This is a genomic window from Micropruina sp. (genome assembly GCF_047606665.1).
In the GTDB taxonomy this organism is placed as follows: domain Bacteria; phylum Actinomycetota; class Actinomycetes; order Propionibacteriales; family Propionibacteriaceae; genus Micropruina.
This window is the reverse complement of record NZ_JASGEF010000059.1, coordinates 1-41,602: the sequence shown is the minus strand read 5'-3', so window position 1 is coordinate 41,602 and position 41,602 is coordinate 1. Positions and strand designations below refer to the sequence as shown.

General features: G+C 69.1%; 37 protein-coding genes and 1 pseudogene. 24 read left to right on the top strand and 14 right to left on the bottom strand.

Translation table 11 applies throughout. The features are described from left to right. The first annotated feature begins 298 nt into the window (after positions 1–298). Genes QM619_RS14070 through QM619_RS14060 form a run of 3 tightly spaced genes read left to right on the top strand, consistent with a single transcriptional unit; the run spans position 299 to position 4,878 of the window. Positions 299–2,758: a M4 family metallopeptidase gene (locus QM619_RS14070; RefSeq protein WP_415109906.1), complete on the top strand. Its 2,460-nt coding sequence runs from the start codon at positions 299–301 to the stop codon at positions 2,756–2,758. Continuing rightward, on the top strand, positions 2,755–3,144 hold the full coding sequence (locus tag QM619_RS14065; RefSeq protein WP_415109903.1) for a hypothetical protein: 390 nt from the start codon (positions 2,755–2,757) through the stop codon (positions 3,142–3,144). The genes QM619_RS14070 and QM619_RS14065 overlap by 4 nt, the downstream gene beginning before the upstream one ends. 15 nt (positions 3,145–3,159) lie before the next feature. After that, positions 3,160–4,878: a hypothetical protein gene (locus QM619_RS14060; RefSeq protein ID WP_415109900.1), complete on the top strand. Its 1,719-nt coding sequence runs from the start codon at positions 3,160–3,162 to the stop codon at positions 4,876–4,878. A gap of 18 nt (positions 4,879–4,896) precedes the next feature. Here QM619_RS14060 and QM619_RS14055 read toward each other — a convergent pair whose 3' ends face one another. From QM619_RS14055 to QM619_RS14030, 6 genes are all read right to left on the bottom strand, one after another. Further along, positions 4,897–5,751, bottom strand: a complete 855-nt coding sequence (locus QM619_RS14055; RefSeq protein WP_415109897.1) for an amino acid ABC transporter permease — start codon at positions 5,749–5,751, stop codon at positions 4,897–4,899. After that, complete coding sequence (locus QM619_RS14050; protein WP_415109894.1) at positions 5,748–6,395, bottom strand: amino acid ABC transporter permease; 648 nt, start codon at positions 6,393–6,395, stop codon at positions 5,748–5,750. Before QM619_RS14050 ends, QM619_RS14055 begins: the two co-directional genes overlap by 4 nt. 57 nt (positions 6,396–6,452) lie before the next feature. Then, positions 6,453–7,400: a glutamate ABC transporter substrate-binding protein gene (locus QM619_RS14045; protein ID WP_415109891.1), complete on the bottom strand. Its 948-nt coding sequence runs from the start codon at positions 7,398–7,400 to the stop codon at positions 6,453–6,455. A gap of 238 nt (positions 7,401–7,638) precedes the next feature. Further along, complete coding sequence (locus tag QM619_RS14040) at positions 7,639–9,249, bottom strand: AtzH-like domain-containing protein (protein WP_415109888.1); 1,611 nt, start codon at positions 9,247–9,249, stop codon at positions 7,639–7,641. Then, the gene (locus tag QM619_RS14035) at positions 9,242–10,345 is read right to left on the bottom strand and encodes an acetamidase/formamidase family protein (RefSeq protein ID WP_415109885.1); all 1,104 of its coding nucleotides are present in this window, start codon (positions 10,343–10,345) and stop codon (positions 9,242–9,244) included. Before QM619_RS14035 ends, QM619_RS14040 begins: the two co-directional genes overlap by 8 nt. Continuing rightward, entirely contained in the window at positions 10,342–11,055 is a 714-nt protein-coding gene (locus tag QM619_RS14030) for a FadR/GntR family transcriptional regulator (protein ID WP_415109882.1), read from the bottom strand. Before QM619_RS14030 ends, QM619_RS14035 begins: the two co-directional genes overlap by 4 nt. A 195-nt stretch (positions 11,056–11,250) precedes the next feature. Here QM619_RS14030 and QM619_RS14025 point away from each other — a divergent pair, with 195 nt between their 5' ends. From QM619_RS14025 to allB, 4 genes are read left to right on the top strand one after another with little or no spacing between them, the layout of a single operon-like run. Next, on the top strand, positions 11,251–11,946 hold the full coding sequence (locus QM619_RS14025) for a DUF1275 family protein (RefSeq protein ID WP_415109879.1): 696 nt from the start codon (positions 11,251–11,253) through the stop codon (positions 11,944–11,946). Continuing rightward, positions 11,943–13,160, top strand: a complete 1,218-nt coding sequence (locus tag QM619_RS14020) for a pyridoxal-phosphate-dependent aminotransferase family protein (RefSeq protein ID WP_415109876.1) — start codon at positions 11,943–11,945, stop codon at positions 13,158–13,160. Before QM619_RS14025 ends, QM619_RS14020 begins: the two co-directional genes overlap by 4 nt. After that, on the top strand, positions 13,157–14,452 hold the full coding sequence (locus QM619_RS14015; protein WP_415109873.1) for an allantoate amidohydrolase: 1,296 nt from the start codon (positions 13,157–13,159) through the stop codon (positions 14,450–14,452). The genes QM619_RS14020 and QM619_RS14015 overlap by 4 nt, the downstream gene beginning before the upstream one ends. Continuing rightward, positions 14,445–15,833 carry an allantoinase AllB gene (allB, locus tag QM619_RS14010; RefSeq protein WP_415109870.1) on the top strand — a complete coding sequence of 463 codons (1,389 nt, stop codon included), beginning with the start codon at positions 14,445–14,447 and terminating at the stop codon, positions 15,831–15,833. The genes QM619_RS14015 and allB overlap by 8 nt, the downstream gene beginning before the upstream one ends. A 77-nt stretch (positions 15,834–15,910) precedes the next feature. On the opposite strand, the gene QM619_RS14005 is transcribed toward allB, so the two are convergent. After that, positions 15,911–17,164, bottom strand: coding sequence for a S1C family serine protease (locus QM619_RS14005; protein WP_415109867.1), 1,254 nt, complete (start codon positions 17,162–17,164; stop codon positions 15,911–15,913). Positions 17,165–17,363: 199 nt separating this feature from the next. Here QM619_RS14005 and QM619_RS14000 point away from each other — a divergent pair, with 199 nt between their 5' ends. Next, a complete protein-coding gene (locus QM619_RS14000; RefSeq protein WP_415109864.1) occupies positions 17,364–18,896 on the top strand; it encodes an FUSC family protein in 1,533 nt (510 codons plus the stop codon). A gap of 95 nt (positions 18,897–18,991) precedes the next feature. On the opposite strand, the gene QM619_RS13995 is transcribed toward QM619_RS14000, so the two are convergent. Next, positions 18,992–20,179, bottom strand: coding sequence for a winged helix DNA-binding domain-containing protein (locus tag QM619_RS13995; protein WP_415109861.1), 1,188 nt, complete (start codon positions 20,177–20,179; stop codon positions 18,992–18,994). A 319-nt stretch (positions 20,180–20,498) separates the two neighbouring features. Between QM619_RS13995 and leuA the strand changes: the two genes are divergently transcribed. The 6 genes from leuA (at position 20,499) to QM619_RS13965 (ending at position 26,266) form a co-directional block, all read left to right on the top strand. Continuing rightward, positions 20,499–22,262, top strand: coding sequence for a 2-isopropylmalate synthase (gene leuA, locus QM619_RS13990; RefSeq protein WP_415109858.1), 1,764 nt, complete (start codon positions 20,499–20,501; stop codon positions 22,260–22,262). A gap of 495 nt (positions 22,263–22,757) precedes the next feature. Continuing rightward, positions 22,758–23,369 (top strand): TetR/AcrR family transcriptional regulator, encoded by a 612-nt coding sequence (locus tag QM619_RS13985; protein ID WP_415109855.1) that lies wholly within the window; start codon positions 22,758–22,760, stop codon positions 23,367–23,369. 170 nt (positions 23,370–23,539) lie between these two features. Then, entirely contained in the window at positions 23,540–24,964 is a 1,425-nt protein-coding gene (gene argG / locus QM619_RS13980; protein ID WP_415109852.1) for an argininosuccinate synthase, read from the top strand. Between the two features lie 129 nt (positions 24,965–25,093). Next, complete coding sequence (locus tag QM619_RS13975; protein WP_415109849.1) at positions 25,094–25,531, top strand: Hsp20/alpha crystallin family protein; 438 nt, start codon at positions 25,094–25,096, stop codon at positions 25,529–25,531. Between the two features lie 86 nt (positions 25,532–25,617). Then, positions 25,618–25,860, top strand: a complete 243-nt coding sequence (locus QM619_RS13970; RefSeq protein ID WP_415109846.1) for an AbrB/MazE/SpoVT family DNA-binding domain-containing protein — start codon at positions 25,618–25,620, stop codon at positions 25,858–25,860. After that, positions 25,844–26,266 carry a PIN domain-containing protein gene (locus QM619_RS13965; protein WP_415109843.1) on the top strand — a complete coding sequence of 141 codons (423 nt, stop codon included), beginning with the start codon at positions 25,844–25,846 and terminating at the stop codon, positions 26,264–26,266. The genes QM619_RS13970 and QM619_RS13965 overlap by 17 nt, the downstream gene beginning before the upstream one ends. A gap of 139 nt (positions 26,267–26,405) precedes the next feature. On the opposite strand, the gene QM619_RS13960 is transcribed toward QM619_RS13965, so the two are convergent. Beyond that, complete coding sequence (locus tag QM619_RS13960; RefSeq protein ID WP_415109840.1) at positions 26,406–27,188, bottom strand: isoprenyl transferase; 783 nt, start codon at positions 27,186–27,188, stop codon at positions 26,406–26,408. Between the two features lie 82 nt (positions 27,189–27,270). Between QM619_RS13960 and larC the strand changes: the two genes are divergently transcribed. Together larC and QM619_RS13950 are read left to right on the top strand one after the other, a co-directional pair. Continuing rightward, positions 27,271–28,125 (top strand): nickel insertion protein, encoded by an 855-nt coding sequence (gene larC / locus QM619_RS13955; protein WP_415109837.1) that lies wholly within the window; start codon positions 27,271–27,273, stop codon positions 28,123–28,125. 61 nt (positions 28,126–28,186) lie between these two features. Then, on the top strand, positions 28,187–28,333 hold the full coding sequence (locus tag QM619_RS13950) for a type II toxin-antitoxin system YoeB family toxin (protein ID WP_415109834.1): 147 nt from the start codon (positions 28,187–28,189) through the stop codon (positions 28,331–28,333). A gap of 25 nt (positions 28,334–28,358) precedes the next feature. Here QM619_RS13950 and QM619_RS13945 read toward each other — a convergent pair whose 3' ends face one another. Beyond that, a complete protein-coding gene (locus QM619_RS13945; protein ID WP_415109831.1) occupies positions 28,359–28,745 on the bottom strand; it encodes a hypothetical protein in 387 nt (128 codons plus the stop codon). 577 nt (positions 28,746–29,322) lie between these two features. Here QM619_RS13945 and QM619_RS13940 point away from each other — a divergent pair. The 6 genes from QM619_RS13940 (at position 29,323) to QM619_RS13915 (ending at position 36,125) form a co-directional block, all read left to right on the top strand. Next, positions 29,323–31,194 (top strand): hypothetical protein, encoded by a 1,872-nt coding sequence (locus QM619_RS13940; protein WP_415109829.1) that lies wholly within the window; start codon positions 29,323–29,325, stop codon positions 31,192–31,194. Then, positions 31,188–32,531 carry a hypothetical protein gene (locus tag QM619_RS13935; RefSeq protein WP_415109826.1) on the top strand — a complete coding sequence of 448 codons (1,344 nt, stop codon included), beginning with the start codon at positions 31,188–31,190 and terminating at the stop codon, positions 32,529–32,531. The genes QM619_RS13940 and QM619_RS13935 overlap by 7 nt, the downstream gene beginning before the upstream one ends. A 94-nt stretch (positions 32,532–32,625) precedes the next feature. Next, a complete protein-coding gene (recO, locus tag QM619_RS13930) occupies positions 32,626–33,366 on the top strand; it encodes a DNA repair protein RecO (protein ID WP_415109823.1) in 741 nt (246 codons plus the stop codon). 33 nt (positions 33,367–33,399) lie between these two features. Then, entirely contained in the window at positions 33,400–33,708 is a 309-nt protein-coding gene (locus QM619_RS13925; protein WP_415109820.1) for an antibiotic biosynthesis monooxygenase family protein, read from the top strand. Positions 33,709–33,813: 105 nt separating this feature from the next. Continuing rightward, positions 33,814–35,193 carry a glycine--tRNA ligase gene (locus QM619_RS13920; protein ID WP_415109817.1) on the top strand — a complete coding sequence of 460 codons (1,380 nt, stop codon included), beginning with the start codon at positions 33,814–33,816 and terminating at the stop codon, positions 35,191–35,193. A 578-nt stretch (positions 35,194–35,771) separates the two neighbouring features. Next, positions 35,772–36,125, top strand: a complete 354-nt coding sequence (locus QM619_RS13915; RefSeq protein ID WP_415109814.1) for a hypothetical protein — start codon at positions 35,772–35,774, stop codon at positions 36,123–36,125. A gap of 36 nt (positions 36,126–36,161) precedes the next feature. On the opposite strand, the gene QM619_RS13910 is transcribed toward QM619_RS13915, so the two are convergent. Next, positions 36,162–36,737, bottom strand: a complete 576-nt coding sequence (locus QM619_RS13910) for a protein-L-isoaspartate O-methyltransferase family protein (protein WP_415109812.1) — start codon at positions 36,735–36,737, stop codon at positions 36,162–36,164. Positions 36,738–36,942: 205 nt separating this feature from the next. Here QM619_RS13910 and QM619_RS13905 point away from each other — a divergent pair, with 205 nt between their 5' ends. Beyond that, complete coding sequence (locus QM619_RS13905) at positions 36,943–38,229, top strand: MFS transporter (RefSeq protein WP_415109809.1); 1,287 nt, start codon at positions 36,943–36,945, stop codon at positions 38,227–38,229. Positions 38,230–38,444: 215 nt separating this feature from the next. Here QM619_RS13905 and QM619_RS13900 read toward each other — a convergent pair whose 3' ends face one another. Further along, positions 38,445–38,822 carry a hypothetical protein gene (locus tag QM619_RS13900; RefSeq protein WP_415109806.1) on the bottom strand — a complete coding sequence of 126 codons (378 nt, stop codon included), beginning with the start codon at positions 38,820–38,822 and terminating at the stop codon, positions 38,445–38,447. Between the two features lie 318 nt (positions 38,823–39,140). Between QM619_RS13900 and dusB the strand changes: the two genes are divergently transcribed. Continuing rightward, positions 39,141–40,283 (top strand): tRNA dihydrouridine synthase DusB, encoded by a 1,143-nt coding sequence (dusB, locus tag QM619_RS13895; protein WP_415109804.1) that lies wholly within the window; start codon positions 39,141–39,143, stop codon positions 40,281–40,283. A gap of 79 nt (positions 40,284–40,362) precedes the next feature. On the opposite strand, the gene QM619_RS13890 is transcribed toward dusB, so the two are convergent. After that, the gene (locus QM619_RS13890) at positions 40,363–41,028 is read right to left on the bottom strand and encodes a hypothetical protein (RefSeq protein ID WP_415109801.1); all 666 of its coding nucleotides are present in this window, start codon (positions 41,026–41,028) and stop codon (positions 40,363–40,365) included. A gap of 106 nt (positions 41,029–41,134) precedes the next feature. Beyond that, positions 41,135–41,602 (bottom strand): annotated as a pseudogene (locus tag QM619_RS13885) (hypothetical protein); the annotation flags it as partial.

The window sequence follows — 41,602 nt, the reverse complement described above, 5'->3', positions numbered from 1 at the left end:
GCCTCGACCCCATCCTCACCCTCCGAGCACTCACCCGCTCCCACCGCGACCACACCATCTGGGGAAGCGGCACAACCCCGACAGCCCCCACACGGGCAGCCTGAACCACAAACCTGACTCACACCCCTTGTAGGCCGCGATGACGCATTTTGTGGGCGCCACCCGCTACTGTGAGCCGCATTGCACCCACGCCATGGGGAGAGGGAACACAATGGCCATCACGCAGCGCTTTGCGACGCCGTCCACCTGGGTTGATCGTGTATGTGGTTCTCGCGGACGTCGGGCCGTTGGCGACGCCTTGCTTGCTGGACTGGCGGGGGCGGCCGTCCTGCTGGCGTCCGCGGTGCTCGCCGGCCAGTTGTTCCCTGAACTGGGCTGGCGTTTGACCCTGGCGTGGTCGATGGGTATTCCGATCGAGGTCGGCGACGGGGTCGTCCATCCGTTTTCGGTTGGCTACTCCTTCGCGGCGGGACTGCTGCCTCTGTTGAGCGGATTCGTTGTCGGTGGAATGGTCGCCGTGCGAGTCCGCGGTGTCTCCAGGTCGAGCCGGGTGGCTCGTGTGCTTGCCGCCGGCGGCGTCGCCGGAGCCCTTCTCACGGTGGCGATGTATGGGGGCGTCGCAACCCTCGGAGGAATTGTCGAGGCGCGCCCGGTGCAACCCTGGGCGGCGATCGTTCCCGCGCTGTGGATAGTGCTTGCGGGTTTGGTCGGGCTCGTCGCAGTCCGCCGCCTTCGTCCCACAACGCCCCCCAATCGCAGATCGGCTCGCCGGCTGAGTGCGATCGGCGTCCTGGTCTCACTCATTCTGGGGTTCGCAGTCATCCCGATCGGCGGTGGTGCTCCGGAGGCGGTCGCGGAGCCCGTGGGGACGACGACGGTATCGCCGACCCCCAAGCTGGCGCGCGAGCTGAGTCGCTACCGCGCCACCGGCGAACTCGCCGAAGCGGTTGTGTCCGACGATGGCCGTAAGGCGTCGTTCCTGGTCGTCGGTTCGACCAAGGCCGAGAGTGCGAAGAACTGGCTGCGCACGCACGCCCGGCTGCTGCAGCCGCTGGCTCGCTCGGTGACGACGGTGGCCGGGAAGGCCGTGACGCTCAAGGCGGACGGCGTGGTCCGGTCGAAGGGCACCGTGCACCGTACCTATGTCCAGCACGTTGGGAAGGTCCCGGTCTACCGATCTCGGGTGACCGTCCACCACAACGATGCCGGTCGGGTCGTCGCGGTCACCAACGGCTTGGCGACGACGCTGACCGTCGACTCTCTGAAAGCACGGGTCAGCCGGAAGGCCGCGGTCAACGAGGCCGGGAAAGCCGCACCGTCCGGTAGCCGCCTGACGAATCGTCCCTGGCTGGCGATCAAGAACGGGAGCCTGGTCTGGGTGGTCGACCGCAGTGGTCATGCGTTCGCCAATCGGTACTTCGTGTCCGCCGCCCAGCGTGCTTCGGTGCTGGCTGTCGAAGAGCGGCTTCGTGAGGGACTGGACCGACTGGTGTACGACGCCAAGCACACCCGCGATCTGCCGGGCACGGTGGTCATCCGCGAGGGCGGCACGTACTCGGCGTCCAGTGACAGCGGCAAGGCGTATGTGACGGCCGGTCAGACCTGGTCGTACTATCACGATGTCTTCGGCCGGGACAGCTTCGACGACGCGGGCGCCCGCCTGGTGTCGACCGTCTTCTATGACAAGGACTACCAGAACGCCTATTGGGATGGCTCCCAGATGGTGTTCGGGGACAACATGGTCACCCTGGACATCATGGCTCACGAACTCACCCATGCGGTGACCGAGTGGACGGCCGACCTGGAGTATCTCGACCAGTCCGGGGCACTCAACGAGAGCTTCTCGGATGTCTTCGGTGTGATGGCGCGCTATCACGCGACCGGCAATCTGAGCTGGACGATCGGTGGCGGCTCGGCCCTGGGCGTGATCCGGGACATGTCCAATCCTGCTGCCTACGGCCAACCCGCACACCTCGACGATTACGACGCTACGTGCGACGACCACGGTGGTGTGCACACGAACAGCGGAATCCCGAACAAGGCCTTCTACAATGCGGTCCAGAAGGTGGGCGCCGATAAGGCCCAGCGGATCTTCTACCTTGCCCTCACCGCGTTCCTGTTGAGCGATTCGGACTTCAACGATGCCCGTGCCGCGACGATCCAGGCCGCCCGCCAGTTGTATGCGGGAAATTCGGCTACCGCAGATGGCATCGCCGCGGCGTGGAACGACGTGGGCGTCGACGGAAGCTCCGAACCGCCGGTCGCCGAATGCGGCTGCTCGGTGAATGCCGCGCTGCAGGATTCGACGGTGGGACGCGACGCGCTCAGCCCTGCGGCCGAGGCCCGGATCAGGTCGACGCTGTACAAATTCCGGGACGGGCTGCTCGGAGTGAGCGGCGGCGGGTTGGCAGCGGCTCTTCAGGCATACCGCGAGAACACCGGCGAGTTGTCCGACCTGCTGCGGGCGGAGCCGGCGCTGCGCCGCCAGGCACGGCAGGCGTTGGTCCAGCTCAGCCCGGCTATCGCGGCGCTGGCTGAAGGCCGCGGCGACGCCGGTACGGTGACCGACGACATGGTGACCGTGGTCGATCGACTTCGTGCCGCGGTTGTGGCGAAGGCAACGGCTCGTGGCATGACCTCCTTGGCGGCTACCGCCGATGCGGCTCTGCCACGCGACCTGAGCAACCTGTCCGGCAAGACCTTCAACGTCGCTCTCGATCAGGTGTCGGACTACTGGAACACCGAGCTGCACCGATGAGACGCCTCGCCCTTGTTCTGGTCTCTGCGTTCATGCTGAGCCTTGCGCTGTGCGGGTGCGGCAACACCGGCAACTGGGTCGTGTTCGTCAAGTCGGGGGGACTCGCCAACGCCAAGTCGACGGTCGTCGTCAGCCATGACGGCGTGGTGACCGTGACCAAGCCCGACGGATCGAGTTCCTTCCAACTGTCGAGCGACCAGCACACGAGGCTTGAGTCGGCGCTCGCGTCGGCGAAGTCCGTCCAGAGCGTCCCCAGCAGCAGCGCACGCGATTCCTACCACTACGAACTGACCGTTGACGGCGTCGCCCGCAGCTGGGACGACAGCGTCGAGCCTGGACAGCTCACCGCCGTCCGTGAGTTCTTCGAGACAGAAACCGGCATCTAGCCGAAGGAAGTGACAATGAGTCGAACCGGGGTCGTGCGATGGGCAGCGATCGGCCTGGCAATTGTGGTCGCGGCAAGCGTGCTGGTGCCGGCTTCGGCCGGCGTGGCGCGGGCGGCCGGCGTATCTGGTCGTGTGGTGGCCTGGGGCAGCAACAGGTATAAGGAGTCCGCCGTCCCCGCCGGTGCCGCCGGGGCTGTTCAGGTGGCTGCCGGCGATCGGCACAGCCTGGCACTTCTGGCGGACGGCAGCGTGATTGCCTGGGGCGACGACCAGGCGAATCAGAGCAGCGTGCCGAGTGCCGCTCGAGGTGCGGTGTCGATTGCCGCCGGAGCGCTGCACTCATTGGCGCTGATGCCCAACGGGACAGTGCAGGCATGGGGCTACAACGCCGACGGCCAGACCGATGTCCCCTCAGGGCTCACGAATGTGATCCAGGTGGCGGCGGGCGGTGTGCACAGCCTGGCACTCACTGCGTCCGGTCAGGTTCGGGCCTGGGGAAACGATCGAAAGGGCCAGACCGATGTGCCGTCGGGACTGTCGAACGTCGTGCAGATCGCGGCGGGCCGGTACCACAGCCTCGCGCTCCGAGCCGATGGCACGGTGGTGGTGTGGGGGGCGAACGGCGACGGGCAGGCGTCCCCACCGTCGGGGCTCACCAATGTGGTGAAGGTGGTTGGAGGCGTCGACCACAGCCTGGCTCTGAAGAGCGACGGCACCGTGGTCGGCTGGGGGAGCGACCTGGTCGGTCAGTCCGCCCCGCCGTCCGCTGCCACGAATGTTGTCGACATCGCCGCCGGCAACCGCTTCAGCGTCGCAGTCACTCGGTCGGGCACGGTCCTCGGCTGGGGTTACAACAGCTTCGGCCAGGTGCGGCCGATCCCAGCGGAGGCCGCCGGCGCGACTGGGCTTTCCGCGGCGGGTGGGCATGTGTTGGCACTGACGAAGGTGGCTGTCGTGCCGTCGCCACCGACGTCCAATGACCGCTGCGGCCGGGCCTCCGACGAGTACTACGTCCCCAGCGTCACCGGTGTGGTCTACCAAATCGATGGAAAGCAGGTGAGTGCCGGCTGGCATTCGACCACGGCGTCCGTGATTTCGATCAGCGCGATCCCGGCAGCGGGCTACACGCTGACCGGCACCACCTCATGGACACTCCGATTCACCGAGGACGCCGGATGCCTCTCGCTGACGGCGCCGACGCCCAAGATCTCGGGCAAGGCGAAGGCAGGAAAGACGCTGAAGCTGTCCACCGGGAAGTGGAAGCCAGCACCCGTCCAGCTGACGACGCAGTGGTATCGGGTGACCGGTTCGGTGCGGACCGCCATCACAGGTGCAACCGGCTCTCGATACACCGTGAAGCCAAGCGACGGAGGATCGAAGATCCTCGCCGTGGTCACCGGCAGCCGGAGCGGCTACACGACGGTGAGCAAGACGTCCAAGCAGACGAAGACGGTGCCGTTGTCGCGAATCACGACGAGACGCCCCACGATCTCGGGCAAGGCTGTCGTCGGATCGACACTCGTGGCGCAGCCGGGCTCATGGCGTCCGACAGGGCTGACCTTCAGCTACCAGTGGTACCGGAACAGCACGGCGATCGCCGGCGCACGCGGCGCGTCCTACCTGGTGAGCAGTGTGGACAGCGGCGCCCGGCTCAAAGTGGAGGTCACCGCCAGCGCGCCGGGCTATCGCACGGCGAAGCACACCTCGAAACAGACCGCGAAGGTCAAGGCCTGACACCCCTGGCGGAATCTCTTACTGGATCGGGCCGCGTCCGGTGGTGAGCGAGACGAACTTCGTCTTGCCGGCACGACGGGTGGCGAGCTTGCGGTCCATCCAGACCGCGACCCGCGAGATCAGCAGGTTGATCACGATGTAGATCACCGTGACCACGAGGTAGGTCTGCACCAGGTTCCGGGTATTGGCGACCAGCACCCGTGCGCTCTGCTGCAGTTCGGGGTAAGAGACCACGTAGCCGAATGCGGTGTCCTTGACCACGATCACCGCCTGCGCCACCAGCGCGGGGATGACCACCCGCAATGCCTGCGGAAAGACCACCAGCCGGAAGGTCTGACCGGGCGTCAACCCGACCGAGAGGCCGGCCTCGGTCTGTCCGCGAGGAAGGGCCAGCACACCGGCGCGGAACACCTCGGCGATCACCGCGGCCGTGCACAATCCGACCGGAATGACCAGCTTCCAATACTCACTGGGATTGATGCCGTAACTGGGCAGGGCGAACATGAACGCGTAGATCACCAGCAGCACCGGAATGGCGCGGAAGAACTCGATGAAGGCGGTGGCCGGCCAGCGGAACAGCGCGACCGGCGACAGGCGTCCGAGTGCCAGCACCAGCCCTAGTGGGACGGCGATGACCGCCGCGCCGAGCGCCGCGAGCGCCGTCCGGCCCAAGGCTCCGGCGAAATAGGACTGGATCGCCGGCTGGGTGAACGGAAGCCATTTGGAGGGCGCCAATGCGCCGCTCAGGTAAAGCTGCCAATAGGCCAGGCCGATGATAGCCAGCAGTATCAGCACCGAGATCACGGTGAAGATCCGGACCCGTGCTCGTGCCTTCGGGCCGGCGGTATCGAATAGCGCGTGTTGCATGCTCATCGCAACACCCGGACTCTACGTTCCAGCCAGGCGCCCACTCCGCCGGCACCGAGTGCGATGGTGGCGTACATGCAGGCCGCGACCACGAAGGTGAGCAGGCCGAGAGCTTCGGAGTTGTTGATCTCGGACGCCACCGCGGTCAGTTCGGACATGCCGACCACCCCGGCCAATGCCGAGGAGAGCAGAATGCCGATGAACAGCGTCACCAGCGGGCCGATCACCGTCCGGACGGCTTGCGGCAATACCACCTGGGTGATCACGCCGCCGAACGAGAGCCCGATCGACCGGCCGGCCTCGACTTGGCCGACGCCGACCGCGTTCACGCCAGTGCGAATGGTCTCGGCGGCGAATGCCGAGCCGACGAAGACGATGCAGATGATCACGCTGCCGACCCGTCCGGGATTCACCCCGGCCTGCGGCAGCCCGTACACCACGAGAATCAGCAGGCTGAACAGCGGCACATTGCGGAATATCTCGACGAATGTCGCGGACGCCCAGCGCAACGGCGCGATCGGGCTGATCCGGCAGGTCGCCAGCACCGCGCCGAGCATGAGTGCACCGGTGAATCCGACGGCGGTCAGCCAGACGGTGAGCCAGAGTCCATCGAGCAACTCACCGCCGTGTTTGGAGAGCAGCGTGTCCATGGTCGTCACCTGTCCGGGACGCCGGAACCGGGGCCGGATCCGGCGTCCGGGTCGATGTCAGGACTCGATCGTGCCGGGGGTCGGCGCCGCGGGCGGCGTGGACAGGTTGGTCCGATCGCCGATGGTCAGCTGCCAGGCCTTGGCCCAGGTGCCGTCCGCGATGATCTTGGTCAGGAATTCGTTGACGAACGCCTTGCCGTCGCTGCCCTTCGGCACGCCGATGCCGTAACTGTCCTTCGGGCCGAACGGCTCGCCGGCGATCTTCACCTTGTCGTTCGAAACGACCTGGTTCAGCAGCAGCGCCTGGTCGATCACGTAGGCGTCCGCGTCGCCCTGCTCGACGCTCGCCACGCATTGGGCGTTGTCGGGCAGCGGTTGCAGGGTGGCCTCGGGGGCGTACTTCTGGACGGTGGCGACGCCGGTCGAGTTCGCCTGGGTGACCACGGTCTTGCCCGCGAGGTCAGCGACCCCGTTGATCGTGGTGTTGTCGGCCTTCACCAGAATGCCGGCCTGTGAGACGTAGTACGGCCCTGCGAAATCGACCGACTTCTCCCGCGCCGGGGTGATCGAATAGGTGGCGATCACGGTATCGACATTGCCATTCTGCAACAGCGACTCGCGGGTGTCGACGGTGACCTGCTTCACACTGGTCTTCACCTCGCCCAGGATGTAGCGGCTCAGCATCTGGCCGATCGCGGCGTCGAAGCCCTTCACCTGGCCGCTGACCGGATCGAGCAGCGAGAACAGCTCGGACGTCTCGGTGCCGCCTATGCGCAGCACGCCGGCCTGCTTGACGGCGCTGGCCCACTTATTGCCCTGGACGGCGGCCGCGTCGGCGACCGGTCCGGAGACGATCAGCGCCTGGTAGGCGTCCGAGTTGCTGCTGCCGGACGGGGCCGGTGAGCCGCTGCTGGCGGGCTCCGGAGAACAGGCGGCGACCGTTCCGGCGAACAGCGCGGTCGCGGCGGTCAGAATCAATGCGCGGATTGCTCGACCTGGCTTCATCGTTCCTCAACTCCCATCGGGTCGGTAGGTGATTCGTCATACTAATCACATCGCACGGGCTGCGCCCAAGGTACCGCGCACGCGGCGTCCGGCCTCGACCCGAAAGGGTGGTGCCTCCGAACTGGGGCCACGGTTGCGCGGGATGCCGGTCCCGGACGCGATCAGCACCGATGACCTGCGGGGTCGGGTGGCGGAGCGGCCGGAGACGTCAGCTCAGGCAAGGGTCGGAGACGTCCGTTCAGGCCAGGGAGGCGGCGAGGGCGATCAGCGCCTCATCGCTGCCGCGGGGACCGACCAGGCACACTCCGAGCGGACCACCGGGTGTCATCAGCAACGGGGCGCTGACGGCGGGGCGTCCGGTGATCCCGGCGATGCAGGTGAGCCGGAAAGTGGCCTGGCGATGGGCGTCCACCTGGGCAGCGGACGCCCACACCCGCGGTGCCGGGCCGGCCGCCGACGGCACTACCAGGACGCCGTCGCCGAGTGCGGCGTCCAGATCGGCCCGGAGTTCGGCGAGGGTGGCGCGGGCGTCCTCGTCCTGACTCGGGGTGATCGCGGACGCCGCGACGAACCGCTCGCCGGCCGCACCTCGCAGCGCACCGGGATGGGCCTCGACCCAGGCTCCGTGCCGCTGCCAGGCCTGAAACGCCTGATGGACGCGGAACGCCTCGGCCGCGACCGCCAGGTCGGGCAGTTGGATGCCGGACGCCGCGTCCGCGAAGCGCGGATCGACGAAGGCCTCGAACGCGTCGGCGACGCCGGCCTCCAAGGTGGGCAGCGACTCGGCCAGGTGGAACGCGGGGACGGTTCCTTCGGTCCACCGGTCATCCGAAGTGACCAAGGGAACCGTCCCGTTGGTTCGATCGGCGGAGTCCAGCAGCACCGCCGCGGCGCGCCCCAACAGTCCGGGATCGCGGGTCAGCAGCCCGACGGTGTCGAAGTCTGCGGCGAGCGGAAGCAACCCCTCACTGCACACCGAACCATGCGTGGAACGCCATCCCCACAAGCCCTGATAGCTGGCGGGGACGCGGACCGAGCCGCCGGTGTCGGTGGCCAGCCCGATGGACGCCGCGCCGAGCGTCACCGCGACCGCGCTGCCGCTGGACGAGCCACCCGGCAGCCCGCCGGGCACCACCGGGTTCACCGGCGTGCCGTAGTGCGGGTTGTCCCCGGCCAGGCTGTAGGCGAACTGGTCGGTCCGGGTGATCCCGGCCACCGCGGCCCCGGCCGCCCGCAGCCGCGCCACCGCGGCGCTGTCGGCCGGTTCTGCTACTGCTTCGGTCAGATAGGCCGGGACGCCGGCGCCGATCGGGTGCCCGGCGAGCGCGAACAGGTCCTTCACCGCGACCGTCTCGCCGTCTAGGACGCCGCTGCCGGTGGGCCCGGCCAGCGGGTCGCCGACCACGCGCCACACCGAACGGTCGAAGGTGGGCGGAGGAGGGGCGACATGCGCGACCCGGACCCGCCAGGCGCCGTCGGCGCCCCTGCGCCAGACCTGGGTCTGCAGCCCTCGGCCGCCTCGCCTGGGCGCGGTGACGGCGACGATGCAGGCGGCGTCCGGAGCCATCGGCAGCACCCGGACCTCGGTCAGCTCACGGGCCGGCGCGCCACCGCGGACCGCCCGGAAATCGTGGATCGCCGCATGCCCGATGAGCAGTCCGCCGGGGTCGCCGCGCAGGGTGTCGGGGGAGTCGTCGAAGAGTTCGTCCATGGCGGCTAGGTCGTCGCTGCCGAGGGCGAACTCGTAGCCGGCGAACGCCTCGAGCAGGCCCGCGGGTGCGTCGGGGGCCATCCCGCGGAGGGTTTCGACAAGCTCGACCAGCGCAGGCTCGATCAGCGGATCAGCCACCGAAATCCGCCTTCCTGATCTTCGCGTGCACGCCTTTGACCAGATCGACCACCTGGGAGATGTCGAAATCGGTGGCGGCGCTCAGGTACGCGTAGGCGAGGTGTCGATCCATGCCGTAGCGAGCCTGCAGCAACCCCAATGCCGCCCGTACACAGTTGGCGGTGGCGATGTCGAGGTCGGCGTTCAACCCGGTCGGAATCAGGTAATCGCGGGTCTCGCCGAGCGGACCGGCCAGCTCACCGAATCGCTCCACGGCCTCGGACGCCGGCACCACGTCGAACCGGACGGTCGCTCGCAGGGACGCCTCCAGTGCGGTCAGGCACACCTCGCCGTTGCCCTGCGCGAAGTGCGGATCGCCCAGGTAGGCGAGGGCGTTCGGAACCTGCACCGGCAGGTACAGCGTGGATCCCTCGACCAGCAGATTGATGTCGATGTTGCCGCCGTGCGGTCCGGGCGGCACCGAATGCGGCCGGACGCCGCCGGCCACCGCGACGCCCATCACCCCGAGGAACGGCCGCAGCGGAAAACGCACCACACCGGCTCCGCCCTCGGTCAGCGGCAGTTCGCCACAGGCGCCCTGGTCAGTCTCCAGCACCGGTGTGAACACGCTCACATTCGCCGGGCCGGCGGGCAGCTCGCCGGGCAACGCGCCGCGTCCGTGGCGGTTCGAGATCACCCCGTAGGGCACCCGGCGGTCCAGCCGGAGCACGGTGATCGCCAGCAGGTCGCCGACCTGGGCGCCGCGCACCGCGATCGGACCGGTGACCAGATGCGGGCCGTCCACCGCCGGGTCGTGCGGACGCCCCGACCGCGCCAACTCGATCGCCTCGGTCAGCACCTGGTCGGGCCGGACGTCGTGGGCGCCGAAGAAGCGGATCGGATCGCGGCCCTGATCTTCCAGGACGCCCTCATGGGACAGCGTATCGACGGTGACGGTCTCGCCGGAGGCGACGCTCAGCACCGCGGCGTCCTCGGCGCAGGGCAGCCGTCCCCAGTGCAGATGGTCCAGATCGGCGCTCAGATAGTGGTCGCCGGGGATCTCGCCGACACCTCGCTGCAGCACCGCGCCGCGCAGACCCACCGTGCCGGCCGTCATCGCAACTCCGGTTCAGAGCGCAGCAGGTCGTCCAGGCCCGCGATCAGGACGCCGACCCCGGCCAGGTGCGCGTCCATCGCGGCCCGTGCCGCCGCCGGATCGTGTGCTGCCAGCGCCGCGTACAGCCGCTGGTGTCCCTCGATCGAGTTGCGCCGTCCCTCGCGCGCCAGATGCGAGCGCAACCGGACGTCGTGCACCAGCCCGTTCATCGCCTCGCAGACCCCGACCAGCAGTGGATTCCCAGTGGCCACGGCCAGCCGGCGGTGGAACTCGACGTCGAGCCGCAGCGATTCCTCTGCGGTCAGCCCGGCGTGGCTCTCGCGCAGGATGTCGTCGAGCTGTGCCAGGTCGAGATCGGTGGCGCGCAGCGCGGCCAGTTCGGCCACGTGCGGCTCTACCAGGCGCCGCAGTTCCGCGACCTGGGCGAACTCGTCCGGACCGTCGGCGAACGGCGCGAAGGTGAGTGCCAGCTGAGGTTCGGGGGGACGCCGGACCAGGGTGCCGCGGCCAGGTCGCCGTTCGATCAGCCGCCGGTCTTCCAAGGCACGCAAGGCCTCGCGCAACGTGGTTCGGGAGACCTGCAGGGTGGCGCACAACTCACGCTCGGGGGGCAGTTTGTCGCCGGGGGAGAGGTCGTCGGCGATATGCCTTTCGAGCCGTGCGGCGACCTCTCCGCTGATGGCGCGGGGCCGCGGAACGGTGAGGTTCATTGCTGTCCTTGCTTGTCGATCACGGTTTCTGCCGCCGGCTGGAACGGTTTGGCGCCGCCCGACCAGCCTTGGTATGTTGGTCTGACCAAGTTCCTCGACTCTAGCGCACCGGGCCGAAATCCGGCGCATGGCTCGAGGACAAGCCCACAGGTCGCAATGGCGCCACCGCCCGATGCCGGACGCTAGGAGGTCGTCGTGCCCGTGACCCGCTCAGCGGAGCGTGCGGCGTCCGCGACGGCCCTGATGCTGGCACTGACCTTCTCCACCGGCGTGGTGGACGCCGTCGGCTACCTGGGCCTCGACCGCGTCTTCACCGGCAATATGACCGGCAATGTGGTGATCCTGGCGATGGCGCTGACCGGTGCCGACGGCCTGCCGGTGCTGGGCCCGGTGCTCGCTCTGCTCGGTTTCGCGGCAGGCGCCGCCGTCGGCGGCCGGGTGCTGCGCGGCGCCGGTGCCGGCTGGTCTGCGGCCACCACCCAGATCTTGATCGGTGTCGGAATCTGCCTGGCCGCGGTGACGGTGGCGTTGGGCCTGCCCGGCCTGGACGAGCCGCGCCGGCTGGTGGTCACCACCCTGCTCGGCGCCGCGATGGGTGCCCAGGCAGCCGCAGCCCGTCACCTCGGCGTCAAGGACGTCACCACCGTGGTGGTCACCTCGACGATCACCGCGCTCGCCGCCGATTCGGTGTTCGGCAGCGGCACCGGCTCGCACTGGCGCCGCCGCGGCACCGCGGTCGCGCTGATCATGCTCGGCGCGCTGGCCGGCGCGCTGCTGTTGCGGCTGCATCTCGCGGCCGGCCCGGCGCTGGCCGCGCTGGTCACCTTCGTCGTCACCTGGTCGGGTCACCGCGGCCGGGTCCGTCCACCCGAACCAGTGAGGACCGCATGAGCGTCAATCCCGTCGACCCGCCCCACCGGCTGCTGATGGGGCCCGGCCCGATCAACGCCGACCCGCGCGTGCTGCGCGCGATGGCGTCCGGTCTGGTCGGCCAGTACGACCCGGTGATGACCGGCTACATGGCCGAGACGCAGGAGCTGTACCGGCAGGTGTTCCGCACCCGCAACGACGCCACCCTGCTGGTCGACGGCACCTCGCGGGCGGGCATTGAGGCGATCCTGGTGTCGCTGCTCGAACCGGGCGACCGCGTCCTGATGCCGGTCGCGGGCCGGTTCGGCCAACTGCTGGCCGAGATCGGCGAACGCTGCGGCGCCGAGGTGCACACCGTCGAGCGGAAGTGGGGCACCGTCTTCACCGCGGACGAGATCGAGGAGGCGCTCGACCGCGTCCATCCGAAGGTGCTCGCCATCGTCCAGGGAGACACCTCCACGACCATGTGCCAACCGCTGGCCGAGCTGGGTCGGCTGTGCCACGAGCGCGGCGTCCTGTTCTACTCCGACATCACCGCCTCGCTCGGCGGCAACCAGTTCGAGATGGACGCCTGGGGCCTGGACGCCGCGTCCGCCGGCCTGCAGAAATGCCTGGCCGGGCCGTCCGGAAGCTCGCCGATCAGCCTCTCGGACGCCGCCGTGGAGGTGATCCGGGGACGCCGGCACATCGAGGCCGGCATTCGCGAAGCCGACGACGAGGCGCTCGGCATGCGGATCGCGTCCAACTACTTCGACCTGGGGATGATCCTCGACTACTGGGGTCCGCGCCGGCTGAACCACCACACCGAGGCCACCTCGATGCTCTATGGCGCGCGGGAATGCGCCAGGCTGCTGGTCGAGGAGGGCATGGACGCCGCGGTCGACCGGCATGCCTTGCACGGTCGCGCGATGACCGCGGGCCTGGTCGCGCTCGGCCTGCGGCTGTTCGGCGATCAGCGCTACCGGATGAACAACGTGGTCGCGGTGTACATCCCGGACGGGGTGAACGGCGACGCCGTCCGGGCCGGGCTGCTGGCCGACTTCGCGATCGAGATCGGCACCTCGTTCGGCCCGCTGCACGGCCTGGTCTGGCGGGTCGGGACGATGGGTTACAACGCCCGCACCGACACCGTGCTGACCACCCTCGCGGCGTTGGAGCAGGTGCTCCGGGCCGCGGGCACCAACCCGACCCCCGGAGCCGGGGTGGCCGCCGCCAAGGAGGTGTACGCCCGATGAGGGCCGAGGCCCCGAGCACTCCACCCGTCACCAGCGCGGCGATGCTGGCGGCCGGCCGGCGCGCCTACGACCGCTGTGATGAGCTGGCGGCCCTGACCGCGGTGAAGGGCAGCATCCACCGCTTCCACCTCACCTCGCAGCATGCCTGGGCGAATGCCCTGGTCGGACGCTGGATGACCGCCGCCGGGCTGCGTACCCGGATCGACGCGGCCGGCAACCTGGTCGGCCGGATGGAGGGTCGTGAGCCGGGCCTGCCGGCGGTGATGCTCGGTTCGCACATCGACACGGTGCCGGACGCCGGACGCTACGACGGCCCGCTGGGCGTGGTGATCGCCATCGAGGTGGCCGAGCTGCTGCGCGAGGCGATGCCGTCCATGCCCTGCGCCCTGGAGGTGGTGGCGTTCAGCGACGAAGAGGGCACCCGCTTCCCGCAGACCATGCTGGGCAGCAAGCCGGTCGCCGGTGACTGGCAGGACGCCTGGCTCGACCAGGTCGACGAGACCGGCACCACCCTGCGGCAGGCGTTCAAGGACTTCGGGCTCGACCCGGCCAAGGCGCGCACCGCCGCCCGGCGTCCCGACGAGCTGGTCGCCTACCTGGAGGCGCACATCGAGCAGGGACCGCTGCTGGAGGCGCAGGCGCGTCCGTTGGGCGTGGTCACCTCGATCGCCGGCGCCCGCCGGTTCTCGCTCACCGTCACCGGCGAGGCGCGACATGCCGGCGGCACCCCCTATGACCGTCGCCGGGACGCCCTGGTCGGGGCGAGCTTCGCGGTGCTGGCCATCGAGTCGATCGCCCGCCGGCGCGACATCATCGGCACCGTCGGAGAGATCCACGCCTACCCGGGCGCGGTCAACGTCGTCCCCGGCCGGGTCGAGTTCAGCCTCGATCTGCGGGCCGAGACCGACGCTGCCCGCGACGCCGGCTGGGACGAGATCCGCGACACGATCAGCCGGGTCTGCGCCGAACGCACCCTCAACTTCCACTGGGTCGAAGAGCACCGGGCCCGTGCCGTGGTCTGCGCCGACTGGCTGATGGCGGCCATCGCGGACGCCGTCGCCGCGGCCGAATCGAGCACCGAACCGGTGCCGCAGCTGTACAGCAAGGCCGGGCACGACGCGATGGTGATGGCCGGGGTCACCGACGTCGGCATGCTCTTCATCCGCTGCGAGGACGGCATCTCGCACGCGCCCGCCGAGGCGGTGACGGTCTGGGACGTCGCCCTAGCCGTCGAGGCGTTCGCCACCGCCACCCGCACCGTCCTGACGTCGGATCGGAGTCACCATGCGTAAGATCTTCCGCTCTCGGCAGACCCTGATCGGGTCCGCCCTGATCCCCGCCGATGTCGAGGTGGACACCGAGTCCGGCCTGATCACGGCCGTCCGCACCGGTGCGGAGTTGCGGGCCGCGCTGGCCCTGGACGCCGCCTGCGACGCCGGCCATTCGGCGTCCGGCACGCTGGTGATCAACGTGCCGGACGAGGTGATCCAACTCCCGGCCAACGTGGACTGCCACGTGCACGTCAACGAGCCCGGCCGGACCGAATGGGAGGGCTTCGCCAGCGCTACCGAGGCGGCGGCCTACGGCGGCATCGGCACCATCGTCGACATGCCGCTGAACTCGATCCCGCCGACCGTGGACAGCGACGCGCTGGCGGTGAAGCGGGCGGTGGCGTCCGGCCAGACCTTCGTCGACGTGGGCCTGTGGGGCGGTGCGGTGCCCGGCAACCTGGGCCACCTGGAGGAGCTGTGGGAGCAGGGGGTCTACGGCTTCAAGTGCTTCCTGGTCGACTCCGGCGTCCCCGAGTTTCCGCCCCTGGACGCCGATGCATTTGCCGCGGCGATGGCGGAGGTGGCCGGATTCGGCGGGCTGATGATCGTGCACGCCGAAGACCCTGAGGTGCTCGGGTCGATTCCTGCCTGGTCGAGCCGCCGCTACACGGACTTCGTCGACTCGCGGCCGCCCGAGGCAGAAGTGCGGGCCATCGAGACCGTGATCGAGCAGGTCCGCCGGCACGGAACCCGGGCACACATCCTGCACGTCTCCAGCGCCCGCGCGCTCGAGCCGATCGCCGCAGCTCGCGCCGAAGGCCTGCCGCTGACCGCCGAAACCTGCCCCCACTATCTGATCTTCGACTCCGAGAACGTCCCGGACGGCGCCGCCGAGTTCAAATGCTGTCCGCCGATCCGCGATCCCGGCAACCAGCGCGAGCTGTGGCAGGGGCTGGCGGCCGGCGTCCTGGACTGCGTGGTGTCGGATCATTCGCCGTCCACAGTCGAAGAGAAGACCAAGGGCGGCGGCGACCTCGCCCAAGCCTGGGGCGGGGTCTCCAGCTTGCAGGTGACCTTCCCGTCGATGGTGGACGCCGCAGCCGAGCACGGCATCGGGCTGCCGCAGGTGAGCGCCTGGATGTCGGCCGGCCCGGCGCGGGTCGCCGGGGTGACCGGCAAGGGCGTCCTCGAGGTCGGGGCGGACGCCGACCTGATCTGGTACCAGCCCGGACGCCGGATAGCGATCGACGGCAGCCGGCTAGCGCACCGCAACAAGCTCACCGCCTACACCGGCCGGGTGCTCTCCGGCAGCGTCCGGCGCACCGTGCTCGCCGGAAAGACCGTCTTCGACGGCTATGACCTGGCCGAGCCGTCCGGACGCCTGTTGACCCGTGCCGGCTGACCGCCGATCAACCCCCAAGCCCTCAACCGCCACCGCCAACCCCGGAGGGCTACGCCGGCCATCCGGCCGGTGATGCGCTAGCTGGAGCCCAGGGTGACCTTGGCGGTGGCCGACTGGCCGTCGCGGAGGTAGGAGATGGTCACCGTCGAACCGGGGGCGTGGAACCGGATCGCCGCGATCAGCCCGTCGGCGGTCGTAGTGTTCACACCGTCCACGGAAGTGACGACGTCCCCGGTCTGCAGTCCGGCCTTCTGTGCCGGCCCACCCGACGTCACGCCGGCAAGCGGGACGCCTTGCGCGGTGGTGTCGGTGGACGAGTCGCCCGCCTCCAGCTGGACCCCGAGGCTCGCGTCCGCGGCCGTGCCGTCGTCGATCAGGTCGTTGGCGACCCGGACGGCGACGTCGGCCGGGATGGCGAAGCCGAGTCCGATGTTCCCGGACTCCTCCGAACCGCTGGACAGCGTCGCACCGGACGCGTTGATGCCGATCACCTGGCCGTTGAGGTTCACCAGTGGTCCGCCCGAGTTGCCGGGGTTGATCGCGGCGTCGGTCTGGACCGCCTGGTAGACGGCGTTGCCGGTGGTGCCGGAGCGCACCGGACGGGCGGTGGCCGACACGATGCCGCTGGTCACCGTCTCGCTGAGGCCCAGCGGCGCGCCGACGGCGACCACGGTCTGGCCGACGACCACCGAGGACGACTCGGCGAAGGTAGCGGGCGTGAGCTGTGCCGCCTTGCTCCCGGTGACCTCGATCACCGCGAGGTCGTTGTTCGGCGAGGTGCCGACCACGGTGGCGTCCGCGGTCGAGCCGTCCTCGAAGGTGACGGTGATGCTGCCGGTCGCGCCCCCGGTGCTGGTCGGGTTGGTCGAACTGCTCGACCCGGACACCACGTGGTCGTTGGTCAGGATGTGCCCCGCGGTGTCGAGGACGATGCCGCTGCCGATGCTGCCGCTGCGTCCGCTCCGTACGGTGATGGTGACCACCGACGGCGAGATCTTCTCCGCGGCCGCGGTGATCGACCCGTCCAGCGTGGAGGGCTGCGCCACCGGCACCGCGCTGACCGGTGCGGACGCCTGGGTGCCGGCCGGCCCGAGCAGCGCGTAGCCGCCGACACCGGCACCCGCGCCCACCACCGCGGCCAGCGCGGTGGAGGCAAGGAAGATTGCCGCCCTCGATCGCCGAGGTGCGGCCACGACAGGGCTGGCCGCTGGGGCGCCGAAAACGTTGCCCGGGGTGTGTCCGCCGGGCGTCGGTCCGCCGGTCGTGGATGGTGCGGGGGCCCACGCCCGGTCGTCCGGACGGGGTGTCTGCGGTGTCTGCCAACTGCTCATGTGGCGAGCCTGTGGCGGCTTCCTGTGTCGATCCTGTGGGTCTGCCATGGGTCGGGTGTGGCCTCCGATCGGCCCCGTCGGTCCGCCCACACCGCAGCCCGGCGAGCCGTGGCTAGCACACCGTCCGACGCCCCTCGGACGCGGCTCGCGCCCGATCCGCAGGCCTGGACGGCGGGCGCCAGCAAGTAGGCTGAGTTGAGTGACAGACGGCGAACGCAACCCCGGCGAACGCAACCTCTCCGACGGCGAACAGGACCCCGTGGACGCCACCCGCGACGAGATCGACCCCGGACCTGACGAGTCGGCAAGCGAGCCCGACGAGACCGACGACGATGCGCGAAACCGCATCTCGGACCTCGCGGCGAACGTGGGCCAGCTCGCCGAGAACGTGACGCACCGGGCGGCCGAGAACGTGACGCACTTGGCCGAGAACGTCACCCACCTCGCCGAGAACGTCACCCACCGGGCCGCCGAGAACGTGACGCACTTGGCCGAGAACGTCACCCACCTCGCCGAGAACGTCACCCATCTGGCCGAGGACGCCTGGAACCGGCTCGACTTCCGGCGGTGGATGGTGCTCGCCGAGCTCGGGCTGCGGCAGGGCCTGCGCCGGATGCGCGGCTCACTGGTGCCGATCCTGACCGCCGGAATCGCCGCCTGGATCGCCTTCCTGATCGCTCACGAGGTGCTCGGGCACCCGACCCCGTTCTTTGCGCCGATCGCCTCCTGGATCTGTCTGGGGTTCACCTACAACCGGGTGCCGCGCAAGGTGTTGGAGATCGGCGGCGGGGTGGCGCTCGGCGTTGCCATCGGCGAGTTGATCCTGGCCAACCTCGGTGCCGGCGGCTGGCAGCTGGCCCTCGGCCTCCCGGTGGCTGCGCTGATCGCCCGCGTGCTCGATCGCGGCGACCTGTTCACAATTCAGGCCGGCGTGAACGCCATGGTGGTGGTCGGCATGGGCACCGTGCTCAGCCAGATGACCGGTGCCGGTCCGTCACGCCTGGTGGACGCCGTCATCGGCTCGGGCGTCGCGCTGCTCTTCACACTGCTCTTCCCCGGCGACATCGTGTATCGACCGCGCCGCTACGTCGCGAACCTGCTCTCCGAGCTCGCCACCGCCTACACCATGCTCGGCGAAGGTCTCCGTCAGGGAAACCGGGAACGCCTCCGCGACGCGCACGCGCAATTGCGCGGCATCCAGGGCATGGTCGAGGACACCAGGACGGTCTGGCAGTCGTCCTCGGACATCATCGGCATCAGCCCGACGATGCGTCGGCACCGGCCGCAGGTCGACGAACTGGGCCGGCAGCTCGAACTCGGCACCCGCGCCGTGCACACCACCGAGCTGTTGCTGCGGCAGAGCCGCGGCGTGGTCGACGAGCGCGGCTCGCTGCCGATCATCGCGGGTCTGATGGACGACACCGCCGCCGCATTGCACGCGATGTCGGGGTCGGTGCGGCACTGGAACACGCCGCAGCGGGCCCGCAAGCTGGCGATCGAGCTGGCGGCGAAATGCGCGCCGGGGGCGGCCGGCATCACCGACTGGCGCCGCGACGTGCTGTTGTCGGTGATGCGGTCGGTGGCGATCGACCTGCTGCAGATGACCGGCCTGTCGCGCATCGAGGCCCGCGTCCATCTACCCGACACCGAGCGCGAAGTCGGCAATCCGGACGCCGCGGTCGCCGGCGACGAGGGCTCGGCGATCTGGGGCGCGAAGAAGTTCCCGATCTGACCGACGGACGGCATGGCAGGCGCAGCGGACGAATCAGTTCCAGGAGGGCTCGCTTCCGCGCGGTGGGTCGTGGCAGACCCGACCGGCCCACATGCTCATGGCAACGGCTCGCCCTTCATCATCCGCGATTTGTAGACGCTGCTGATCACCACGCCGTCGAGGAAGGCGGTGAGCCGTTCGGCCTCGGCGTCCAACAGCTCCGCGTGCACGGGACCGATCGGCGCGCAGGGAATCACCCGCACCTTGGCGTCGTCGTCCTGCACCCAGCAGCCGACCACGCGGCCGTCGGCCCAGGCCGTGGTACCGCCGTTGCCGTTGCTGTCGAACAGATGCGGGACAAGCGCGGACGCCACATAGAAGTCCCGCTCGCGCCAGCCCATCAGGGTCGGGTCCAGGGTCGGCAGGAGCGCCACCCAGGGGTCGTCGAGCGGGTCGTCGACGAGGTCGTCGCCCGGCAGCAGGTAGCCGGTGGCGCCCGAATCGAGTGTCACCTCGACGGCCTCGACAGCGCGCAGCGCGGCGCGCACGGCGGCCTTGGTGGCGCCCAGCCACCAGACCAGGTCGGCCTCGGTGCCCGGTCCGAACGCGCCCAGCCAGGCCCGCACCAACGCCGCATACCCGTCGGCGACCGGGAGCGGCTCGGGCACGTTCGCCAGCCAGGTCTCGGTCAGCGCCCAGCGTGGCCGGGACGTCCGCCAGTGCCCCTCGTTGTGGGCCCGAACGATCCGATGCTCGGCACCGAGCAGGGTCAGCAGCCTGGGCGCGAACGGCACGTTGGCGAGGTCCCACCGGCTTCCGGTGGTCACCGTGGTGCGGCCGTGCAGCGCGGGCAGTTCTTCGCGCAGCTGGCGCGCCGTCAACTCCTCGCCGCCGGCCAGCCGTTCCAGGACGGCGGCGCTGGCCCGCTCGATCCAGCCAGCACCGTCGTCGCTGACCCCGTGACGCTCCAGGTCGCGGGACAGCTGCGCCCGCTGCTGGACGGCCACCCGCTCGGACGCGCTGCCCCAGACCGCCGGCAGGATCTCGACCGGAAACCCGAACAGGGTGCGGCGCATCGCCAGCTGCTTCACCACGGTGCGGTCGTCGTACAGCGCCCGTTCGACGGTCGGGACGTCCGGACTCCGCAGTCGCGCGGCCGCCGTCAGATGCACCGTCGAGGCGTCCGTCGCGTGGTAGGCGACCAGCGCACGCGCCACCTCGGTGGCGTCATCGAGCCGATGCTCGGGGTACAGCGCATGTCGTCGGGCCAGCCGGGCCCGCCGGCCCGAATCGGGAAACCGCATGCAGGCATCCTGCCGGATGCCCCCGAGGGTTGAGCGCGTCGAAACCCGAGCTGGTCTCGACAAGCTCGACCAACCGGTGACCGCAAGAACCGTCCCCACGGTCGATGCAGGTCTCGACAAGCTCAACCAACGGCGACCGAGAGTTCGATCGGCGATCCGGTTCGACCAATCGGGGTCGATGTGGGTATGGTGTCCACCATGTCGTGGTTCAGCCTCATCCTTGGCTGCCGCAGCGAGGCCTCGATCTAGCTTCAGGCTTCCTCGTTGCGGAGTGTTCGCACGTGCCTGAACCCCATCGAGCCCCGCTGAGGATTCACACATGACCACCACGACCGTCAACCAATTCGGGACGCGCGTCCAGCCGATTCCGGTGCAGCAGCCGTCCCCGATGCCGTTCCAGCGCTACACACCCTTCGTCCCGGTTGATCTGCCCGACCGCACCTGGCCGGCGAAGAAGATCACCCGGGCCCCGCGCTGGCTCTCCACCGATCTGCGCGACGGCAACCAGGCGCTGATCGACCCGATGACCCCGTCCCGCAAGAAGAAGATGTTCGATCTTCTGGTGAAGATGGGCTACAAGGAGATCGAGGTGGGTTTCCCCTCGGCCTCGCAAACCGATTTCGACTTCGTCCGGAATCTGATCGTCGGCGACCACATCCCCGACGACGTCACCATCAGCGTCCTGACCCAAGCCCGTGAGGACCTGATCGAACGCACCGCCCAGTCCCTGATCGGGGCGCAGCGGGCGACCATCCATCTGTACAACGCGACCGCGGAACTGTTCCGGCGGGTGGTATTCGGCATCGATGAGGCCCAGTGCATCGCACTGGCCACGCGGGGGACCGAACTGGTGATGAAATACGCCGAACAGAATTTGGCCGATGTCGAATTCGGGTATCAATACTCGCCGGAGATCTTCACCCAGACTCCGACAGATTATGCGGTGGAGGTGTGCAACGCGGTCATGGACGTCTGGCAGCCGTCCGAAGGCCGCGAGATCATCCTGAACCTGCCCGCGACCGTCGAGCGGTCCACGCCCAACACCTATGCCGACCAGATCGAGTACTTCGCCCGTCACGTCCGCAACCGCGCACACGTGGCGATCTCGCTGCACCCGCACAACGATCGCGGGACAGCGGTGGCGGCCACCGAACTGGGCGTCATGGCCGGCGCGGACCGCGTCGAGGGCTGCCTGTTCGGTCATGGCGAACGGACGGGGAACGTGTGCCTGGTGACCCTGGGCATGAACCTGTTCAGCCAGGGCATCGACCCGCAGATCGACTTCTCCGACATCGACGAGATCCGTCGCACCGTCGAGTACTGCACCAACATGGCTGTTCACCCGCGCCACCCATACGCGGGCGACCTGGTCTACACCGCCTTCTCCGGCTCCCACCAGGACGCCATCAAGAAGGGGTTGGAGGCGCTGGCCAAACAGGCCGCCGCCGAGGGCAAGGGGATTCACGAGATCCCTTGGGAGGCGCCGTACCTGCCGATCGACCCCTACGACGTGGGCCGCACCTACGAGGCGGTGATCCGGGTCAACAGCCAGTCCGGTAAGGGCGGCATGGCGTACATCATGAAGTCCGAGCACCATATGGAGTTGCCGCGGCGGCTGCAGATGGAGTTCAGCCGGGTCGTCCAGCAGCACATGGACGCCGAGGGCGGCGAGGTGACGCCCGACCAGCTATGGAATTACTTCACCGCCGAGTACCTGGGTGACACCGAGCCTCTCGAGCTGGTCAGCGTCCCGGACATCAGCAACGGCGGTCGCTACACCGTGACCGCGAACGTGCGGGTGAAGGGCGTCGAGAAGACGCTGGTCGGCGAGGGCAACGGGGCGCTGGACGCCTTCGCCGACGCGGTCAGCATCCTGGGCTACGAGGTGCGGGTGCTCGACTACACCTCGCATGCGCTGTCGTCCGGAACGGACGCGGTCGCGGTCGCCTACGTCGAGACCGAGATCGGGCACGGCGACGACACCCGCGTCATCTGGGGCGTCGGCATGCACGAATCGATAACCACGGCCGCCCAGAAGGCGGTGATCGGCGCGATCAACCGCGCCGCGCGCACCGCCGACTGAACCGCCAATTCGAACCAGTCGGGGACGGTTCGGCTCGTCGCCTAACCGTCCCCGACGCACGAATCGGGAGTTGCCGGCGGGCCCGATTTCGCACCGTTCTCCGGATGGGGATGGAAGCGGTAAAACTGTCTCCCGATGGTGACGGAAAGAACCATCCGGCGGTCCATCTTGTCCCCTGACGGTGACTAAAAGAACCTTCCCCGAGGCCCATTCGGCGCCGTCCGGGGAATCGGACACCGACCATCGGAGCCGGTTTCGCGGGGTTCCGCCGCCGACGTTCGCCGTGCGACGTCCGGGGCCCTCTCGAATCGTGAACTGCGAGCCAGACCCGCCAGCATGAAGTTGATGTCACTCAGAATGTTTGATAGTTCTAGGCTGGTCGGCACCCGCAATCACCCCCTGGACGGGTTGCTGACAGCGACCAAAGGTGACGAAGTGGCGCGTCGTCCACGCGGGCAACTGCGACAAGACATCCTAGATACCGTTATCGAACTGTTGATCGGCACCGGTGACGTCGACTCTGTGTCGATCGATGCGGTGGTCGAGCGTGTGGGTTGCACCCCACCAGCTCTCTACTACTATTTCCCGACCAAGACCGACCTGCTCAGACAGGCCTGCGAGGTCGAGTTCCGCAAACTGGCCGAGCACATCGAAGACGGTGTGGCCGAAGTTCCCGGCGGGTCGATTCTGCGGCTCGTCCGCCGTGGCTACGCTCTGCTGAACTGGGCTGGTGAGCATCCCGCGCTCTACCGGGTCCTGTTCATGGGAACCGGACGCACCTCGTTGATGGGCGGTGTGGGACTGACGGACGATCCGAGCCTTCGGGCGATCGCCGTCGATCTCGAGGCGGCGATCTCCGAGGGGCTGGTGAAGCCGGCCGACGTGCGGCACCTCACGCTTACCCTGTGGGGCGTGGTGCACGGCTTTGCGTCGTTGGCGGTGTCGTTCCCGCTGCTGCCGATGCCGGCCCTCGAGGCGTCCCTGCGGTTGGCGATGGAGGCGGTCGGCGACCGCGTCCTGACCGACGCCGGACGCCGCTCGTGGCTGGAGGCCGAGCGCCTCCGGGGCGGTGAGACTGCGTCGTTGGGCCAAGGCGCACGCCCCTAGTGCCCCGGCCACCGACCTTCGCCCGCTGCGCGACGCCCGGACGGCGCCTCGGTGCGTTTCCTCAGTCGCCATACGACCCGGTATGACTCCCTCGTCGGCCTTGCGAGGCATCCGACCGGACGCCGCTCGCTGGGGCGGACGCCGGTGGTCGGGGCACTAGGATCAAGTCCATGCCCAAGGTCTTGACGGAACTTCCCCTCGGCGAGCGCGTTGGTCTCGCCTTCTCCGGCGGTCTGGACACCTCGGTGGCCGTGGCGTGGATGCGTGAGAAGGGAGCGATCCCCTGCACGTACACCGCGAACCTCGGCCAGTACGACGAGCCCGACATCGACTCGGTGCCCGGGCGGGCCGCCGAGTACGGCGCCGAGGTCTTCCGGATGGTCGACTGCACCGCCGCCATGGTGGAGGAGGGCCTGGTCGCGCTGGTCTGTGGAGCCTTCCACATTCGCAGCGCCGGCCGGACCTACTTCAACACCACGCCGATCGGGCGGGCCGTGACCGGCACCATGCTGGTGCGGGCGATGCGCTCCGACGACGTCTGGATCTGGGGCGACGGCTCGACCTACAAGGGCAACGACATCGAGCGGTTCTACCGTTACGGGCTGCTGGCGAACCCGCGGCTGCGGATCTACAAGCCGTGGCTCGACCACGCGTTCGTCAGCGAGCTCGGCGGCCGCGCCGAGATGAGCCAGTGGCTGCTGGAGCGCGGCCTGCCCTATCGCGACTCCAAGGAGAAGGCGTACTCCACCGACGCCAACATCTGGGGTGCCACCCACGAGGCGAAGGACCTGGAGTCGCTGGACGCCAGCATCGAGATCGTCGATCCGATCATGGGCGTCCGGTTCTGGGATCCGGCCGTGGAGATCGCCTCCGAGGACGTCACCATCGCCTTCGAGCAGGGACGTCCGGTCTCGATCAACGGGCAGACCTTCCCCGACGCGGTGGCGCTGGTCCGCGAGGCCAACGCGATCGGCGGACGGCACGGGCTCGGCATGTCCGATCAGATCGAGAACCGGATCATCGAGGCCAAGAGCCGCGGCATCTACGAGGCGCCCGGGATGGCCCTGCTGCACATCGCCTACGAGCGGCTGCTGAACGCCATCCACAACGAGGACACCCTGGCGAACTATCACGCCGAGGGCCGCAAGCTCGGCCGGCTGATGTACGAGGGCCGCTGGCTCGACCCGCAGTCGCTGATGCTGCGCGAGTCGCTGCAGCGCTGGGTGGGCTCGGCGGTGACCGGTTCGGTGACCGTCCGGCTGCGCCGCGGTGACGACTACTCGCTGATCGACACCTCCGGCCCGGCCCTGTCGTACCACCCGGAGAAGCTGTCCATGGAGAAGGTCGGGGACGCCGCGTTCGGCCCCGGCGACCGGATCGGCCAGCTCACCATGCGTAACCTCGACATCGCGGATTCCCGCACCCGGCTGGAGCAGTACGCCCACCTGGGCCTGGTCGGCGGCGCGGTGTCGTCCCTGGTCGGTGAGCTGGAGGAGGGCGCCGCCCGCGGCATCACCGAGATCGAGGCGACCGTGGTGGACGACGACATCGAGCTGTCCACCCAGCGGGGCGGCATGGAGACCGGCGCCGACTGACCCCCTCCCAGAGGCCCCTCCAGAAAGTTGAGTCCAATGCGCTCAACTCTGGAATATACTGATCGGCGCTCCGGTTGAACCGGATATGAACCGCACAGTGCCAGCTCAGAGAAGAGGAGTGATGTGACCATGGCACGCACCTTCGACCCGTTCCGTGACCTCGATCGTTGGTTCTCCGACGTCGCCCGGACGCCGGCCAGCGCCGCGATGGCGATGGACCTGTACAAGGCGGGTGACAGCTTCGTCGCCCGGCTCGACCTGCCCGGTGTCGATCCGGCCAGCATCGACGTGGACGTCGACGAGCGCACCCTGACCATTCGGGCCGAGCGCAAGAGCGACGCCGTCGACGGCGAGCAGCGCTGGCTGGTTCGCGAGCGCCCGGCCGGCACCTTCGCCCGGCAGCTGACCCTCGGTTACGGGGTCGCGCTGGACAAGATCGGTGCCGACTACCGCGACGGCGTTCTGACCCTGAAGATCCCGGTCGCCGAGGAAGCCAAGCCGCGCAAGATCGCGGTGGCGCACACCGGCACCGCGACCCAGATCGAGGGTTCCGTCGACGAAGGCTGAGCCCAGCAACAGCCGAATCCGGCCCGGTCGGGATGCTCCCGGCCGGGCCGTCGTCTTCCATGCCATCGCGATGGTACCGTCATGGTATGAAGACGACCATCGATACCGCCGGTCGGGTGGTGATTCCGAAGTCGTTGCGGCAGCAGGTGGGGCTGGCCGCGGGTGAGGTCGAGATCATCGTCGACGGCGATGCGCTGCGGATCACGCCCGGCGCGGGGCTGGGTCTCGATGACCTGCCGCTGGTCGACGGCATTCCGACCTTGCCGCACACCGGCGCCGCGGTCACCTCCGACGACATCCGGGAGTTGCGCCTTGCCGACCAGCGATGAACCTCTGCTGCTCGACACGAGTGCGGCGGTCGCGCTACTCGACCAGGACCACGTCGCCCACCAGGCGGTGCGTCGGGCCGTGCGCGGACGACGCCTCGGCCTTGCCGGGCACGCCAAGTTCGAGACCTACTCGGTGCTGACCAGGCTGCCGGCACCGAAACGAGTGAGTCGCGCTGCCGCGTCCGGACTGATCCGGACGGTGTTCAGCCACACTCGGCATCTGTCTCCCGAGGCGTTGAGCGGCGTCATCGAGCGGTGTGCCGAGCAGGGCATCGGCGGCGGTGCCGTCTACGACGCGCTCGTGGCCGCCGCCGCGGCCGAGCACCGGCTGCCGCTGCTCAGCTGCGACGTGCGAGCCGCGTCCGTCTATCGTGCGCTGGACGTCCGGGTGGACTGGGTGCGCTGAGCCTGAGCGGTACGTGGGGTCTGTCCCCGCGTAGCGGCTGCCGGCGCCGACCGCAGGAAGCGCCGATTTCCCGTCGGTCGAGCGTTGTCGAGGCCAGGCCCGGCAACGGGGGTCGACGAGCTCCAACTCAGCGGCGGTCTCAGGAGACGACGTTCGGGACGGCACCGCCGTAGCGCCGGTCGCGGGAGGCGTACAGCTCGATCGCCCGCCACAGGTCGCGGCGGTCGAAGTCGGGCCAGAGCCGGTCGAGGAAGACCATCTCGGCGTAGGCCGACTGCCAGAGCAGGAAGTTGGAGGTCCGCTGCTCGCCGGAGGACCGGACGAACAGATCGACATCGGGGATCTCCGGCTCGTCGAGGAACCTCCGGAACGACTTCTCCGTCAAGTGATCGGGGTCCAGGCGTCCGGCCTGGGCGGCCTTGGCGATCGCGCGGGCGGCGTCCACGATTTCGGCGCGCCCCCCGTAGTTGACGCAGAATTGCAGGGTCAGCACGGTGTTGCCGCGGCTCTGCTGCTCGGCCTCCTCAAGCTCGCGGATCACCGAGCGCCACAGCTTCGGACGCCGTCCGGCCCAGCGAATACGGACGCCCATAGCGTCCAGCTGATCGCGGCGGCGATGGATCACATCGCGGTTGAAGCCCATCAGCCAGCGCACCTCATCGGGGGAGCGCCGCCAGTTCTCGGTCGAGAACGCATAGGCCGAGAGATACTTCAGCCCGACCTCGATCGCACCCTCGATGACGTCGAAAAGCGCGTCCTCACCGCGGGCATGCCCTTCGGTGCGGGGCAGATTGCGGGCCTTCGCCCAGCGTCCGTTGCCGTCCATCACGATCGCGACATGCTGGGGGATCGCCTTCCGCGGCAGCTGAGGCGGGCGGGCGCCGCTGGGGTGCGGGACCGGGGGGCGGACGGGCTTGGGCACGTCCCGCAGACTACCGCCCTGCCGATGACCGGTGGGCTGGACGGCAGCTCGTTGCGCGGCACGTCTGCGCCAGGATGAGCGGGTGCATGCATGGTTGGACGTCACGGCCGGAGTCGCCGGCGACATGATGATGGGTGCGTTGGTGGACGCCGGTGCCGACCTGGACGGAGTTCAGTCGGCCGTGTGCGCCGTGGCCGGCGACGGCGTCCGGTTGCGCCGCGAACCCGTTTTGCGCGCCGGCTTGCCGGCGACCAAGATCCACGTCGACATCGTCGCCGAGCGGCGCGGTCCGCGGACGCTGGCGCAGCTGGCCGACCAGGTCGCGCAGGCACCGCTCGCCGAGCAGACCAAGACCCTGGCCATCGCCACGTTGCGGCTGCTCGCCGCTGCCTATAGCCGGGGCTACGAGGTCGCACCGGACGACGTGTCGCTGCAGGAGGTGGCCGCGCTGGACGTCCTCACCGACATCGTCGGCGACTGCGAGGCGCTGCGGTTGCTCGGTGTCGAGTCGGTGACCGCGTCACCGTTGGCGATCGGTTCGGGGCGGATCCGGACATCGCACGGCGACCTCGCCGTCCCGGTGCCTGCCGTCGGGGAACTCATCCACGGCTGGCCGCTGGCGCGTCTTCCCGAGCCCGAGCAGCAGTCCGCGGAGTCGGCGGCGACCGAACCCCACCCGCTGCGTCATGTCGGCGAGCGCTACGTGCCGCTGGGCGGGATCAGCGGGGACGAGGGCATGCTCACCGAAGAGCCGGCTCGTGTCGTGGATGGCCGCGGCCTGGGTGAACTGGCCACCCCGACCGGCGTCGCGCTGCTGCGCAGTTTCGCGCAACTCTGTGAGCCGGAGTCGCCGGCTTCTCCGGCGAGCATCGGGGTGGGTGCCGGCGGGCGCGACGTCCCCGATCGACCGAATGTGGTGCGGCTGCTGCTCAGCTGAGCCAGAAGGGTCGTGGAACCTTTCAGGCGTCAAGTGACGGGTTCGGACAGTCGGTCGACGGTTGTGGGGTAATACGACATCTGGTCGAGAATGGACGGATCTGGGCAATGTCTGGTCGCGGCGGACCACCCAGGAGCACCGCCTGGTCTATGCAGTGGAGGGCAACCAGATAGTCGCTTTTGCCACCCGGTCCCACTACGGCGAGTGACCCTCGGCTGTCACGCGGAACCCTCCTAGTTCAGCGGGAACTCCAGTTCGAGCTGATGCCGCAGCGGAATGCCGTCCATGCCATGCCTGGGGACGCCGGGTTTGAGGCGGCGGACGTCGTCCATCGCGTCCCGGTGCAGCGCCACCAGGTCCCAGCCGGCCCGCTGGTAACTGCGCAGCGCGCGTGTGTTGTCGTTTGGTGGTGACCAGTCCGGTGTGGACCCGTCCGGCCGCCGCCGGGGGATGAAGGCGAGTGCGCTGGCGCGGCGACCGCCGCGATCGAGACGATCCCGAAAATCGCCCACTCGATTGCTCTCCACCGGCGTGTCGCCCGGCTCTTGGCCATCGACTCTGGAGTTTTCGGGATTCCTCACCGGTGCCTGTCCGCTGTCGGTGGCGATCAACGCCGGCATCGCCGGGAGAGTAGGTGGCGCCGAGCGGCGGCAGACTGCGCTCCCAGTAGTGGCGATGGCTCTCCAGCCAGCCGTCGTAGCTGCGGTTGCCCTCACCCTCGTCCCAGGCGAACGCCGGATCGAGCACCTCGTTTAGCGGACCGACCCGCACCTCGTCGGTCCGCAGCACGCATCGCGGGCGTCCGTCGCCGCCGTACACGACGCTGTGCGTGCCGGGCTCGGGAATCGCTCGGCCTAGTGCTCGAACTCGGCCACGGTGCAGGCTGTGGCGCGCTTGCGTCCGGCCAGCACCAGGGCGGCCAGTTCTGGCGAATCTCCGAAGCAGTACGGACCCCGTCGACGCACTGCCCCGACGCGGCCTCGAACTCGGCCCTGGCGATGGCGCGGGCGGGCGTGAGCGGCACGGTCGAAGCCCCTTCGTCACCGTCTCCCGATAGCGGCTGTCCGGTAGCCCTTGGCAACCGCCCTCCGGCGGGCGCACACTAATGCCCACCCGTTTCCCCGACTCGCCCGGTGATCGAGAACCCCGCGAGCAAGCCAGGAACCGGCATCTCGTGATCGAGAGAGGGCGATGCCGATGCCCGAGATACGTGAGATCGTCGACAGCGTCGCCGACCGGCGGACGCCCCCGCAGAAGCCGCAGCCTGCCTCGATGTCGATGACCGTGCTGGCTCAGGATCCCGCGGTCGTCGCCGACGGACAGCCGATCGCGGTGCCCATCCCGATCCCGCGCACGCGGCTGCAGTGTGGACCCGCCAACCACCGCTTCCACGTCGTGGATGTCAGCGCCCGCGGCCTCAGCGCGAAGGATCCCGTCCAGTTGCACCCGCACGGCGAACCGTGGGAGTACGTCGATCCGTGGGCGGACGCCGGCGGCACCCTCCCGCGCGAGGTGGTGATGTCCCCGCGATTCCAGGCGCAGAACGTGTTCGCGATCGCCACCCATACCCTCGCGTTGTTCGAGCGGAATCTCGGTCGCCGGGTGCCCTGGCGCTCGGGGTGGCCGCACATCTTCCTCGTGCCACGCGGCATGCTGGCGGCCAACGCCGCCTACACCCCCGACAAACGCGCCGTCATCTTCGGCTGGCTGCCCGCGGTCGGCGAACTGCCGTCGGTGTACACCTGCCTGTCGTACGACGTCATCGCCCACGAGGTAACCCACGCGATTCTCGACGGGCTGCGCCCACGCTACGTCGAGCCCGGCCTGCCCGATCAGCTGGCGTTCCACGAGGCCCTCGCCGACGTCGTCGCGCTGCTCTCGGTCTTCGAACTGAAAGGGGTCGTCGAGCGCCTGCTGGGCGCGAGCGTCGCAGCACGGATCATTTTCCCTTCCGACCGTGCCGCCGCATCGGCCGCGGAGCGAATGGACGGTCGCGCGGCGCAGCTCAAGGGCACGGCGCTCCTCGGCCTGGCCGAGGAGCTCGGCAGGGCGCGCGCGCTGCGCGATCGGATCCCGTTGGCCGATGCCGAGAAGAGCGCGCTGCGGCGGTCGGTGGACCTCGATCCCGACCCGGGCCTGCTGGACGCCGAGGAATTCCAGGAGGCGCACCGCCGGGCCGAGGTGCTGGTCGCCGCGGTCATGCAGACGCTGGCCGGGATGTGGGCGTCCCGGATCGACGAACTCGACGACAGAGAAGGCCTCAGCGCGGCGCGGGTGGCCGAGGAGGGCGTCCGCGCGGCGAAGCACCTGCTCGGAATGGTGGTGCGGGCGATCGACTACCTCCCGCCCATCGAACTCGAATTCGCCGATGTCATCGACTCGATCGTGACCGCCGACAATCGGCTCAACCCCGACGACGAGTTCGACTATCGCGGCACGTTGCTGCGGGCCTTCGCAGCCTTCGGCATCACTCCGCCCACGCACCGGATTCTCGATGAGGACGGCGTCGCTGCACCGCGAGCCGGTGCAGAGGACCTCGACGATGGCCTCGACGATCCGGACGCGCCACCCGACCGCATCCGGTACGACCGGCTGAATTTCGCCGCGCTGCGCACCAGCCCGGAGGAGGTCTTCGCCTTCATCTGGAACAACGCGAGCGCGCTCGGCATCGACGTCCGGCTCGCCACCCGTGTCGATCGGGTGCTGTCCAGCACACGGGTCGGCGAGGACGGGTTGATCGTGAACGAGATCCTCGCCGACTACACGCAGTCCATCGTCACCACCGCCGATCGGCTGCCGGCCGGCATGACGCGTCCGGACGGCATGGATCCGGGCGCCTCGGTGACGCTCTGGGGCGGCGGCGTCCTCATCTTCGACCAGTTCGGACGTTTCCGGCTCCATCAGCGCAAACCGATCCTCGACACCGATCGTCAGCAGCGCCGGTTGGAGATCCTGTTCGCGCGCGACATCAAGGCCCAGCGGGGCGGCGGGTTCGGCAGTTCCGACGGCGTCAACGCCGACGACCGCTTCGCCGTCCTGCATGCGCGAAGGTCGGCAGACTCATGGTGACCGCGAAGCCGGCGACCGTTCGCGTCCGCGCCTACCAGGTGGGGTTCGGCGACTGCCTGCTGGTCACGGTCGGGTACAACCAGGCGCTGCCGGACGGACGCCGAGAGCGGCACATCCTGGTCGACTTCGGTACGAAGGTCCGTGCCGCCGGCGGCCCGACGCTCGCCGCGGTCGCCGCCAAGATCGCCGAGCATTGCGGCGGGCAGTTGGATGTCGTGGTGGTGACGCATCGACACCAGGACCACGTCCGCGGATTCGGTGACCAGGTGGCCCGGCAGCATCTCGATCCCCTTCAGCCGAACCTGATCATCCGGCCCTGGACGGACGCCCCGGAGCCGGCTCGTGACGCACCCGGCAACGATCTCGGGCCGGAGTCCCGCAGTTTCCTCGGTCTTCTCGACACCATCGCCGGCCATGACCACACGGTGAGGGCACAGTTCAACGTCGACGACAGGGTGTTCGCCAAGCGCGCCAAGCAGCTCGCCGAACTCGGCGTCAGCAATGCGCAGGCCCTGTCGATGCTCGAACTCTGGGTGCCCGCCGAGCGCACCCGCTGGGTGCGGGCAGGCGATCTCGTCGAGGTCGACGAGCTGCTTCCCGGCGTGTCCGTCGAAGTGTTGGGCCCACCCACACTGGAGCAGGTTCCGGGGATGAAGAGCTACGCGTCGAGCTCGGCGGAGTATTGGCTCGGACTGGCCGCGGACGGTGGTCTCGCGCCGGAGTTGGTCGCCGGGGCCGACCGCGACGGGCTTCGCGCCGCGAAGGAGGCCGTGGCCGGACCGGGCGGCCTGGGACGGCCGTCCTGGCTGCTCGACAAGCTGCATACCGAGGGCCCTCGTCAGGTGCTGGACATCGTCGAGGGCTTCGACGATGTGCTGAACAACACCAGCGTGGTCCTGCTGGTCACGGTCGGACGCCGCAGCCTGCTGCTGTCCGGCGACGCCCAGGTGGAGAACTGGAGCTACACCCTCGACCGGGCCCTCGGGACCAGCGGCCGTGACGAGGACCTGACACTGCGGCGCCGGCTGGCTCGGGTCGACCTGTACAAGGTCGGCCACCACGGCAGCCGCAACGCCACGCCGAAACGGCTGTACGACCTGTGGAAGGGCGAGCGCCGGTCGCCCCTGTGCTCGGTCGTGTCGACGCAGGAGGGCGTCTACGGGACGACGGCGGAAGGCAAGGTGCCGAAGCAGGAGTTGCTCGCGGCCTTGCGCGAGGTGGGCGAACTGCACAGCACCGAGGACCTGGACAAGAATGTCTGGTGGTTCGACGTGGAGGCGTCGGCGACCGCCCGGTCGGCGGCGTTCCGCTACCAGGCCGGACCGGCTCAGGGCTGAATCGCGACCGCGAATACGGCGATCGCGACGAGCACGGTCAGCGAGAGCGGGGTGCCCGGGTGTCAGCCACCGCACCATGAGCGAGAATGGCCGGGTGCCGACCTATCGTGACGAGGCGGTCGTGCTGCGAACCCACAAGTTGGGGGAGGCCGACCGGATCATCACCTTGTTGTCGCGCCGGAATGGCAAGATCCGGGCGGTCGCCAAAGGGGTGCGGCGGACGTCGTCCAAATTCGGCGGACGGCTGGAGCCGTTCAGCCACATCGACGCCCAATTCGCCACCGGCCGCACCCTTGATGTGGTGACCCAGGCGGTCACGCTGCACGCCTACAGCGAGCCGCTCGGCGGCGACTACACCGCCTACACCACCGGGCAGGTCATCCTGGAGACCGCCGATCGGCTGGTCGCCGAGGAGCGCGAGCCGTCGCTGCAGCAATTCCTGCTGCTGGTCGGCGCCCTCAACGCACTGACCGCCGGCACCAGCGACGGGCCGCGTCCGGCCACCATGATCATGGACGCCTACCTGTTGCGCGCCGTCGCGGTCGCCGGCTGGGCGCCGAGCCTGTCCGACTGCGCCAAGTGCGGGACGCCCGGACCGCACGAAGCCTTCAACCCGCAGGCCGGCGGCATGGTGTGCCGGCGCTGCCGTCCGCCGGCGTCCGCGCTGCCGCCGCCGGCGGTGTTGAGGTATCTGACGGCATTGCTGATCGGCGACTGGCCGGCCACCCGGGACGTCGACGAGCGTGCGCAGCGGCAGGCCAGCGGACTGGTCAGCGCGTTCGCGAACTGGCACCTGGAGCGGGGACTGCGCTCGCTCAGCCACGTCGACCGCTGAGTCGGTGGGGATGCGTCCCGGTAGCCTGGCCCGATGCTGGCGCTGAACAGGTTCCGGGTGCGTCCGGGCGACGAGGACGACTTCGTCCGCCTGGCTGAGGCGGCGGTGGAGTTCATGGCCTCGCGGGACGGCGCCGAATCGGTCGAGCTGGTGCAGAACCTCGACGAGCCGGATCTGTGGGCGATCGTCGGACGCTGGGCGAACGTCGGCTCCTACCGGCGGGCGTTCAACGGCTATGAGGCCAAGGTCGTGCTGGTGCCGCTGCTGAGCCAGGCGATCGACGAGCCGGGCGCCTACGACCGGCCGGTGGACGTCGGGGAAAATCTGCCCCGGTTCGGCTGATCGGCGACGATGTCCGCGCGGGAACGGCGGAGTCGTCGGGTGGTTCACGGTAACGTTGGCCCTTGCGTGCCAGCCGGGCATGCATCGACTCACAAGGAGTTTCTCGTGGCCAGTCGCCTCGACAACGTCATCAGCCTCTGCAAGCGCCGGGGCTTCGTCTACCCCTGCGGAGAGATCTACGGCGGTACCCGGGCGGCCTGGGACTACGGACCCTACGGCGTCGAGTTGAAAGAGAACATCAAGCGGCAGTGGTGGCAGGCAATGGTGCGCAGCCGCGACGACATCGTCGGCATCGATTCTTCGGTGATCCTGCCCCGTAAGGTGTGGGAGGCGTCCGGTCACGTCGAGGTCTTCACCGATCCGCTGGTGGAATCCACCGTGACCCACAAGCGCTACCGCGCCGACCATCTGTGGGAGACCTTCGAGGCCAAGCACGGCCGTCCGCCGACCGGCTGGGAGGAGATTCCCGATCCGGACACCGGCGAACGGGGCAAGTGGACCGAGCCGCGCGCCTTCTCTGGCCTGATGAAGACCTACCTCGGCCCGGTGGACGACGAGAGCGGATTGCACTACCTGCGGCCCGAGACGGCACAGGGCATCTTCGTGAACTTCGCCAACGTGGTCGGCTCGTCCCGGATGAAGCCGCCGTTCGGCATCGGCCAGATCGGCAAGTCGTTCCGCAACGAGATCACCCCGGGCAACTTCATCTTCCGCACCCGCGAGTTCGAGCAGATGGAGATGGAGTTCTTCGTGGTGCCCGGAACGGACGAGGAGTGGCACCAGTACTGGATCGACACCCGCGTCGCCTGGTACACCGGTCTCGGCATCGATCAGGCGAACTTGCGGCTGTACGAGCACCCCAAGGAAAAGCTCTCCCACTACTCCAAACGCACCGTCGATATCGAATACGACTTCGGTTTCGCCGGCGGCGACGGCTGGGGTGAGCTGGAAGGCATCGCCAACCGGACCGACTTCGACCTGAACACGCATTCGGAGCACTCGGGCACCGATCTGTCGTACTTCGACCAGGCGAAGGGGGCGCGTTACGTTCCCTACGTGATCGAGCCGGCCGCCGGCCTGACCCGCTCGTTGATGGCGTTCCTGGTGGAGTCGTACACCGAGGACGAGGCGCCGAACACCAAGGGCGGCGTGGACACCCGTGTGGTGCTCAAGCTCGATCCGCGGCTGGCGCCGGTCAAGGTGGCGGTGCTGCCGCTGTCCCGCAACGAGCGGCTCTCGCCGGCCGCCCGTGACCTGGCCGCGACCCTGCGCCGGAATTGGAACGTCGAGTTCGACGATGCCCAGGCGATCGGACGCCGCTACCGCCGCCAGGACGAGATCGGTACCCCGTTCTGCGTCACGGTGGACTTCGACACCCTGGACGACCAGGCGGTCACCGTCCGCGAGCGCGACACCATGACCCAAGAACGGGTCGCCATCGACCAGGTGCAGAGCTATCTCGCGCAGCGCCTGATCGGCTGCTGAGGTGGTCCCCGTGGACGGTTCTCTCGGATTCGGCGGAATTCCGCAGCTGAACTTGCGCGGTTCTTGAGGTTCCATCCACGGCGCGTTGAGGATCGTCCGGCAGAGTTCTTCTCGTGCCGGGGGGCACACGCCACCAGGAGGCAGGGTCGGTATCGCGATTCGGGGGAACGCGATCCGGCGGGGGACCTGCCGAACAGGTGAAGACAGGATCGAGCCGGGTCGACGGACGCAGGAGGAACGTCCACGACCCGGCTCTCCGTGTTCTCGAACCGCCCTCAGCGCACCGACCGGGAGTGCGATGCCTGCCCTGCTGGGTAAAGGCGCGGCTACGCCGCGCACGCTGCGGTCCGTGTCCTCGCCCGCTGGCGCTCTCCGCTCCCGGCGAAGACGGCCTGTGGCTTCTGAGGCTGCTTGCGGAACGTCGTCAACGTCACGGCCTGACGATCAGGGTCGGAATCTTGACTTCGGCGAGGCGCTCTCGCCATCGCTTGGTGCAGTCGAGGGACGCGAGATATCCCTTGTCATCCCGGTGTTGAAGGCGACCGACGGCTCGGGCTCCGGATTCTCTTTCCAACTCGGTGGGTTCAGCTTGGGGGCCGGAGGCTCGGTCCCGATCCGCCTGGACGTCGTGGTGCGCCGACCTGGAGTTGAAGGTGGGCGGCGGCGAGATCAGCATCGACAGCCTGGGCGAGGGACGGGTGCACAGCGGTGGCGGGGACGTGCACGTCGGCGCGATATCGTCCGGGACGATCAAGACCGGCGGCGGCGACATCATCGTGACCGTGCCGCCCGGCATCCGGGTCTGGCAAGACCTGAGCAGTCCGCTTGGCGACGTGATCAGCCGACTGGGCGGACGCGGTGAGCCGGCCGAGGGTCAGCCTCACATCGAGATCACGGCACGCACCGGAACAGGCGACATCAACCTCAGCTGACCTGCGGGGTCGCGAACAAGGATCGGGCGCGTCCCCTCAGACCAGGGGCACGAAGGAGAAGCGGTGTTCGTGGTCGGGCTCTCGGCGCCAGCCGTCGTGGTCGCGGGTGACCGTCCACATCACGGTGGCGGCCGGGAGCACCATCCGGCCACCGACGGCGAGCTGTTCCTCCAGGGCGGCCGGGATGGCGCCGGCGTCCGCCGAGACCAGGATGCGGTCGAAGGGTGCGGCGTCCGGCAGACCGAGGACGCCGGGCCGGGCCATCTCGATCCGGGCCCAGGGCAGTGCGAAGGCGGCCAGGTTGCGGCGTCCCTGCTCGACCAACTCCGGGACCACCTCGACGCCGGTCACCGAGCCGTCGGGGCCGGTCAGCTGGGCCAGCAATGCGGTCGTCCAGCCGGAACCGCTGCCCACATCGAGCACTCGGACGCCGCGCGGCACCTGCAGCCGCTCCAGCATGAACCGCACCGTCCACGGTTGGGAGTTGGTGGCGCCGTGACCGATCGGCAGCGGCGCGTCCGCACTCGCTCGGCTGCGCACCGTCGGTGGCAGGAAGCTCGCTCGTGGCGTCGCCGCGAAGGCGTCCGCAACCCTTGCCCGATCGGTGTCCATGATTCAGCGTCGCGCTCCCGCCCGGTTCTGTCGACGGCGTGCTGATCACATGTCCTGCCTTTGGCCTCGTTCACCTGGTTTGAACCAAGGAAAGGACGCCGAACCAGGGCGATGTGGTCGGGGATGGTCGGCGCGGAGCGCGGGACAAGGGGTCGCGGGTCGAGATCCGTCGAGGGCATGCCGAGGCCGGTGCTTGGCTACCGGGGTGCGTGAACGAATGCGAGCCTTCCTGGCGGACACTCGGCCCCTGCAGACCCCCGACTTCCGGCGCCTCTGGGTGGCGAATATCGTCACAGTGATCGGTGCGCAGCTGACCGTTGTCGCCGTGCCGGCGCAGATCTACAGCCTCACCAACAGTTCGGCGATGGTGGGTCTGACCGGCCTGTTCGGCCTGGTGCCGCTGATCGTGTTCGGCCTGTGGGGCGGCGCGCTGGCCGATCACTTCGATCGCCGCACCCTGCTGATCATCACCACCCTGGGACTGATCCTGACCAGCGGCCTGTTCTGGCTGCTGGCCGCGGCGAACCTCGGCAACGTCTGGCTGCTGCTGGTGGTCTACGCGGTCCAGCAGGCCTGTTTCGCGGTCAACCAGCCGACCCGGACGGCGGTGCTGCCGACGCTGATCCCGCTCGATCAACTGCCGGCAGCGAACTCGCTGAACATGACGGTGATGAGCGCCGGCGCGATCGCGGGGCCGCTGATCGGCGGCGCGTTGATCCCGGTGTTCGGCTTCCCGCTGCTGTATCTGATCGACACGATCTGCCTGCTGGCCACCTTGTGGGCGGTGATCCGGCTGCCGAAGCTGCCGGTGCCCGAGCGGAAGGGGACGCCGGGGCTGCGCTCGGTGCTGGACGGCCTCGGCTACCTGCTGGGCCACCCGATCTTGCTCACCTCGTTCCTGGTGGACGGCATCGCGATGGTGTTCGGGATGCCGCGGGCGCTGTTCCCGCAGATCGCCCACGAGAGTTTCGGCGGACCGGTCGAGGGCGGCCTGGCGTTCGCTGTCCTGTTCGCCGCGATGCCGGCGGGTGCGGTGCTGGGCGGCGTGCTCTCCGGCTGGGTGTCGCGGGTCGACCGGCAGGGCCTGGCGGTGATCTGGAGCATCGTCGGCTGGGGCGTCGCCGTGGTGGTCACCGGGGTGGCGGTCTGGTTCGCCCCGTCGCTGCCCACGGCCATGCTGGTGGTCGCGGTCTGCGCGCTGGCATTCGGCGGAGCCGCCGACATGGCGTCCGCCGCGTTCCGGCAGTCGATGCTGCTGAGCGCCGCCGACGACGCGGTCCGCGGACGCCTGCAAGGGGTGTTCATCGTGGTGGTGGCCGGTGGTCCGCGCATCGCCGACACCCTCCACGGCTGGGTGGCCGAGGGAATCGGGACGGCGGCGACCACCGCCGGCGGCGGCGTCCTGGTGGTCGTCGGAGTGGCTATTGCCGCGGTCGCGATTCCGGCATTCGCCCGCTACCGGGTTTCTGCCGCGGTAGCCACGACGGATTGACTCGGACCAAATCCAGCAGCAGCAATCGCAGCCCGGCGCCCATTGACGCAAAGCAGGCACTCATGTGGTCCAGAGATAGGATGTGCCCGCAGATCTTGATAGCGACGATCCTGAATTGTCAAGCCTCGGCAAAGCCGCTCCAGTCAAAGCCAGTCCGGTCGTCCTGCGTTCCCCGACACCGTGGCGGACGTCGGGGAACGCAGGACGGATTCTCGTCAAACGTTGAAGCGTTGCCCGACGTAGCTGACCCATAGGCCCTGATGGATGTTGTAGACCGGCGTCGTGACGCCGAACCGCCACCAGGGACGCTTGCACCAGATCACCCCGGTCAAGTTGTTTGTGGTGCCCGTACGAGCGTTGATCGAGATCTGGCGCCCGCGGGTGTACGGCGCGGAACCGTACTGCGAGCCCATCTGAACCGCCACCACGCTCCCTCCGCCGGTGGCTGCGCAGCGCCAGTCTCCGAAGCTCACCGTGATTCTTCCGTACGCAGCTTCGGCTGGCGTCGCGGTGGCGAGTGCGGCGGCACCCGTTGCCAGCAGAACTGCGAATCCAGCGACGCCGCGATGCAGCGCCTTCGTCGTTTTACCCATTGCAGATTCCTCCCGAATGCGGATGCGAGTGGAACGCCAAACCCCCGTTGGGCGTGCCGAGGAGAATCCACCGACGGTGAGACGATCCTGGCTAGACCTCGCCATGTCACACATCGCGAATCTTCCACCAGCAAGTTCGAGCAACCTTAGAAGCAGCGCATTGCCGGTGCAACCGGAAAGGAGTGCAACTTCCTGAGATTTGATTAAATCTCTCTCAATGGTGCGAGCGGGCGATACGCCGTCTTGATGTGCCCTCGCCCGTCGTCCCAAATCGTAGTGTTAGTAAAGAACGGCTGGTGATGCCGCTAGTCTGGGCAGATGCGCGGGTTGTGGCGGAGTTCTCTGCAGCTGGGTCAGGTGCAGGTCAATCCGCCGGTGGTGCTGGCGCCGATGGCGGGCATCACCAACGCCGCCTACCGGCAACTCTGCCGCGAGCAGGGGGCAGGGCTCTATGTCTGCGAGATGATCACCTCGCGCGGCATCGTGGAGCGGATTCCGCGGACCTTCTCGATGCTGCGTTTCGACCCTGAGGAGACCGTCCGGTCGGTGCAGCTCTACGGGGTCGACCCGGACGTCATGGCGAAGGCCACCACCATTCTGTGCGCGGAGTTCGGGGTCGGCCACGTCGACCTGAACTTCGGTTGCCCGGTGCCGAAGGTGACCCGCCGCGGCGGCGGGGGAGCGCTGCCCTGGAAACGCGACCGGCTGGCGGCGATCCTGACCGCGACGGTGAAGGCGGCAGAGCCGTACGGCGTCCCGGTCACCATGAAGACCCGGATCGGCATCGACGCCGCCCACGAGACCTTCCTGGACGCCGGCCGGATCGCGGCCGAGTCTGGCTGCGCCGCGATCGCGCTGCACGCCCGCACCGTCAAGCAGGCCTACGGCGGGCACGCCGACTGGGACCGGATCGCCGAACTGGTGGCGTCGGTCGACATTCCGGTGCTGGGCAACGGCGACGTCTGGGAGGCTGCGGACGCCCTGGCGATGATGGCGCATACCGGGTGCGCCGGTGTGGTGATCGGACGCGGCTGCCTGGGCCGGCCCTGGTTGTTCCGCGATCTCGCGGCGGCTTTCGCCGGCGAGCCCGCGCCGCCGCTGCCCACCTTGGGCGAGGTGGCGGCCATGGTCTACCGGCACGGCGAACTGCTGGCCGGGCTGGACGGCGAGACCCACGGCATGCGCGATCTGCGCAAGCACATGGCCTGGTACTTCAAGGGTTTCCCGATCGGCGCCGAACTGCGCCGCGGCCTGGCGATGGTCTCCACCCTGGCCGAGCTGGCCGGTCTGCTCGCCCAACTCGACCCGGACGTCGACTACCCGCGGGCCGAACTTGGTTCACCGCGCGGACGCCAGGGCTCGCCGCGCGAGCGGGTCGTGCTGCCCTACGGCTGGCTCGACTCGGAATGCCTCGGCGACGCCGACATCGCGGACGCCGAATCGGACGTCTCCGGCGGCTGATCTCGCCGGTCGAGCCTGCCGAAAGCTCCGGGAGGGTTTCGACAGGCTCAACCAACGGTGTCAGCGTGGTGCGAGGACCTCAGGAGAGGTAGGGCATCATCGCCAGCACCATCGCGACGACGCCGATCACCGGCGCCAGGACACCGAGGATGATGGTCCACACCCCATAGGCACGACCCCGACGGGTCGCGGTGGCCACGATGCCGGTGATCCAGAAGGCGACGCCGCCGTAGGCCGCCACATTGAGCGCCCAGGCGCCGCTTGCGCCGAGCTGATCCATCAGCATGGCGGTCAGTTCTTCCTGCGACACCGAGCCGCCCGCGCGGAGCGCGATCGGGCCGAACATGACGCCGAGGCGCCACATCAGCCAGCTGAACACAACCGTGCAGACCACCACGCCGCCGAGTGCGATCATGCCGAGCAGCGGCGAGCGCGATTGCCGTTGGGACTGCCCATAGGGACCAACCTGCGCCTGCTGGTAGGCCTGCGGCGCGGGCGGGTAGCCGCCCTGCTGCGACCAACCGGCACCGGGCTGAGCGCCGTCGCCGTAGCCGCCCTGTGGATTCCAGCCTCCCTGCCCGGTCTGCTGGCCGTAACCTCCGGTCGGCTGCCCGTACCCGTACTGCGGGGGCTGTACCTGAGGTTGAGGTTGAGAGTCGCCTGGCAGGTTGTAGGGCGGCTGATAGGGATTTTGGGGATTCTGACCTTGAGTCATGGCTGCCTTCCGCGTCGTGACGGCTTCCATCATGGCAGGCGTGCGGCCGGCGGTTCGGTTGGCTCGCGGGCGAAGTCGTCCCGTTGAGCCGGACCTCGAGAGCACGACCAACTGCCGCATCCCACCGGGACGGCGGTCAGTCGGCGCCGTCGGCCAGCAGCCGGATCAGGGCGAGTGCGGTGGCGCGTCCACTGCCGTAGGTGGCGATGTCGATCCGGGTGGGGCCGTCGTGATCGGGCCAGCCGAGTTCGACCATCAGCGCGTCGGGACGGCGCTGCAGCACCAACGCGGACGCCGCCCGGAGGAACTCGACCCGGCTCAGATCGCGACCTTGCACCACCAACGGACGATCCCGATGCGCGTCCAGCACCGCGGACACAGCGTCCAGATCGTCGACGGTCAGGCAGGTGGCGCCGGGGAGTGCGGCGTCCAGTTCGGACGCCAGATGCGCGGCGATGCCCCACGGGGTCGCGCCGGCGGCGATGCTGGCCGGCGAGCCGAGTCGCAGCAGCAGTGGCGCGGTTACCGCCGGCGCCGGGCCGCGTCGCCAGAAGGCGTCGGGGGTCAGCGTCGGCGCCGGGACGCCCGCCGCGCCGGCTGCCCG

Coding starts and splice junctions, on each gene's coding strand:
- QM619_RS14065 (WP_415109903.1), top strand. CDS start 2,755: ATGAGACGCCTCGCCCTTGTTCTGGTCTCTGCGTTCATGCTGAGCCTT.
- QM619_RS14060 (WP_415109900.1), top strand. CDS start 3,160: ATGAGTCGAACCGGGGTCGTGCGATGGGCAGCGATCGGCCTGGCAATT.
- QM619_RS14055 (WP_415109897.1), bottom strand. CDS start 5,751: ATGAGCATGCAACACGCGCTATTCGATACCGCCGGCCCGAAGGCACGA.
- QM619_RS14050 (WP_415109894.1), bottom strand. CDS start 6,395: ATGGACACGCTGCTCTCCAAACACGGCGGTGAGTTGCTCGATGGACTC.
- QM619_RS14045 (WP_415109891.1), bottom strand. CDS start 7,400: ATGAAGCCAGGTCGAGCAATCCGCGCATTGATTCTGACCGCCGCGACC.
- QM619_RS14035 (WP_415109885.1), bottom strand. CDS start 10,345: ATGACGGCCGGCACGGTGGGTCTGCGCGGCGCGGTGCTGCAGCGAGGT.
- QM619_RS14030 (WP_415109882.1), bottom strand. CDS start 11,055: ATGAACCTCACCGTTCCGCGGCCCCGCGCCATCAGCGGAGAGGTCGCC.
- QM619_RS14020 (WP_415109876.1), top strand. CDS start 11,943: ATGAGCGTCAATCCCGTCGACCCGCCCCACCGGCTGCTGATGGGGCCC.
- QM619_RS14015 (WP_415109873.1), top strand. CDS start 13,157: ATGAGGGCCGAGGCCCCGAGCACTCCACCCGTCACCAGCGCGGCGATG.
- allB (WP_415109870.1), top strand. CDS start 14,445: ATGCGTAAGATCTTCCGCTCTCGGCAGACCCTGATCGGGTCCGCCCTG.
- QM619_RS14005 (WP_415109867.1), bottom strand. CDS start 17,164: ATGAGCAGTTGGCAGACACCGCAGACACCCCGTCCGGACGACCGGGCG.
- QM619_RS13995 (WP_415109861.1), bottom strand. CDS start 20,179: ATGCGGTTTCCCGATTCGGGCCGGCGGGCCCGGCTGGCCCGACGACAT.
- leuA (WP_415109858.1), top strand. CDS start 20,499: ATGACCACCACGACCGTCAACCAATTCGGGACGCGCGTCCAGCCGATT.
- argG (WP_415109852.1), top strand. CDS start 23,540: ATGCCCAAGGTCTTGACGGAACTTCCCCTCGGCGAGCGCGTTGGTCTC.
- QM619_RS13975 (WP_415109849.1), top strand. CDS start 25,094: ATGGCACGCACCTTCGACCCGTTCCGTGACCTCGATCGTTGGTTCTCC.
- QM619_RS13970 (WP_415109846.1), top strand. CDS start 25,618: ATGAAGACGACCATCGATACCGCCGGTCGGGTGGTGATTCCGAAGTCG.
- QM619_RS13945 (WP_415109831.1), bottom strand. CDS start 28,745: ATGCCGGCGTTGATCGCCACCGACAGCGGACAGGCACCGGTGAGGAAT.
- QM619_RS13940 (WP_415109829.1), top strand. CDS start 29,323: ATGCCCGAGATACGTGAGATCGTCGACAGCGTCGCCGACCGGCGGACG.
- QM619_RS13935 (WP_415109826.1), top strand. CDS start 31,188: ATGGTGACCGCGAAGCCGGCGACCGTTCGCGTCCGCGCCTACCAGGTG.
- QM619_RS13925 (WP_415109820.1), top strand. CDS start 33,400: ATGCTGGCGCTGAACAGGTTCCGGGTGCGTCCGGGCGACGAGGACGAC.
- QM619_RS13910 (WP_415109812.1), bottom strand. CDS start 36,737: ATGGACACCGATCGGGCAAGGGTTGCGGACGCCTTCGCGGCGACGCCA.
- QM619_RS13900 (WP_415109806.1), bottom strand. CDS start 38,822: ATGGGTAAAACGACGAAGGCGCTGCATCGCGGCGTCGCTGGATTCGCA.
- dusB (WP_415109804.1), top strand. CDS start 39,141: ATGCGCGGGTTGTGGCGGAGTTCTCTGCAGCTGGGTCAGGTGCAGGTC.
- QM619_RS13890 (WP_415109801.1), bottom strand. CDS start 41,028: ATGGAAGCCGTCACGACGCGGAAGGCAGCCATGACTCAAGGTCAGAAT.